Raw genomic sequence first — 57671 nt, 5'->3', positions numbered from 1 at the left:
AGCTCGGCTCGACGGCGAGCGCGCGGGCAATACCGAGGCGCTGGCGCTGGCCGCCGCTGAAATGGCGCGGATGGCGCTCCATAACGTTGGCCGGCAGTCCAACTAGGCTCAGAAGTTCCAACACTCGCGCCTCGATCCCGGCGGGCGAGCAAACGCGATGGACGCTGAGCACCTCCGACAGCATGCGTCGGACCGTAAGGCGCGGATTCAGCGACGAATATGGATCCTGGAAGATCATCTGGAGGTTGCGCCGCGCCGCCATCAGCCTGGGGCCGGAGTATTTCAGGATGTCGTCGCCACGAAAGAGGACAGCGCCCTGCGATGGCTCTACAAGCCGCAACAGCGAGCGTCCCAGCGTCGTCTTGCCAGAGCCCGACTCCCCGACAATGCCGAGAATCTCGCGCGTCTTGATGTCGAATGAGACGTCATCGACGGCGGAGAGCTGCTGCGGCAGCCTGCCGGTCAGGCGCGACAGCAGGCTCTTGGGACCGGCATAGACCTTGGTGAGGTTGCGGACCTCGAGCAACGGCGTGTCCGCCCCAGGCGGGGCGGCAACCGTCACGCTCGCCGGCTGCGATTGGCAAGCGTCATCCTCGCCCGAGTCGGTCGGCCAGATATTGCCCGCTGCGGCGAGTTGCTCGTGCCTGATGCAGCTGGTGAGATGCCCGCCTGCGATTTGCCTGAGTGGAAAGCTGCCCGACATGCATTCGGGGCCGGCGAGCGGACAGCGTGGATGAAAGCGGCAGCCATCTGGCGGATTGAGCAAATCGGGTGGGGTGCCGGGAATCGGCCGCAGCCGCGAGATCTCGCCGTCCGCGTCGATCCGGGGTGTGCAGTTTATCAGTCCAAGTGTGTAGGGATGGCGCGGCGAACGGAACAATGTCCTCGTGTCGGCCAGCTCGACGATCTGCCCGGCATACATCACGGCGACGCGCTGGGAGGTGTGGGCAACCACGCTCATATCATGGGTGACGAGCACCAGGCTCAGCCCCAAATCCTGCTGCAACTGAACAAGCAGCTTCAAAATCTGGTCCTGGATGGTGACGTCGAGCGCCGTCGTCGGCTCGTCCGCCAAAATGATCTTTGGCGAACAGGCGAGCGCGCTGGCGATGACCACGCGCTGGCACATGCCGCCGCTGAATTGATGCGGATAGTCGTCGAGGCGCGTCTCCGGGGCGGGAATGCCGACCTTGCGCATCAGGTCGATCGCGCGCTCCCGCGCCACGGCGCGCGTCGGCACCATGCCATGCTTGAGCATCGCCTCAGTGATCTGGTCACCGATGCGTCGGACGGGATTCAGCGCCGCGATCGAATCCTGGACGATCATTGCGATCTCGGTGCCCCGCAGCTTGTTCAGCTCCCTTCCTGATAACTTGCGCAGGTCCGCGCCGCCGTAAAGGACCTCGCCGCCGGTCGTCTTGCCCGGATATGGCACGAGCCCGAGGATCGAGCGGCAGGTCATGCTCTTGCCCGAGCCGCTCTCGCCGACGATACCCAAGCATTCGCCGGGCTCGATGGCAAAGCTGACCCCATCGGTGACGGTCAGGACACCGCGCTGGGTCGGCATCTCAGTGACAAGGTCACGGACATCGAGGAGCACTGACACTGGCTAGTCCTTTCTCCGCAGCGTATCGGCCAGGCCGTCCGAGAATAGGCTGAGCGCAGCGCTGACGATGACAATGGCAAGCCCCGGCAGGGTGACCATCCACCATGCCGACATGATGAAGGTCCGGCCCTCGGCGATCATGGTTCCCCACTCCGGCGTCGGCGGCTGCACGCCGAGCCCGAGGAAGCTGAGCGAGGTGGTCGAGAGTATGACCAGCACAATGTCGGTGGCGGCGAAGATGAGCGCAGGCACGATGACATTGGGCAGCACGTGGCCGAAGATGATGCGCGTGTTGCTGAAGCCGAGCGCCCGTGCGGCTAGGATGTATTCGCTCTTCTTGGCGACCAGCACCTCGGCCCGCACAATGCGCGCATAGACCGTCCAGCCGGCGAGCGTCAGCGCGATGTAGAGGCTGACGAGGCCGGGGCCGAGGATGGCGATGATGCCGATGACCATGATCAGGAAGGGGAAGGCGGTGAATGTATCGACGACCCGCATGATCACCGTATCCGCGAAGCCGCCGAAATAGCCGGCAATGCCGCCCAGGACCACCCCGAGCACGCTCGGGAAGAGCACGCAAAGGATGCCGATGGTGAGGTTGAGCTTGGCCGCGTAGAGGACACGGGCAAAGATGTCCCGGCCGAAATTGTCGGTACCGAAGATATGGACAGCGTCCGGTGGCCTGAGGGCGTTGCGCAAATCCTGCTCGATCGGATCGTAAGAGGTCAGGTAGGGCGCCAGTAGGCTGGCGAGACCAATCGCCACGAGAAGGGCGATCCCGACTGCCAGGGCGGCACGACCGCGCGGGCGCAGCCGGCGCAGGCCGCTCGGCCGCACAGCCGGACCGACCGGCACCGCGATGGTCGCTCCCTGCGAGGACAGTGCGCCCTTACTCATAGCTCACCCGCGGATCGAGCAGAGCGTAGACGATATCAGTCAGCAGATTGATCACGATCACCATCGCGCCAAACACCAGCGCGATGCCCTGGATCATCGGGTAATCGCGCGCGAAGATCGAGCTGACGATGAGGGAACCGGTGCCGGGGATTGTGAACACGGTCTCGACGATCACCGAGCCGCCCATCAGCCAGCCGATGTTGACGCCGAGGATGGTCACGGTCGAGAGCAAACCGTTGCGCAGCACGTGCCGGCGCAATAGGTTCCACTCCGACAGCCCCTTGGTACGCGCGAACTCGACATGCGGAGAGTTGAGGACCTCGATCACGGCATCGCGTAGCGAGCGGATCAGCATCGGCGCCAATGAGAACGCGATGGTCAGCGCCGGCAGGAAGAGATGCCAGACGCGATCGCCGAAGTTGCGTCCATAGCCGGAGACCGGGAACAGCGGATAGGTTACCGCGAGCATGATCAGGAGATTGAGGCCGAGCCAGAAACCCGGCATCGACAGGGTCAGCGTCGACACGCCGCGCACGAGATAGTCCATGGTCTTGCCTTGGCGGACCGCCGCGATCGTCGCCAGCGGAACGCAAAGCAGGATCGACAGCATCACTGCATAGGCAATCAGCGAACTGGTCACCGGCAAACGCTCGAAAATCACCTGCGACACGCCGCGACGATAGACGAGCGACGTGCCGAGCTCTCCCTGCGCCACATTGGCGACGAATTTCCCGAACTGCCATAAGAGTGGCTGGTCGAGACCCATCTGCTCTCTGAGCGCCGCAACCTTCTCGTCGGAAGCATGGACGCCGAGCATGATGCGCGCCGGGTCGCCAGGGATGAGCCGCACGGAGAGAAAGACGGCGAGCACGATGCCGAAGAGGACCGGCAGCACCTGCAGCAGCCGGCGGCGGAGGAAAACGACGATATCCACGTGATCTCCCTGAGGTGGGCGCCTTCCGCCCGATGACGGGAGGCGTCGTTGCGCAGCGTGATCCTATTCCGACTTCCAGACTTCCCAGAAGCGATGCAGCTTGGTCGGGAAGATGGCGAAGCCGTGGATGTTGTCACGAGTTGCCCAGATGTTGGCCGGATGGAAGAGGTACATCTGCGGGACCTCTTCCATCGCGATGCGCTGGAGGTCCTTATAGAGCGCGGCGCGCTTGGCAGAGTCGAGTTCGGCCTGGGCCTGCCGGCTCAGTTCGACGATCTTGGAGTTGTGGTAGCCGGAGAAGGCCGCGTCCGAGCCGCCTTCTTCCGTCGACCAGAAGTCGAACGAGATGTTCTCGGCCGGATCGATCACGTCATTGGTGCCGAGCTTGTAGAGCATCTGGTATTTCGACGTCGACCACAACTGCCACCAGGTGCCGGATTCGACCGGAGTGATGCTGATGTCGATGCCGATCTTGGACAGCTGGTCCTTGACGATGACCGCAGTCTGCGACGCCAGCGTGTCGCCGCTCGGGATCGTCAGCTCGATGCTGAAACCCTTGGCGAAGGCCGACTCACCGATCAGCTGCTTGGCCTTCTCGAGGTCGTACTTCACCTCGAACTCGCCGGTCCAGTAGAGGATGCCGGGTCCATAGAACGGCGATTTGGCAACCTCGCCGCGACCGAATAGGATAGAGTTGACCATCGCCTGGCGGTCGAGCGCCCGCGCCATGGCCTGCCGGACCTTCAAGTCCGTGAAGGCCGGGACAGTGTGCTGGTTGAGTACCAGCGCCGCCGTTCCGTAGAGGATGTCCTGCGAAACCTTGACGCCCTCCGCCTTGCCGAGCACGTCGGCCTGGCTGTCGGGGACGGTAAGCGCGATATCGGCGTCGCCGCTCTGGATCTGCAGCATGCGCGCATTGTCATCCTGGACGACCCGCATGTCGACCTCGTCGACATAGGGCTTGCTCGGATCCCAATAGCCCGGATTGGGCTTGAGCACGATCTGCTGGCCCTTGTCCCAGGTTTCGAGGCAGAACGGTCCGCTGCCGAGCGGCTTCTCGGACAACGCCTGCACGCCGACCTTCTCGGCGTAGGTCTTGGACAGGATAGCGGTGCCCCAGAGCGTCAGGAACGCCGGGAACGAGACATTGGGGGTGTCGAGCGTAATGTTGACCGTCAGGTCATCCGGCGTCTCGATCTTCGGATTGCCGGGGTACGCCCAGCTCACGTTGGAGTCTTTTTCGAGTGCTCGCTCGAAAGAGAACTTCACGTCCGCCGACGTTATCTTGCTGCCGTCGCAGAACTTCGCATTGTCATGAAGCTTGAAGGTAAAGACCTTGGCATCCGGGCTGATCTGGTAGGACTCGGCCAGCGACGGCTGCAATTCCTTGCCGTCGGGAGAGTTCTGCAGCAGCGTCGCGAAGATTTGCTGCTGGGCCCAGAGCGAATCGTTGTCGCTGGTGAATTTCGGGTCCCAGAGGACCACGTCGGCGGGGCGGGCGACAACGAGCACGCCGCCTTTCATGGGAGTGTCCTGCGCCAGCGCGCTATGGGCAAGGCCGGCGCCGAGGACCGCTACGCCGCACAGCGCGGCGAGGCGAAGGGCGAGTCGAGAACCATGTTTCCGATGTAGAGTAGGTTTTCCCATTCCAGCGCTCTTGGGTTTGATGCTTCCGTTCTTGGCTTCTCCGCAAATTTCTGGTGTCGCGAACCTCAGCCCAGCGCGACGAGCTCGCTGACCGTGCGAGCGCGAATAACGTTGCCGTCGGTCATGCGCTGGACGGCATCGTCATGTGCCGCATGCGTGGAGGACGCGCAGGCGTCGGTGACCAGCGAGACGTAGTAGCCGCGATCGGCAGCATCGCGGGCCGTCAGCTCGACACAGCCCTCGGTGACGACGCCCGTCATCCACAGCCGGTCCTTGCCCATGTTGCGCAGGATCTGGTCGATCGCCGTTGAATTGAACGTGCTGACGCTCGTCTTGTTGATGACGATCTCATCCTTCAACGGGGCTATCCCCTCAAGGATCTCGTAGTCGAAGGGGACCAGCGGGGTTTCGTCCTGCCGGTTCAGCAGGCCGCGCTTGCCGTCGCGCGTCGTGTTGGTGCGAAAGGCGATCCTAATGTGGAGCACCTCGATTCCGGTCCTGCGACAATGGGTGAGTAGCTGCCGCAGGTTCGGCATAATGTCGCCGATGAACTCGAACCGCTCCCGCAGTTGATCTGGCTTGCCCTGATCCTTGCCTAGGCGGCCCATCCAGCCGTCGGGGTGAGCGCACATGTTCTGCATATCGACGATAAGAAGCGCGGTGCGCTTGGCGTCGAAGGCGGGCTCCCGGGGCTCGTGCACCAGATCCCAATAGGGGTCGTGAACCATCATGCATCCTTCGGGGGGTGGCCGGACGGGCGCGCGCCGCTCCATGCATCCTGCTCGTCAACTTATTTTATTGTCGACCAGCTAGTTGTCGACAATTAGATTGTGATATGTGGACTAGCGGCTGTCAATAGCTGCGGGTGCACGTGCGGTCGGACACGTCGGCGCGCGAGCGATCGGCGGCATCCGCCACTCCGTCGAAAATGCGCATGGGCCATCGCAGGGCGAGGACTGCCCCGATACAGTTCCAGTATCCTACAACCAGATCGATGGCCGAACGCCTGGCCTATTCGTCGGCAGCGGCTGCGCGTACTTCACCTGCCCAAGGGCGAAGCTGATTTGATCCACGCGACGCCCTCCAGCCCAGTGAACGTGCGCTTCAGGAAGCCTCAGAGGCTTCCAGCTCCTTCACCATGATGCTGAAGGTTGGCCGATATGAGCGCTGATGGCACCTATGCCAAGCTGACGACCAATCTTGTCGGATTCGATCCCCTCCGTCACAGCCTATCCGCACGCTCCAATGACCGACAAGGCGGCCTCGCCTCTGAGGCTCTAAAGGACAAGGTAAGAAGACATGTAATCTACGTTGTCCGTGTAAACTGCGACATGGGAGTCGTCGCCTCAAACCTGCGGAGCGGCCAACGTCGGTGAGCGCTAGGGGGCAAGCGCACCCGGGCGACGGTGGAGTACCTGTTTCGACAGTGCGACGAGCAGCGGAGATACCGCATTTCGTGGGGGCCGAGAACCCTGGTTGCTAACGATAGTCGAGAATGGCAGCACGGCCCAGCAATCGGTGAAGTCCTTCCCCGGATAGCTGTTATTGGGTCGTCGGTTTCCCTCATTAATTGTCGTATTTAAATGAGAAAATACAATACTCGGCGTTGATCGACCGGGGCCGCTGGATCCGCCATTGCTGACCAGCCGAGAATATGAGCTGCGAGTATAGCTGAGAACCTCGCTGCCATTCCTCTCCAGCATGTTCGTTCGCCGATGATTGACATCGCTTCAGAGTCCCGAGCCCGGAGTATACTATCGCGATCCGACACATTACGCGGCCGAGCCAAATGGTCGGCTTAGAGAAACTCTTTCGGCAAAGTGCATCACACCCAGGCTTCCTCTGCCGTTTACGGTGGGCGCTTCCGAGACCGATCGCCGCAATTTTCAGCAAACGACGCCTTGACAAAGGCAGTCCGTTCTTCGCAATATCTTATTGTCGACAATCGGACATATTGGGCAATGAAGGCGGACCGATGTGACGTGCCTGACAATGCCGGGCGGCTTGAAGCTGGTAGGCTGACAGCCGGTGGTCCGAACATTTTGGACCCGACCAAGACCATGCGGTCGAAGTCGTCGCTTAGAGGGTCTGCGGAACTGTCGGCCCCCATATTGGGACTAGCCGACCTCGTTCAATTAGGGGCCTGCCAACGGCAAAACTTATGGCGATCTCGTTCGATGGCTGAGGCAATGGACCGACGGCCTTGAGGGACGATTCATCTGGCATCTATTCGACGCCGCAGTTGCGACGACTTCGCAGGTCGCCGGCTCGAGTTCCGTTTTGGCCGCCGGACCGACGGTCAAGTCGTCTTTCAAATCTCGGTTCTATAGCAAGGAGGAAGTGCCCATGAAGAGTATGAGTCGCCTTCTTACCGTTATCGCTGGGGCCTTTGCCGCAACGACGTTTGCCGCCCACACAGCACCGCCCGACGACACGTTGGTGATCGCTCTTTCCGCAGACGCCGCTACGCTGGATCCCGCGCAACTTGACTCGCGAGACAACATCAACATTGCCCAACATATTTTCCAGACGCTCTATGCTCAGAACGGAGAGGGAAAATTCGTACCCCAGGCGGCCGACTCGTATTCGGTGTCCGATGACGGGCTTGAGTATACGTTCAAACTCAAGCCCAACATGAAGTGCGAAGATGGTGAACCGCTCGACGGTGAGGCAGCTGCCTATAGCTTCATGCGACCCGCTGATCCGGCTGGCAAATTCACTGGAGACACGACCGGCTATGTGTTTCCCGCCATCGGCTTCAAAAAAGCCGAGGCCATTAATGCAACTGAGTTCAAGGTGACAATCGCGCACCGCACTCCGACTGCATTCGCGCTAATCAATGAAGTGTTTCTGCATTGCAAGGCCGGCTACGAAAAAATGTCGCCAGAGGAGGCAGTGGAGCACCCAATCGCCTCGGGTCCATACAAACTCATCAGTTGGGACCACGGCTCGCAAATTGTGCTACAGAAGTGGAAAGAGCCTGCCACGTTTAAAACCATCATCTGGCGTATCATTCCTGAGGCATCGACGCGTTCGGCTGAGCTCATTGCGGGGAACGTCGACATTATCACCAATGTGGCGCCCGATCAGATCGATGCGATCAACAATTCCGGCAGCTCGGAAGTCAAAGCTGTTCAAGGGACGCGGCGCATCTACGTTGGCTTCAACACCAGCAAGGACTTCGCGTCCACGCCTGGCGGGGCTGCCATCCAGAAGAAGGACGTGCGGCAAGCGTTACAATACGCAGTCGACGTTCCTACGATCTGTAAGCAGCTGCTAAGCTTTGCATGCACCCGCGCCACTGGTCCGGTTAACCCTCCAGAGGAAAATCACTCTTTACAGCCTTATCCATATGATCCGATAAAGGCCGAAAAGATGCTCGACGACGCTGGCTACCCCCGTGGCGCTGATGGCGTTCGTTTTAACATTGTCATGCAGGGTCCGAGGGGGCGCTATCTCAACGACGTGAATGTCGAGATGGCGATCGGTCAATATCTTAACGACATCGGAGTTAAGACCGACGTACAGCCGATGGAGTGGGCGTCAGTATACAGCCCACTTGTGGGCAAGAAGGCAGCTGGTCCGCTCTTCTTCATCGGTAGCGGTGGCAGCCTGGGAAATGCTCCGCTTGACCTCTCAATCTTCTCAACTCCGGACGCCTCGACCAACAACACAAACTGGACCAATCCGGACTTCTTCGCAGGTTGGGACAAGGTGAATAACGCCAAGGCAGACGCAGAACGTCGCTCGGCGATCGACGCCATGCTTCAGACTTTCTACGAGGATCCGCCGTGGCTTCTGCTCTATTTCCAACCTGACTTTTACGGCGTCTCTAAGCGCGTCGACTTCACGCCTCCAGGCAACGAACGCGTCTATCTCTTCGACACTAAGCTGACAAAGTAGCCTAAGTCGTGCGCGACGATCGCCGTCGCGCAAGACCGCGCGAAATTTGCATTAAGGCTGGTGATTGGATCTGAGGAGCATCCATGTCCGATGTCGAGGCCGATGTCGTGATAATCGGATCCGGCCCCACCGGCGGAGCGGCGGCCTGGCGCCTCGCCAGTGCCGGGCTTGACGTCGTATGCCTGGAGCGCGGCGGTTGGTTCCCCTACGAAAAGATCGACCGGGAAGGTCCTGATTGGGAACGCCGCCGGGAACAAGAATTTAATTCCAATCCGAACATCCGGCGCGGGGCAGCAGACTATCCAATCGACGATAATGAGACGCCGATCAAACCGATGATCGGCAATAACGTCGGCGGCGGCTCAATCTATTGGTCGGCTCATGTGCCGCGCTTTAAGCCTGAGGATTTTCGAGTGCAGACCCTCGACGGGGTGGGTGATGACTGGCCTATAAATTACGAAGACCTCGTGCCGCACTACACTTTGGCCGAGGCCCGTTGGGGCGTCGCGGCCATGAACGGTGACCCATCAGCTGCACCGCTTGCCGACGGTTGCATGACCCTTCCCACAATTGCGGCGCATGGCAGGCGACTCGCCGAAGCGCTCGACAGGCGCGGCTGGCATTGGTGGCCGGTCAATTTGGTTGTTGGCAAAGACGGCGACGATCATGGGACGCAGCATTGCACTCATGTCGGTCCATGTGACGTGGGGTGTCCTAGCCGTATTCGCTCGGGGGCGGACCGCGCTTTTGTGGGGGAGGCGATCGCTGCAGGCGCGCGGCTAATGGCCAATACAGCGGTATTGCGGCTCGAGCACGATTCAAGCGGGCAGGTGGTTGCCGCCGTTTGTAGTGGCGAATGCGGAGTTTTCCGCGTGCGCGGCAGCCGCTTCATTTTAGCGGCCAACGGGATAGGCACTCCGAGGCTGCTACTCCTCTCGGCGTCCGCGATGTTTCCCAACGGTCTTGCCAATAGTTCGGGGATGGTGGGACGCAATCTGATGTTGCATCCATATGCACGGGTTGATGGACTGTTTGCTGACTGCCTAGGAGCCTGGGTGAGTGGCGAAAAGGCCGGCATTGTCTCATTTGAATTCTACGCAACCCGGGCTGGGCATGACTTTATCCGGGGCTTCAAGCTTCAGCTCACGGGCGGTCCAGGACCGTTAGGAACCGCATTGGGGACAGCCACCGGCCAGCGTATCGGCTGGGGCGAGCGGCATCATGCGGAGTTTGAAGCGCATTTCGATCATATCTGCGGGTTTACGGTGTGCGCCGAGGATCTAGCTCATCCCGACAACAGGATTGTGTTGTCGCAGATGGAGATCGACGCAGATGGTCTGCCGATCGCAAGGATGATCTACCGCTTGTCTGATAACTCCCGGCGGATTCTCGATTTTGGAATGGACCGAGCCGACGAGCTGCTGCGCGATGCAGGAGCGATTGCAACCTATCGAACGCCCCTCACCACGCAGGCCGGCTTTCATCTGATGGGCACCGCACGTATGGGTAACGACCCAGAGACGTCGGTTGTCGATGCCTTTGGCCGTTGTCATGATGTGCCGAACCTGTTCGTGGCCGACGCGAGTGCGTTCGTTACTAGCGCGGCAGTCAATCCGACTTTGACTGCCCAGGCGTTAGCGCTGCGCTCGGCTGAACACATCATATCCACACTCGCATAATGGTTGGCTCTCACCGCCGAAGGAAAGACTAGCATGAACGGCAAACTTGACGGGAAGATCACGATTGTCACAGGCGCGGCGCGCGGTCTTGGGCGAGCGGTAGCGAGGATGTTTGCGCTCGAGGGTGCCGTCGTTTATGCGCTGGATGTTCTAACCGAGGAGCTTGAGACGCTGACAGCCGAGCCTGGTGATATCCGCCCCAGAACACTAGATCTCACGTCGGCCGCAGATATCTCCCAAGTCTTCTCCCTGGTTGAGGGTGAAACAGGGAAAATCGACGTTCTGGTAAACAATGCTGGAATAATTTTTTACAAGCCGGTCGAGGCCGTTGAGGTTTCCGATTGGGATGAGTTGCTTGCAATCAACTTGCGTGGCCCGTTCTTGTGCATAAGGGCAGCAGCCCCGGGCATGAAGCGCCGTCATTCGGGTTCGATCATCAATGTATCTAGCAATGCCGGGATTATCGGCGGCCTTGATGAATCCACGTACTGTGCTTCGAAATTTGGTATCGAGGGATTGTCTCGTGCACTGAGCAAGGAGTTCACTCCTTACAACGTAGCGGTGAACACGATCACCCCAGGCCATCCCATGCGAACGCCTCAAAGCGAAGCAACCTACACGCCCGAGCTGCGCAAAATTTGGAAAGATCCGCTTGAGCTTGCTCCAGCCTTCGTCCATTTGGCATTGCAGGATGCTGCAGGTATCAATGATCAGCGAATTAGGGCGTGGGATTTGGTACAGGAGCTTAGCAAGACTCAGCCGTGAGGGCTCTGGCTTCGATACATTCCAGTAGTGTGCACCGTCGCAAAGAGATGCATACGAATGCCCTGCTGCTTTAGGAAAAGACCAACGGGTTGCAGCCGCTGAGCGAAAAGCCGTGCGCTCTGATAGCAGCTTCGCTCGCGAACTTGCACGGCTATTAAAGGCCAGCGCACCTTCCTATATCGGCGACGTGACAGAGGTGTTAGGCTTCGTTACGAACTGTTTTGATAGAAACAGCGGTGAGATGCACATGCGCTCAAGCGCACGGACGGGCATTGTGAAGCTTAGCCTATCGGTGCGCTTCTGGGTTGGTCGTTTGTGGCCAATTTGTATGATGGCAGCTGGATAGCGGGGGCATGATGGGGCGTGTGGATCTTGTTGGGCTTCCACGTCCAAATCGTGTTTCATTGTCGGAAAGCGTGGCCGATAGCATTGCGGGGGCCATCGCAATGCGCGTTCTGGCGCCCGGCGAGCGGATCGTAGAAGCGCGGCTGGTCGATAGACTGGGGGTCAGCCGCAGCCCTATTCGAGAATCGCTGAAAACGTTGGAAGCGCAGGGCATCCTGACCGGCGGTAGACGTCGCGGCTATCGAGTCGCTGCGTTTGACGTAGGCGTAACCCGACAGATAATGGAGGCGCGCCTATCGCTTGAGTCCCTTCTCCTGCGAGACGCAATCGACAACTGGCGGCGTGGAGCGGGCAGTGTCAATGAATTGCAGGGGCCTATCGACAGCATGAGATCGTCTGCAGGCATGAAGGATGTACAATCGTCGCTAATTGCAGATCTCGATTTCCATCGAGCGATCAGATTTGGCGCACGTAATGCGATCGTCGGGACCCTGTGGGATGCCATTGCTCGGCACGTGCTGATCGTCTTCAACTTCGACCGCTATCGCGATGAGAATTTGGAAGAGATCCCGCGCCAGCACGAGCAATTCCGCGACTGGATTGTTGATCAGATAGCAAAGCCGCGCACCCGCTTTGAAGAGATAGAGCGAGCGCTCGAAGACCATATGCTGCTGATCGAGCGCAAGAAGCGCACTAAAATCGCACTGGGCGCCTGAAATCCCCTGGTCGTCACGAGCTAGGTCAAAGGCGTCGCCTTCCGGCGTCGGTTTCCGCGACCTTTCTTATGAGGCTTCGCTCGAAATGCGGTGAAACTTCACGCGGGCCAGATTCGGCCACATATCTTACCTTTTGTGCTACCTGCGGGCTGCCGTAGTAGACTGCCAGCAGACTGGCGTAGATATGATCAAAGTCGGTCGGGTCGCTGCTCTCGAACGAGCGGACCCGGTCTTTGCGGGCCTCCTCGGGCATCATTGCTAACTCATCAACCAGCGCTGCGACCGCAGGCCGCGACACCGCGTCTTGCAGCGCGCTCTCCAAAGGCCACCCGATGGCCTCGGATGCAGACGGCCAACCGTCTGCGGTTCCGGGGATAAGTATATCGAAAAGTATAGGCTGGGAGTTGTTAGGCATGTGTGAATCCAGAACGTGTTGCTGCTTCCAAGTTGTGCCGGTTGATGCCGCATCGCAGACCCTGTCCGGCCGGCGAACTAACCCTTATTCAAGGTGATTGGCGATCTCGAATGCATTTTGCGGTCGCACGGAGTCATGCGGTCGCATAGGTCTATGAGCGAGAAGCGCTATCAAGCCCGGCATCAGAAATGTCGTCGAACGAAGCATAGCTCATGTTGTAGAGACGGGCGTAGAGTCCCTTTTTCTCCATTAGCTGAGTGTGGGTGCCGCTTTCAACTATCTCACCATTTTGCAGGACAATAATGCGATCGGCGCCACGAATAGTTGCCAGCCGGTGAGCGATAACGAGCCCAGTTCGGCCTTCTAGAAGTGTCACCAGCGCCTTTTGAATCAACATCTCAGTATAGGAATCGATGCTGGCAGTCGCCTCGTCGAGGACGAGGATCTTGGCGTCTGCCACCAGCGCGCGTGCAAAGCTGATCAACTGGCGTTGACCGAGGGATAGATTACCGCCGCGTTGTTCCAATTCTGTGTCATAGCCGTCGGTCAGATTTTCTATGAAGTCATGTGCGCCGACGGCCCGCGCGGCGCGCACCACTTCGTCGCGCGTGGCGTGCGTTTTATGATAGCGGATATTTTCCAGCACTGTCCCGGAGAACAGGAAGGGCTCCTGCAGAACCATCGCGACCTGTTCACCGAGGGAATGCTGGGTCAGATCGCGGACATCGTGACCGCCGACCAGAACTTGACCGGACCAGACGTCATAGAAGCGGTGCACTAATGCCATTGAACTTGATTTGCCCGATCCGGTCGGTCCCACCAGTGCTACTGTCTCGCCGGGAGCGACGCGGAACGAAACGTTCTTGAGCACTGGAAGCTTCTCCCGGTAGCCAAAGGTAACGTTCCTGAATTCGACCGAGCCGTCCGTATCACTTGAAAGCGCTGTCGCGCTGTCCTTGTCGCTAACTTCTATCGGCACGTCGAGCACTTCAAATATGCGCTGGCCGGAGGCCATGGCACGCTGCATGACGCTGTACTGCATGGTGAGCGAGCGGATCGGGTCGAAGAAGCGTTGGATATAGAATAGGAAAGCCACGACGACACCCACATCGAGGCTATGCGACAGCACCATCGAGCCGCCGACAACGATCACTGTGGCCATTGCGACGCCGGTTAGCGTATCGACGATTGGCACCATTACCTGCGCGTATTTTGCCGAGCGCAAGTGTGCCTTAAGGTTCGCCAGCACCTTCTCGTCATAGAGTTCAAAGTTGACACGTTGGCGCTCAAGGCTCTGCACGGTGCGCACACCGTGGATGCCTTCGGCCAAAGCGCCATTGGCGATGGAATTCGTTTCGTGCGCCGCCATGAAGGCAAATTTGGCACGAGGCAGCCAAAACAGGCGGACGACAAACAGCATTGGCATGGTCGAAAGTGTCAGGAAACCGAGCCAAAGATCGAGCCACAGGAGCAAGCTGACGATCCCGAATAGCAAGACGATGTCGCCCACCGACATCACCGACGTCTCTAGAAACTCCTGCATGGAGTTGACGTCGCCTTGCAAGCGCGACATCAGCCTGCCGACTTCAGTTTTGTCCATGAAGCTTAGGGAAACGTATTGCAGGTGGGCGAACATGGCGCGCCGCAGATCAGACAGCACTTTCTCAGCCATCTTGCCGACGACACTTTCCTGCACATAGCTGGCTGCGTAGTTGACAGTGATGATTAATGCGTAGATGGCAATTGCCCAGGCCAGCACCCGGTGGTCGAGCCTGCCCGGTGTCATGCCGTGGTCGATGGCGTATCGGATGACCAGCGGGATTGCCAACTGCGTGAGCGTGAAGACAAGGACCGCGGTCACCGAGACAAATATCTGCGCCTCGTACGGGCGTACGAAACGCCAGATACGCCGCACGATCCGTGGGTCGTAGGCTTTGCCGAATACCTCTTCCTCATCGCGGTGAGAGCCAACGACTGCCTTGACTGGGCGTCCGCTTTTGTCGTCTGTTTCGTCGTCTTCCGTCGACATCAGACGGTTCCCTCAAGGCTGTCATCGTCCGGCCGCAATTGCAGGTCGTGGAGGGCGCGGTAGCGTCCGCTGAGCTCCAGCAGTTCCTCATGTGTGCCGCGCTCGACGATCCGTCCATCTTCCATGAACAGGATCTGGTCCGCATGCATCAGTGAACTAAGCCGGTGCGAGATAATGAGAGTGACGCGATCATTGGCAAACCGCTTCATCGCCGCGCGGATGCGCTGTTCGGTGCCAGCATCGACGGCTGCAGTGGAATCGTCGAAAACCAGGACCGATGGGCGCAGCATCAGGCTGCGCGCTATTGTCAGGCGCTGTCGCTGGCCGCCGGACAGTGAAGCGCCGCGTTCGCCGACGACGGTGGCGTATCCCGCCGGCAGGCCAATAATGTAATTGTGCAGTTGTGCATATTCTGCCGCCCTCTCGATGCGTGTCTCGCGGGCCCAGGGGTTGCCATAGGCGATGTTATTTTCGATCGAGGTGGTGAACAGGAAAGCGTCCTGCTGAACGACGCCGACCGCCTTGCGCAGGGACTGCAATGTGACGCTGCGGATATCTTGGCCATCAATGGTAATGGCGCCACTAACGACGTCGTAGAAGCGCGGAATAAGGTGTGCGATGGTTGACTTGCCGCTACCCGGCGGACCGACGATACCGACGGTCTCGCCAAGTTTGGCCTCAAAAGTTATTCCGGACAATGCCGGGCGCCCGCTTGAGCCCTCATAGTAAAAGCCGACATCCTCGAAGCGTAGCACACCGTCGGTCACAACTAGATCCGTGGCGCCCGGCGCGTCCGTGATGTCGAGTTCGGTGTCGAGCAACTCGAACAAACGCGTGCCGCAGGTCAAAGCGCGCGCGAAACCGTTGATCATCATGCCGAGTTGGCGCACCGGCATCTGCAGCATTGTCATGAACGTCAGAAATTGCGCTAGGGTGCCGATGCTGGTCTGACCTGAGGTGACTTTCAGGCCGCCGAACCACAGCACCAGGCCCATTGCCGCCAGAAACGAGAAGTTCATGGCACTGGTGTTGCTGACGCGGATGTCGACCCGCTCGGCTGCAAGGTCCAGGGCATCTTGCTTGGCGAGGTCGAACTTTGCCATTTCATGGTCCTGCGCGCCGAATGCTCGCACGACGCGTGTGCCGCCCAGATTTTCGTCCATGACTCGGCTTAATACCGTCAGGCGCTCTTGCAGCGTCAACCATGTCCTGCGAAGTGCGAGCTGCGTTACGGAGGATCGCCAGGCAACGAAAGGCACAAAGCTAAGACTTAGGAGTCCCAGCATCAGATCGGTGCTAATCAGTAGGTAGGCGCCGGCACCGATCAACGTGCCGAGCAGGGCAACGCGCAAGAGGGCGGTTGTAAAGAACATGCGCACGCCGTCAACGTCGAGCAGGCCAAGCGTGATCAGATCGCCGGTATGGATCCTGTCGTGAAAGGCGAAGCTCAAGCGCTGGATCTTCTCGTAGAAGGCGAGCCGCAGCTCGTAGCCAGTCTGATGGCCGACGGCCTCGCCAAAGTAGTTTTGCGCCATGGTGAAGATCCCCCAAAGGACGCTGACGGCAAGCAGCGTCAGCGCGGTATTCCAGAGCGTTTGTTCGGCGGCGGCCCCAGTTCCGGCGATCACAACACCCTGCGCCTGGTCGATGGCACGTCCCAACAGCCGGGGGATGAACAGCTGCAAGGTCGCGACAATAAAAGTCGACAGGATGCTGACCGCAACCTGCCACGGATGGCGCAGCGTCAGCCGCAGGATGCGCAGCAGGGTGCCAAGACCCTTTCCCCAGGAGGCTGCCGCCACATGGGCAAACGATTTGCTTCGTTCAGGCGTGCTACCGCCTACGTCAGTGCTTGAGGAGGTAGCCATCACGTGTCCTGGATACAATCCGAATGATGCGGCCTTCTGGGACGAAGTCAGCGCCATGAGGGACACGCTGCGTTAGACCGGACCGTCTTCAGACATGGCCATATTTGGCTAGAGCCTCGGCTAATGTCAGGCCGCTTGCCAGATCTGTCCTGATTTGCGCTTCCTTGCGCGTTAGGCCCTCGGACCGCTCCAGCACATTGACTATGTGTTCTGCGGGGATGGCGATGACGCCATCTTCATCGCCGAGGATGAAGTCACCGGGATTGATGCGAACCAGCGGAGAAGTGGCACCCCTTATGAAGACCGGAACCTGGAATGCATTCACTTTCCATCGCGCGATTGACTGGATCGGCGAGCGGTAGCGGGCAAAGACTGGAAATCCATGGTGCTCCAGCCAGCGCACATCGCGGATACCGCCATCGACCAGCGCGCCAACGCTGCCTCGCTCCTTCATACCAAGAGCAATGAGCTCGCCGAAGTAACATGTCCCGTCGCCATCGCCTGACCAGACACTTATTTCATCCTCGCCAATGCCATGGCACGCCTTCATCTTGTCAGGATCTCCGGCAAGCGAGTAGGGGGTGTTCTGGCCGCGGATGGTGTAGGCGAAACCTGCAATCCGCTGCCCCGAGAAAGGGCGTAGCGAGGGATGCAGGCCCTGATCCATCAGGCCCAATCCGTCCAGGACATCGGCAACATTAGATGCATCAACTTTTGCGAGGCGCTGACGAATCTCGCTGCGGTTCAGGTCAGTCATAGCGTGCTCCATGTGGTATTGAGTTCGCTGCTAGCAATGGCTGCGAGTGTTCTTGGTGAGGTCAATCCGGCAGGCGTGCCCCGGATAACACGTTCGGCTGAACCGAAATTACGTGGTACGGATGCAGGCGCTGTAGTGTCCCTCACCCAACATTTTGAGTGGGGGGACCACCTTGGCGCAGTCCGCGACGGCAATCGGACAGCGGGTGCGAAAGACGCAACCGCTTGGAGGATTGATCGGGCTTGGAATGTCGCCTTTGAGGATGATGCGATCTTTTCTGGCCGTCACATCGGGATTGGGGACAGCCGACATCAACGCCTTGGTATAGGGGTGATTGGGCATGCTATAGAGGGTGCGCGTCGGTGCGACCTCCATGATGCGGCCCAGGTACATCACGATCACGCGATCGCTGATATGTTCCACCACAGCCAGGTCGTGAGCGATGAACAATAAGGTCAGATTGAACCGTTCTTTAAGATCGTCGAGTAGATTAATGACCTGTGCCTGGATCGACACGTCGAGCGCGGAAACGGGTTCGTCAGCCACGATGAATTCAGGTTCAACTGCAAGCGCTCGTGCGATACCAATACGCTGACGCTGGCCGCCGGAAAACTCGTGCGGGAAACGGTCGAGATAGTCGCCAGACAGACCGACTTGTCCCAGTAAGGCCAGCACCCGGTCTTCTCGATCATTGCGATCGCCGATGCCATGCAGAGCCAGCGCGTGTCCAAGCACTGTGCGGATCTTTTCGCGAGGATTAAGGCTGGCGAACGGATCCTGGAAAATAATCTGCATGCGCTTGCGGTAGCGTCTGAGCTCACTTTTGCCGAGGCCAACAATGTCGTAGCCGTCGAAGTTGATCGCGCCGCTCGTTGCTTCCTCAAGTCGCAATATCGTGCGGCCGATCGTGGTCTTGCCCGACCCGGACTCACCGACCAGGCCGACCACCTCGCCACGGCCGACAGTGAATGACACGTCGCTGACGGCATGAACCGTGTTGACGACGCGATTGAGTACGCCGCCGCGGACTGGAAAATACTTCTTCAAGTTGCGGACGTCGAGGATAGGGCCGGCCAAGCCTGAACTGGTCATCATTTTCAGGTTTCCTTGAACGTCTGTGGATCGATTTCGCGCCAACGCAAGCAGCGCAGACTGTGATCGGCCTCAGCGACTTCGATTTCCGGTTCGATTGCGACGCACTGATCGGCGGCAAATCTACACCGCGTGCGAAACCGGCAGCCCGAGGGCTGCTGTGTAAGCAATGGCACGTAACCGGGAATTGTCTTCAGTCGCTGCTTGTCGAGCGAGCTGCCTATGCGCGGAATGGACTGCATCAGCCCTGCTGTGTAAGGCATCAAAGGGTTTGAGAAGAGCGTTCGAACCGGCGCTGTCTCGACAACCTGACCCGCGTACATAACAAGGACGCGGTCGGCCATTTCCGCCACCACCCCCAGATCGTGGGTGATGAAGATGATGGCCATCCCGATTTCTTTTTGGAGATTGCGCATCAATTCCAGGATTTGTGCCTGGATGGTCACATCCAATGCCGTCGTCGGTTCGTCGGCAATCAACAAGCTGGGGCTGCATGCCAGTGCCATCGCGATCATGGCCCGCTGACGCATGCCTCCTGACATCTGATGCGGATAGTTTTCGGCTCGTCGTTTCGGCTCGGGAATTCCGACAAGCTCGAGCATCTCGATTGCCCGCTGATTGGCCTTGGCCTTTGAAACGTGGTCGTGTTGCATCACGACTTCGGCGATCTGTTTCCCGATCGTGTGAACGGGATTGAGGCTGGTCATCGGTTCCTGAAAGATCATGCCGATCTCGTTGCCGCGAATTGCCCGCATCTCTCTCTCAGGAATTGTAACGAGGTCTTTTCCGCGCAGTCGGATCGAGCCGTTGGTAATCTGACCAATGCGCTTGGGCAGAAGACGCATAATCGAGAGGCTGGTGATCGACTTGCCCGAGCCAGACTCGCCGACAATCGCCAGTGTCTCGCCTGCCTTCACTGAGAAGCTCAACCCGTCCACCGCCTTTAGGCGTAGCTTGCCGTCGCCAACGACAAGGCTGGTCTGGAGGTCGGTAACCTCCAGCAAGGGAGGGGCCGCAGCGCCTGTTGAGACATTTGTTGGATCACTCATCTGGTCACTCCAGCCTTGGTCCGGGGCGATCTGAGCGGTGAGCTAGTCGCATGCTGAGGCCTCACGGCCTGACCAAAACCACGCTTGCCGACGATTTTGCCTCGATCGAATACTATTTCGCCTGCCACGAGCGTACGCTCGATACTTGCCGAGAATCGCATGCCCTCATAGAGCTGGCAAAGATCGCGTGCCTTGGTCATCAGGCGGTTTTTATCGATCACCGTGTTGCCGGAGAGGTTGACAAGCACGAGGTCGGCGTCGGCCCCTTCGACAATCGCACCCTTGCTTGGCAGACCAAAACGTCGGGCGCCGTTGCCAGCAACCAAAGCGACCGCCTTGGACAGTGACAGCCGCCTCTGGTTGACCGCGTTCAATAGCGCCAGCAGCATGAACTCAACGCCTGGGGTGCCCGGAGGGGCTGTCAGAAAATTGTGAGCCGAAGCCAGTTTCTCGGCCAACGCGAACACGGCGTGGTCGGTCGTGACATGAGCGATCGTGCCGTCCGCCACTGCAGACCAGATCGCGTCCTGGTCCGCCTGGGTGCGTATCGGTGGATTTACCTTGCCGAATACGCCTGCCCGTTCAACGTCCTCTTCCGTGCGAAATAGATACTGCGGGCAGGTCTCCGCGGAAAAATCCGACGATCCTTTGAAGCGGCGAAGGACATCGACGGTGGCTGCGCTGGTGACATGAGCGATGTGAAGCTTGGCTCGCGCCTTCGTGTTCATCGTCAGAAGCTTAGCCACCGCGACAGCTTCGACATAGTCAGGCCGCGAGGCGCCATGGGTGACGGCCAACGAAGGATCGAGCGTCGCGACCTGCTCGCCACAGTAGGCAAGCAACTCAGCGCTTTCCGCGTGGACAACAATTGGCAGTCCAACACGGCCGGCCTGATGGAGCGCCTCCATCTGATCTGCTTCATCGGGAAAGGCCAGACCGCCGAACTCATCGGCTCGGCCTTCCGGCGCAGGGGTTGTGAAGATCTTGAAGGCAACCGCGCCTTCATCCGCCATCGCCTGCATTCCTTCCAGCGACAGATCGCCAGGCGCCCCATAAAGGCCGAAATTCACGAAGGCATGTTCGGAAAAATGCTGCCTGCGCATTGCTATTTGATCGGCCGAGGCACAGCAAGGTTTGCTAAGTGGCATCTCGAACAAGGTGGTCACGCCTCCCGCCGCCGCTGCTCGCGTCTCGGTTTCAACCGTCGAGCGCTCAGGAAAGGCGGGCGCACGGATATGGAAGTGAATGTCGATCGTGCCCGGCAGCAGGTGCAGTCCGGTCGCATCGATCGACTTGTTAGCTTTCGCAGCGCTGCCACTAGGCATTAGCGCTTCAATGCGCCCGCCTGTGAGACCCACGTCGAGCGCCTGCTCGCCGTCTGGAGTGACAACCATTGCCCCCTGAATGAGTGTATCGTAGGCGCCGGCGCTCATGGTTTGAGACCTAGTTCAGTTAACGCTTTCGCGACGCCGTCGAGATTGGTCAGATGCATGCTGGCGTAGTTAGGGGCCAGAACAATGCCGTGACCGCCGGAGCGGTATGTCGCCATAACGCTGCGATAAGCGATATCGGGAGTGCACTTGGCCTGGTCGGCCCTCGTCCGCGGCGCATCGATACCGATGCCCATAAAGACTTTCGCCCTTCCATCAACACCGCGCAACGCGTCGACGCACTGACCCGCAACATAAGTGTCGGGATCCATGCCGCGCTGAACCACGCTGGCGTAGGGCGCCTCATCGAGACCAAGCATACGGTAGAGTACAGCGGTGGACTCGTCAGGGCTAAAGTCGCTCAATATCGTCTTTTGGAAGAACGACAGTTCCTTCGCCCAAACCTCGCCCGATTGGTGCTGATAGGTGATCGGTTTGACCCAGTCGGCATAAGCCGTTTGCTCGTTCCAGGGCCACTGCGCCCGGCGGATGATGTTGAAGTGGTTTCGGTTCCACACATTGAGGCCAAAGGGCAGGTTTGGCTTGCACCATTTCACCAGGCCGTAGAGTTCTCGGTCTAGATCCTTGTTGCGCTCAAGCCAGAATTTCTCCCAAATCAGGGCGTGGGGGTTGTCCAGCAGAACGCGCAGGAACGTGATGAAGGCTCCATCGGCAAATGTCTTGCCTGCCTTGGCCTCCTGCATGAAGTCGTAGAGATTGAGGCAGGCGCGACGGCAGGCCTCAACGTCGATACCCCGCTCCATCGCCTCGCGCCGTGCATGTGTCGAGAAATCGCCCGGTGCCAGGCCCTGGATCAACTGGTCCAGCGGCGAATTGCGCTCGTTGCACCACATCACGCCGTCGATATCGTAGCTTCGAACCTGGTCCTCGATCATCGAAAGGATCCAGTTGCGGTAGCCAGGGTGGGACGTGCTTGGCTCGGCGCCCAGTCTTCCGAAAACGTCGATCTCCATTGCCTGGGCAAGGTTGGGGATGTCGACTGTGTTGGTGGAGCCATGCCCGGTATATTTGAAGAAGGGCTCCATCAGTTCGATATAGACCTTCATCCCGCGGCGATGCGCCTCCGGGATTACCATGGCCAAGATATCTTTGCCGTCGAACTGAGGATCGCCGGAGCGAAAGTCCTTGATAAAGGTACCCTGATAGTAGGCCGGGTTCGGCTGAAAATATGCCCCGCCCTTCATTTGAAAGGGCTCCGGAACGCCGTGGTCAGGCCAGCCGTCCAGCTCGTGCGAGATCGATCGTCCCGTTTTGAGGCCAAGCCATGAAACCGTGCCCAGCATCAGGACATTCACCCCGACCCTGTCGCGCAAGGTGTCAAGCACAGCGTCGACGCCTTCATCGACAAAGCTTATTGGGCTTACCTGGATGCCGACGAACTTCTCGTCCAGTTTTGGCTTGTTCATGCCGGCCTCCGATTGGCTGCAATGAAGTCGCCCATACGCTTCATAGCTACCTTGATCTGTTCCAACGGCTGCAGGAAGCTGATGCGCACGTAGTCGGAGCTTTCGTCCCCAAACATGGAGCCGGCAAACAGCATCACGCCTGTTTCGCGCAGGAGTTTCTCGCAGAACTCCGGCGCTGGCATGCCAGTTGAGGAAATGTTCGTGTACATATAAAACGCACCGCCCGGGTTCCCGTAGCTCAGGCCCATCTCGCTTAGCGCAGGCATCAGGTAACTGCGGCGTTCGCCGTATTCCGCGATCATCCGCTCGATTGGCTCTTGCGGCCCCGTCAGCGCGGCGAGGGCTGCGAATTGGCTGATGGTGCAGGTGTTGATCGAAAGCGTGTGTCGCGGCTCGGTCATGATGTGCACGAAGTCGGCCGGGGCCGCGAGGTACCCAACGCGCCAGCCCGTCATTGCATAAGTCTTGGAGAAGCCGTTGAGCGTGATTGTGCGCTCTTTCATGCCGGCCAAGGTGGCGATCGAGAGATGTTCATTGCCCTCGTAGATGATGCGCGCATAGATTTCGTCGGCGATCACGATGAGGTCGTTCTTGATGGCCAGATCGGCGATCTTGCGGATGACGTCTGGAGGGGTGACGGCGCCGGTTGGATTGTTGGGTGACACCAGAACGAACATTTTCGTGCGTGGCGTGATCCGCTTTTCAATCTCCGCGACATCGAGCGCGAAGTCATCCTTCTCATAAGTGGGCACGGGGATAGGCACTCCGCCAACCATGTGCACGGCAGTGTCGTAGGTGGTGAAGCGCGGTGAGGTTATCAGCACCTCGTCGCCGGCCGAGATGAGGCCGAGCATGCACAGCATAATGGATTCTTGAACACCAGCCGTGACGACAATCTCTTCCGCCGCATAGTTCAGTCCATACTGCCGTTTCAGGTCCACACAGATTGCTTCGCGCAATGCCTGGATGCCGGTCGGCTCGGTATAATGATGCTCGTTGCTGTCGATTGCTTTTTTGGCCGCCTCGACAATGTGGGCCGGCGTGTGGAAGTCGGGATCGCCACGGCCCATGGCGATGACATTATCCAGGCCGTCGGCGATTTTCATCATGCGGGTGCGGAACGAGGCGTCCTCTTCCACGATGCGCGCCGCAAGACGATTACCAATGAAGCTCATTATCAATGCATCCTTTTTCCGGCGATGAAGGTCATGCGCACATTCGAAAGCGCGAAGAGGTTCTCGTCGGGTTTGCCGTCGACGACGATGAGGTCGGCTTCCTTGCCGGCCTCGACACTTCCGATCTTGCTATCCAGCTTGGACAACCTTGCTGCGCGGATGGTGATCGAGCGCAGCGCGTCAAGGCGGCTCGGGCAGACACCGACCTCAACCATGAAGTCGAGTTCCGGAGCGATCTGGTCATGTTCAACGGCTGGGCTACCGGCGTCCGTACCGAACACGATCGGAACCCCGGCCTTCGAGGCCCGCAGCAGCCCATCAAATCGCGACTTGTCCGCGATGGCCTTCTGCCGTTCGGCGATTTTCCATTCAGGGATGCCGAATTTGCGCGCGATGTCGGGCTTGGCCTGCAGGATGAGTGCGGAAAAGGTCGTGACAATCGGAATTTTCTTGTCGAGCAGGATCTTGATTGTGTCATCGCTCATCGAGCCCCCATGCTCGACGCAATCGACCCCAAATTCGGCAACGCGACGGATGCAAGCATCATAGGTGGCATGCGCGGTTATCGGCAGCCGATTGCGATGGGACTCGTCGATCACGGCTTCCAGTTCCGCATCGGTGAATTCCAGCGTGTCGTGACAAGCCATGATCTTGATGAGGTCCGCTCCGCCCCTGACCTGATCGCGCACGGCCCGACGCATCTCATCGGCGCCACTCGCCTCGCGGCAAACCCAATAGGTGTGACCGCCCGTCTGGATGATACTCTCGCCTGAAACCAGGAGACGCGGTCCCGGAAATAAGCCTTGTTCGACTGCCTGCTTGCTGAACAGATTGGCATTGTGGACGCCGAGATCGCGCACCAGCGTAATCCCCGCCCGCAGGGACTTCAGCATGTTGCCGGCCGCCTTGTAGGCGCGGATTTCAGGGCTGTCGTAAATGGATTGAAACGAAAGCTCGTGGATGCCGTCCCACGAAAGGTGAGCGTGGGAGTTGATCATCCCTGGCATGATCGTCATGCCGCCGAGATCGATAAGTTCGGCGCCTTGAGGCGAGTCACCGAGGTCGCCCCGGCTTCCAACGCGTGCGATCTTCCCATTGAGAAGCTCGACAAAACCATCCTCTATAATCTGGTCGTCAACGCAGGTGATGACGCGGCCTAGTAGCACCCGATGAGGCGCCTGGATGTCGAACATCGGCTTGGTGATTTTCTGATAACGCCAGGCGGCGGGTTCAGGCATGTCTCAATCCTCATTGTTTTAGATGCACAGCACAGCGAGCACCCGATCGGTGGATCGGGCAGCTAATTGTCGAACGGCCTAGGCGCGGCGAAAACGCGTTCGACCAAATGCCCATCGGCACGATAGCCGGTGAGCAAGGCCGCCGAGCTCGGCGACGGGGAGCTCAGCGTGAATTTGCTAGGAGCTATTCCTCACTGCGCCGGTTTCGCACCTAAGCAGTAGGTCCAAAGCCACCATCCCACTCGGCAGGTCCTGGTCTCAGCTGGAACTCGTTTGTTTTTTTGCGCAGCTGCATCCTCCCTCGCTTGACAGCCACCGACATTGTGGACCACAATCAGATTGTCGACAACTAGATTTTCTAAGAAAATGCACACAAGAAATACCGCGTCAAGCGAACTTTCGAGCAGGCAGATCGAAGCCCAAGAACGGCGGTGGCCTAAAGCTGTCTGTCGTGGCCCGAAGCTTCGCCTTATGTCGCCGCTGGCGGACCAATCATGCGGCGATCTTAGAACCATCCTGGCTGGTTGCCGGGACAAGTCGGCGCGAGCAACGAGGCTCTGCGCCTGAATGAACTATGGAGGACACACGACCTTGGCTAGCACTTCAGCGCTGGAGAAGCGGCTCGCTTCCCGTGTGAAATTACGGGATGCGAGTTTCATCACCCGAATGGCCGACATCGCAGAGGGGCTAGACGACGTAATTCGCCTAGGCCGGGGCGACCCTGATTTCGCCACGCCCGCGCACATAGTGAAGGCTGGCCAGGAGGCGCTCGCCGCAGGTGCTACACACTATACCCATCCGCTCGGCATCCCGGCTTTGCGGCAGGCAATCGCGGATAATATCGAGACATATGGCGGGGCCCGCTACGAGCTGGACGAGATAGTCGTCACGCCTGGTGGCCAGCAAGCGATGTTCGTGATCGCATTGTCGCTGCTTGATCGTGGCGACGAAATCCTGGTGCCGTGCCCAGGTTACAACCCGTACCATCAGGCGGCAGAAATTGCTGACGCTACCTTGGTCAGGGTCCCGACCACGCTTGCGACCAATTTCACGCTGACGGCCGAGCTGGTGGCTCAGCATATCACGCCGAAGTCCAAGATCCTTGTGCTAATCAACCCGAACAATCCCACGGGCACGGTGACGCCGCCTGATGAGATCGCAAAGATCGCCAAGCTTGCGATCGAGCATGACCTCATCGTTGTCTCCGACGAGATCTACGCCCGGCTGGTTTATGGAAATGAGACTGTGCAGCCGGTCGCCGCGCTGCCTGGCATGCGCGACCGCACTATCACGTTGTCAGGCTTCTCAAAGGCCTATGCGATGACCGGGTGGCGCATCGGCTATTTCGCCGGGCCGCGCGCTTTAATTACGGCAATGGCCGAGATCCATCATGCATTTGCGATCTCAACAGCATCAGTCAGTCAGCATGCGGCGCTTGCAGCGCTCACCGGGCCACAGGACTGCGTGGAGGAAATGCGACTAACCTACGATCAGCGCCGGTTGGCGCTGTGCGCAGGGCTGGACCAGATCGGCTTCACCTACGCCAAGCCACAGGGCGCCTTCTATGTGTACGCCGACGTCTCGTCGACTGGGCTTACGGCCTCGGATTTTTGCGAGCGGTTGCTGCTTGAGGGGAGGGTGATGACCTATCCCGGCGGTATTTCCGGCGACGAGACTGACGAGTTCATACGCCTATCGCTCACCCAGCCGATTGCCCGCATAACCGAGGCGTTACGGCGCATGGAGAAGGTCGTTAGTGGCATCAAGGCGGAACGCAAGGCGTCCGCGGCTTAAGGAGAAGACATGTCTACCGTATCTGACAATCCTAACGTCAAAAGCATCAAGCATATGGCATTTGCCGTGCGCGACGCTCAAGCCGCCCTTAGCTCCTACGCCAAATATCTTCACGTGCCGGCGGACACCAAGATCATCGACTATCCTAAGTCGCGTAACCGGGTCGCGCTCTTCAATCTCGGAGGCATCGAATACCAGCTCTGCCAATCGATGGATGCAGACGGCCGCTTCGCCTCGTGGATTAAGCAACGCAACGCCGAAGGCTTGCATCACATCTGCTACGAAGTCGACAACATCGAGCAAGCCCTCGATCACGCCAAGTCCCAGGGTGCTGAACTGCGCATCTGCAAGGCTTGTGGCGTTTATGGCTCGCATCCCCATCCCGAAGGACACGTCGCCTTCCTCGATAACGATGCTGGCGGCATCGAGATCGAGTTCATGCAGGTCTACACGCCTGAAGAACTGAAAAAATACGAAGAATTTCAAGGAATTTGACTATGCCCGCACAGAAAACCATCACTGTCGGCACCGCGACAGCCGCCGCTGGTACGGTCGCGCGTGGTGTGATCCCCGTCACGGTCCTTGCAGGTGGAACCCGCCTCGACATCCCTGTTGTCGTGATCAACGGCGCACAGCCTGGACCGGTTTTTTGGGTTGATAGCGCCATCCACGGTGATGAGCCGGAAGGTCCGCTTGCGTGCCAGATCGCCTTGAGAGAAGTCGACCCAGCGAAGCTGTCTGGCACACTGGTGATGGTGCCGGTGATCAATGTGCCTGCCTTCGAAGCGGCACAACGCGGCAATCCGCTCGATACCTTCAGCTATGACATGAACCGCATATATCCGGGCCGGCCGGATGGCTATCTATCTGAACGTGTTGCCTATGCTCACTGGGAATGGCTGAGCAAACTGGCTGATATCGAGATCTCGATCCACTCCGGCGGAGCGCACTCCTATTTGGCTAAGTCGATCTTCGTCGACGAGCGCCCGGAATCAGTTGAGCTGGCGACAGCCATGGGTGAGGGCTGGGGATGCATCATGTCATCCTTCAATCCAAAGGGTAATCCAATGGCCATGCTGAAGGAGATTGGCAAGGCTGGCATCACAGTGGAACTGGGGGGACGCTCCGCCACTTCGCCAGAGAAATTCGCCCAGGTTGGGCGTGAGCTTGCGAACGCGATCCTAAACGTCCTGCGTCACTACAAGATGTATCCAGGCGAGGCGACCTATCCCAGCCCACGTTACAAGGGTCAGCAGGAGGCCCTCCTTGCCCCGGCCTCGGGTATCTTCATTCCGCATCCCGGAATCGACTTCCTGAAGATGATGAAGAAGGGCGATCCGCTGGCGAAGATCGTGTCGATCTTCGGCGATGTGCTGGGCGAGTTGAAGGCACCGGCGGACGGCATGTTCTTCGGGCTTCGCGCACTACCCAACGTGACCGTCGGGGACTGGTGTTGCTTCTTCTGCAAGGTCGAGGGCACGAGAGATTGAGAGGGGGCGGCCAGCGCCGCGTCTGATGGCAAGTACCGCCCGGAGATTATTGATGCGCGATTTCATTGGCTATGCAGATCGGTTGCCCAATGTCAGGTGGCCCGGAGACGCCGGGCTGGCTGTGAATTTCGTGCTTAATTACGAAGAAGGCGCTGAGCATTCGATAGAAGACGGCGACGGTCGTTCCGAGAATGCGCTGATCGAGGTCAACCAGCCGCGGGTGCCGGCTGGCGGGCGGGACCTTGCTGCTCAGAGTATGTATGAATATGGCAGCCGGGCGGGCTTCTGGCGCCTGCATCGGCTATTTTGCGAGCGCGGCTTACCCCTCACCGTGTTCGCGGCGGCCCTTGCGCTCGAGCGCAATCCGCAAGTCGCCGCCGCGATACGCGAAACTGATTGGGATATCGTCGGCCATGGATGGCGGTGGATTGAACATTATCGCCTCGACGAGGCGACTGAGCGCGATCACATAGCTAGGGCCTTCGAGTCGATTTCGCAAACGACAGGACGACAGCCGCAGGGTTGGTACTGCCGATACAGTCCAAGCGAGGCCACCCGCCGGTTAGTGGTTGAGCATGGTGGGTTCACATATGACAGCGACGCCTACAATGACGATGTCCCCTATTGGACCGTGGTTTCGGGCAAACCGCACCTGATCGTACCTTATTCGCTTGTCACCAATGATGCCAAGCTGACCGCTGGCGGTCTGGTGACCGGTCGAGACTATGGCGACTTTCTGATCGATAGTTTCGACGTACTTCACCGCGAGGGACAGACCATGCCTCGAATGATGTCGGTGGGCATGCATCCGCGTCTGCTTGGCCACCCTGGCCGCGTCTCCGGCTTGATGCGTTTCCTCGACCACATTTCCGGCAAGTCCGGCGTGTGGGTCTGCCGACGCGCCGACATTGCATCGCACTGGCGGCAGGAAGCTCCCTTTGTGCCGATGGCAATCCCTAACATGCGCTCGGAGCTTTCGCCGTGACCTTGCTCGTTCGGGCCGCTGAGGGATATTCGCAGGAGGCGTTCGCGCACTATGGCAGCTTTGTCGAGCGACCGGACGAGTACGGTACGCGTCGTCATTACGGCGAATGGTTGGGTGGCGCCGTAGACGGTCTCTCGCCACAGATGCATGTCAACGCCGTCCCGCGGTCGCAGTTTCCGCTGACCGTTAGCCAGGTCGAGCGCCATCCGCATGCAGCACAGATTTTTCTTCCTCTGCAGGCCTCGCGCTACATGGTCACGGTAATGCCCGCGAATGCAGCTGGAGCGCCGCAAGTCGACGCTGCCGTCAGCTTTATCGTGCCTGGCCACATCGGTGTGATCTACAAGGCTGGGATCTGGCACGTAGGTGCTAGCGCCATCGACCGCGACGCCAATTTCGCTGTCCTCATGTGGCGCGGCAGCGAGGATGACGACGAGTTCCTCCGCGTCAACCCGTTCAAGATCGTTGCCGAAAATACGACCAGTTTTCTTTTGGAGCCGGCAAAGCCATGAAGCGTAAGCCAGCGCTGTTCGTGCCAACAATAACGCCGTTCAAAGCCGACCTATCGGTCGACCTCGAACGCTATGTGGAGAATTGTCGCTTGGTCCTTTCGGAGGGGGCGCATGGGCTGGCGCCTTTTGGCACGACGGGCGAAGCGAACTCATTGAGCGTCGGCGAACGCATGGAGGCGCTGGATGCCTTGATCTCCGGCGGCGTTGCTCCGTCCAAGCTTATTCCGGGAACTGGCTGTGCAGCCCTGCCGGATAGCATCACTTTGACGCGGCATGCCGTCTCCAAGGGGTGCCTCGGGACACTGATGCTGCCGCCGTTCTATTACAAGGGCGTTAGCGAGGAGGGCCTGTTCGCGTCGTACGCTAGGATCGTCGAGGCGGTAGGTGACGTCAGGCTGAAAATCTATCTCTATCACATTCCGCAAATGACCGGCCTACCGGTAACGTTAAGTCTGATCGAGCGCCTTTTGCGTTCCTATCCAACCGTTTTTATCGGCATGAAGGACAGTTCGGGCGACTGGGAGAACACCCACACTGTCATCAAGACGTTCCCGGAGCTCCTGATCTATTCGTCCTCCGAAGCCCTTATCCCGAAGAACGTCGATGCTGGTGGCGCTGGTTGCATCAGCGCGTCGGCCAATGTCAATTCGCGCGGCATCGTAGCTTTGATGCGGGCTCTTGGTACCGGCGAGGAAGAAGCGATTGCGGCTAGGGTAGGCGAGATCCGCAAGATCTTTGAGGGTCTCCCACTCGTACCGGCGATAAAGGCGGTCGCGGCGAAGTTGCGCGGCGATGCGGCCTACGCGGTGGTTCGTCCTCCGTTCGTGCCCCTTGCACAAAACCATGTTGCTGAAATCGAGCGCGCTGCTGCCTTATGCACGGCCATTTGAACACAGGGAACGAGACATGAAGGACACTAAGAGCGACAGCGCCAAAATTTCTAAGATCGAGAATGTCACGTTGCGGACCGAAGTAGCGGACGTTCTGCGCAATGCCATCATAAATGGGCTCTTCAAGCCAGGCACACCAATAGTCGAGATGGCTCTCGCCGAGCAACTTGACGTCAGTCGCGCACCAGTGCGCGAGGCCATCCAGCTTTTGGAGAATGAAGGACTGATCGAGACTCTTGCCTACAAAGGCAAGCGGGTCAAACCATTGGCCAGGAAAGATGTCGATGAACTCTACAGCCTGCGCGAAGTCCTTGAGTTGTTCGCCGCGCGCCGTATCATTGAAGCGGGCACGGACGTATCGGAACTTCGCCTTCACTGCGATGCGATGGTCGAGGCAGCTAACGCCCAGGATTTGGTGGCGCTGAACGCCGCGGATGAAGCGTTTCACCGAGCAATCATCCGGTTGTCCAACCACGACTTGCTCTTATCCCAGTGGAACAACGTCTACCTGCGCGTGCGCCAGGTTATGGCGTTGCGCAACAGCGCTAACCGGGATCTGGGCGCCGTCGCACGCAACCATCCGCCCATTGTCGACGCGCTCGAAGGCAGAGATTTGGCAAGAGTGACTGAGTTGCTCAGCCAGCATGTCAGATCGGCCGCTGACCTTGATCTCAGCTCGACAGAATGGAGCCAATAGGCACACGCACGCAACCATAAGTAATTATATAAGAATAGGGAGCGAAAAATGAAGCACTTCAGAAATGCCGCATTCGCGGTTGCTTTAGGATTGTTTTACTCAGGGCACGCCAAAGCGGCACCTGATTCCGACACACTTATTGTCGGTTTGTCGGCCGATGCCTCAAGCTTCGATCCCGCCAACATGGACTCACGCGATAATTTGAATATCGCGCAGCACATCTTTGGAACGCTTTACTCCATCAAGGCCGACGGCTCGATCGAGCCCAACTTCGCGACCGCCTACAAGGTTTCGCAGGACGGCAAGGAATATACCTTCACCATCAAGCCTGGCCTCACTTGCGAGGACGGTGAGGCGTTGACTGCGGAGGATGTTGCCTATTCGTTCAACCGTGCTGCAGATCCGAAGAACGGCTTCACTGGTCACGCTCCGGGTTTTCTATTTCCTTCGATCGACTTCAAAAGCGCCGAACCTGTTGACGATCTGAATGTGAAGATCAAGCTCGGCAAGAAGAGCGGGGTTGTGCTTGGCATGATCTCCCAAGTCTTCATCCACTGCAAGGACTCCTACGAGAAGATGACACTGGACCAGGCGGCCTCGAAGCCGGTCGGCTCGGGGTCCTACAAGTTGGTCACATGGGATCACGGCTCCCAGATTGTTCTGGAGAAGGTGAAGGATCCCGGCGTTTTTAAGAAGATCATTTTCCGCATCATTCCGGAGGCTTCGACCCGCTCGGCTGAGCTGATCGCCGGCAACGTCGATATCATCACCAATGTCGCCCCAGACCAGATCGAAGCTATCGACAATTCGGGAACGGCTGCGGTGCAAAAGGTTCAGGGAACACGTCGAATCTTTGTCGGCTTCAATTTTACTGACAAGTTCAAGGGCACGAAGGGAATAGATGCCATAAAGAAGCCAGACGTGCGGAGGGCCATGCAGTACGCATTGGACGTGCCGTCGATCTGCGAGCAGCTTCTCAAATTCAAGTGCGAGCGCGCCGCCGGCCTGGTGAACCCACCTAATGACAATCCCGATCTCAAACCATATCCTTATAATCCGGCTCAGGCTGAAAAGCTGCTGGACGCAGCCGGATATCGCCGCGGGGCCGATGGCGTTCGGTTCGAGCTGAAACTTCAGGCCCCTCGTGGTCGCTATCTCAACGATGCCAATGTTGCACTGGCCATCGGCCAGTATCTTTCCGACGTCGGGGTCAAGACCGACGTCGAGTTGATGGAATGGGCCTCGGTCTACACGCCCCTTTATAGAGATCACGCGGCGGGTCCGATGTTTCTGTTGGGCGCAGGTGGTGCGACCTGGAGCCCGTTATATGACATGGCCCTCATTACCACACCGAAATCCGAAACCAATTTTGGTGAGTGGAACGACCCACACTGGTTCAAGGGCTGGGATGCCGTCGATGCGGCCAAAACCCCGGAAGAAGAGCGCACCGCAATCAATGGAATGCTCAAGGCCTTCTACGACGACAGTCCTTGGTTGCTGCTTTACTTCCAGCCGGATTTCTACGGCGTGAGCAAGCGGATCACCTGGCAGGCACGGCGCGACGAATTCATAGACCTGTTCGACGCCAAGCTCGCACAATGATTGCATCGGACCGCAAAGGGAGCACGCGTTCGTAGGTTCTGCTCCCAGCACGATTACGTCGCGAATTAGGGCGGCGAGACCGGGCGATAACAGTGAACCAGACAGTCGGAATGTTCGGTTCACCTACAATTAGGCGCGGCGACGGCGCTGATACAATATCGGAAATTAGGAAGTACAAAATGTGGGCCTATATTGTTCGCCGTCTAATGCAAAGCGCCATTGTCATCATTGGAGTGACGGTGATTACTTTCGCTGCGCTACAGATCGGCGGTGACCCGACTTATCTTTATGTGAGCGAGCATGCCTCCGCGGAGGAGATAACGCGAGCGCGGCATCTTCTCGGCTTTGATCGCCCTTACCATGAACAATATCTCAGTTTTGTCGGCAATTTGGTTCAGGGCGATTTCGGCACCTCTCTGAAGATGCGGCGCCCTGCACTTGACGTTGTGATGGAGGCGCTGCCGGCAACAATTGAGCTGTCTACCGTAGCGCTACTGCTGGCTGTCGCGGTGGCAGTGCCATTCGGTGTCTTCGCAGCACTCTATCGTGGGACCTCCATCGACGGCACAATCATGATGATGGGCATGCTTGGGCAGTCCGTGCCGAGCTTCTGGATGGCCATCATGATGATATTGATCCTTGGCCTGCAGTGGCACTGGTTTCCGATTTCCGGTTACGTTCCAATTATCTTGCCTGTGCTTAAGGGCAATTTCGCCGAAGCATTGTCCACCCTTCCGTCAGCGCTTTACCACTTGGCCATGCCGGCAATCGCGGTCGGTTTCTATTCGCTGTCGCGCAACGCAAGGCTTGTGCGCTCTTCGATGCTGGAGGTTCTGTCGCAGGACTATGTCCGCACCGCGCGGGCAAAAGGCATCAGTGAGTATGACGTTGTTGTCCATCATGCCCTTCGCAACGCGTGGCTGCCTGTGGTCACGATGATTGGATTGGAGTTCGGTTTCTTACTCGGCGGTGTGGTGGTCGTTGAAATGGTGTTTTCCTGGCCGGGTATCGGCCGTCTCGTTTTCAACGCCATCAATCAGCGCGACATACCCGTAGTGCAAGCGTCTGTGGTCGTGCTGGCGCTGACTTTCGTTGTCCTCAACCTCATCGTCGACCTGATCTACGCGCGCATCGATCCGCGTGTCCGGCTCTAGGAGGCAAAAACATGTCCGTTCAGGTTCACGAAAGCTCCTCGCCCGCGACTGCACGTTCCCGTAGCGGTTTCGGAAAGGCGCTCCGTCACGCCGGCCGTAGCATGATCGCCGCCAGATGGCCCGTTCTGGCACTTCTGGTGCTGGTCGTGGTGTCGATCTCAGCCATGTTTGGACCACGCATCGCGCCGCTCGACCCGAACCGTCAGAATATAATGTTGCGGCTGGCGCCTCCGATGACGGTCGCGAAGGACGGCAAGGCAGTCCATGTACTGGGTACAGATGGGCTTGGCCGGGACGTGCTTTCGCGTCTTTTGTATGGTGCGCGCGTCTCACTCCTAGTCGGCGTCGCCGCCATCGTGGTGGGCGGGACGATCGGGGTGCTCGGAGGACTGGTATCGGGCTATTTCGGCGGCTGGATCGACGATGTCATCATGCGGTTGGGGGACATCCAGTTAGCCTTTCCCTTTATTCTTCTTGCGATCCTGTTCCTGATTGTTCTCGGTCCTGGTGTCGTGAACCTGGTGCTCGTATTGGGCATCGGGCAATGGATTACCTACGCACGGATCGTGCGAGCGCAGACGCTGTCCTTGCGTGAGAAGGAGTTCGTCGAGGCGGCCCGGGCGCTCGGCGATCCGACGACCTCGGTGCTGTTTCGCACCATTTTGCCGAACATCATCGCCCCTTTGACTGTGGTTGCCTCATTCAACGTGGCGAGCGTCATCCTATCGGAGGCATCGCTGTCTTTCCTCGGTCTTGGCGTGCCGGCGACGGTGCCCACCTGGGGCTCGATGCTGGCAGAAAGCCGTGACCAGCTGATCGCCAACAAGTGGTGGCTCGCCCTCTACCCCGGTATCGCGATCGTCGCCACGGTCCTCGCGTTCAACATCATGGGTGACTGGCTACGTGATTTTCTTGATCCGCGCCTCAAGGAGCTTGGCTAGCTGCCGCTGGAATATGGAAAGGCAAGAAGCATGAAAGTTGGAATTATCGGGGCGAGCTTCGCAGCTGAGGCTTATCTTCCTGCTTTGCGTCACGTGGCTGACGTAGAGGTAACGGCAATTGCCTCTGCAAGACTGGAGAGCGCACGATCGACAGCAAGCGACTTTGGCGTAGCGCACGCGTACGACGATTGGCGGGCCATGCTCGAGCGGCACAAGCTGGACCTGGTTTGCATCGCGACCCCGACCGTCACCCATGCCAAAATGACGCTTGCCGCTCTCGACTCTGGCGCGCACGTCTTGTGTGAAAAGCCGACAGCAATGAATGCGAGCGAGGCCCGGCGAATGCTGACGCGCGCTGAGGAGCTCGGTCGCGTGCACATGATCGATCATGAATTGCGTTTCAACCCCACCCGCATGCGCATTGCCCAGATGATCGCCGAAGGCGATCTGGGTGAAATCCGTCATCTCAACATCGCCAATATCGGTTCCTCATGGGCCGATCCGTCGTCGCGGTCCAAAAGCGATTGGTGGTCGCTTGCAAGCCAAGGCGGCGGTCGGCTGGGAGCAAATGGGTCGCATCAAGTGGATTTGGTGCGCTGGTGGCTGGGAGAGGTGGCGTCAGTTTCTGGCGAAGCATTGACCATGGTCCCGGATAGGAAGGACAAGCACACAGGCGAACCCTGGAAGGGAACAGCGGACGACGTCGCGAATTTCACGCTGGCAATGAAAAGCGGGGCGCGGGCAAACGTATTCATCAGTGCCGTTGCTGCTCACGCGATGGGCAATCACACGCAGATTTTTGGCTCGAAGGGCACGATTACGCTGTCTGATGGCGATGAAAAGCTTTGGTTCGCCAAAGCCGGGGCGCCATTGCAGGCGGTGTCGATCGACGATCCGAACGCCGGCCTGTCAGGAATCAATGACGGTATTTGGAACGTCTCGGTCGTAGCTGCGTTGCGCGAACTCACCGCTGCAATTCGAGAGGCCCGACCCCTGGCGCGCGGTGCTACCTTCGTGGATGGGCTGCGCAACCAGCTGGTGCTGGATGCAGTCAAAACCTCAGGACAAGAACGGCGTTGGATCGACTTGAAGGAGGCCGACTATGCTGCCGCTTGATCAGCAAACTGTCTTCCTAACGGGTGCTGCGCAGGGCCTCGGTGCTGCGATCGCCAGGCATTTCTCGCAACGTGGCGCTAATTTGGTCTTGTTCGACGAGAATGCCGAAGGGCTCACGCGAACTGTTGCAGAATGTCGAGGCAGACCGCGGGCGATTGTGGTTGATCTTACTTCAGCCGACGACACAAACCGTGCCTTGACGAACGCGCTCTCGGGCGTTTCGTCGGTCGACACGTTGATCCACAACGCCGCTATCTTAAAGCCCCAGCCCTTTTCGGACGTTACGCTGGAAACCTTTCGCAGCACCGTCGACGTCGGACTTCAGGCAGGCTTCATGCTTGCGAAGGCGGTGTGGCCGGGCATGGCCCGCCGCAAAAATGGTGTGCTGATCTTTGTCTCGTCACGATCGGGCGTCGAGGGATTCGCGGGCGAAACCGCCTATTGCACCGCAAAGCATGGATTGGAGGGCTTTTCGAAGTCGCTATCCAGGGAAGGGCGCGACCATGGGATCATTTCGGCAACAATAACGCCTGGCATGTTCATGCGCACTCCGAGCTCGGAGCGGACTTACAGCGCGGAGGAGCGTCTGAAGTGGGTCGAGCCCGATTTGCTCGCTCCCGCCTTCTCGTTGATAGCCGAAACGCGCACCGAGGATTTCAGCGGGCGCCGCCTGGACGCCTGGCAACTTTCGCAAGGTCCCGCCCGATGATGATTAAGACAATGCCCGCCTAGCGCCAACGCCCGCTGGTCCCGGCCTTCAAGGACCATGAAGGAGCCGTAGCATGGGCTGGCGAATAAAATACTACGAAGAATATTACCACTGACCGAGGATCCAATGCCCAAGACACTGACAAGAGGCCGCTATGTTTTTACCCGTCCAGAGGGTCGTCACGATTGGACGATGCTGGAGGACGCAGCGGTATTGCATTCGAATGGAGTGATCGAGGCCGTCGGCGATTTTGCGGCACTGAGGGATCAAAACCCGACCGCAGAAATTGTTGGCGACGGCACTCAGGTCGTGCTCCCAGGTTTCGTCAACGCGCACCATCACGTCGGCCTTACTCCACTCCAGCTCGGCGTGCCCGATCTGCCGCTCGAGCTGTGGTCCAACGCTCGTGTCAAGTTCCGCAACGTCGACCCGTATCTGGACACGCTCTACTCGGCGTTTGAACTGATCGGCTCCGGTGTGACCACCGTCCAGCATTTGCGTGGTGCGCAGTTTGGCGGCGTGGCCGACGTGCTGAAAGCCTCGGATGCAGTTGTGCAGGCTTACGAGGATGTCGGGCTGCGAGTGTCGATGGGGATGGGGCTGCGCGACCAAAATCGCATGCATCACCAGATGGCTGACGATGATTTCGTAGCCAGTCTGCCGGAGGAGATCCGGCCGGGCGCTCGGCGACATCTCGACCGGTTCGGCGTCGGGCTGGATAATTTCTTCGATCTCTACACAGAGATGGAGCGACGCTATGCGGGCAAGCCGCTCGTGCGCATGCAGTTGGCCCCGCTCAATCTGCACTGGATGACCGATCGCTCCATAGAGATGCACGCGGACTTCCAAAAGCGTACCGGTGCTCTCATCCATCTTCACCTGGATGAGACCCAGCATCAGAAGGAATACGCCCGCCGCCGCGGTGGCGGCAGCGCGGTCGAATATCTCGACCGGTTCGGCTTCCTTTCAGACAAGCTGACGTTGGGTCACGGCGTGTGGCTGAACGAAAGCGATCTCGAGACGCTTTCGGCAAAGGGAGTTCACGTCTGCACCAACTGCAGTTCGAACTTCCGCCTGAGAAGTGGGATCGCTCCGCTCAACGCCTTCGAATGCAAGCAGATGAATGTCGCGATCGGCATCGACGAAGCCGGCATCAACGATGACCGCGACATGTTCCAGGAAATGCGCATGGTCCTTAATGCCCATCGCGTGCCCGGTGTCGAGGATGGAGTACCGACAGTGGGGCAGGTGCTCCGCATGGCCACGGTCGGAGGTGCCCTAACGACCCCGTTCGGACTTCAGATTGGCAAGCTTGTTCCTGGCGCATTCGCTGACATGACGCTGGTCAACTGGAAGGCCATCGCCAGACCGTATTTGGATCAGGATACGCCCGTTCTTTCGGCCGTGCTCCACCGCGCGAAACCCCAGGCAGTCGACGCCGTGATCATCAATGGGCGCGTTGTCTACGAGGATGGCCGGTTCACTCTGATCGACAGAGACGCGATTCTTGCTCGGTTGGAAGAGCAGATGTCGCGTCCGCTGACCGAGTTTGAGCAGGACTTACGCCAAACCTCCGCAGCCATCCTGCCGCATGTGAAAGCGTTCTACAAAGGCTACGTCACTACAGAGCACGTGCCTTACTACAAGTACAACTCGAAGAAATAACCATGCTGGCTGCTCTTTTATTCCATTGGAATACTTGGATGGATGTGAACAAGATGGACGAAATTATATATGCCGGGATTGGCGCCCCTGCAGGCGTGGCAGCGCGGGAGTTTGTGGCGTGACCCGGCTGCGGTTCATTGTTGTTGGGCTTGGCGCCAGGGCCCAATTCTGGCTACGCGTGCTCAACGAGTCTGACGAATGTGAAGTTGTCGGTCTGGTCGACCCACGCGTCGAAGTGCATACGCGGGCTCAAGCGCTTTGTCCTAGCGCCACGATTGGAACCGACTTTGCATCGATCGTTGGTGAGGTTGAAGCGGATGTCGCTCTGCTTTGCACACCGCCATTCGGCCGCGAGAAGCAGATGGAAGTGGCCTGTCAAGCGGGTCTCGCCATTCTCGCGGAAAAGCCGCTCGCCGAGAGCGTCGATAAGGCAAGGCGCTATGTCGAGATGACCGAACAGGCGGGCGTCATGCTGATGGTCGGCCTGAACTACCGGTTCCTTCCCGTGACGGCTGAGACCAGACGCCTCTTCGACGAACAAATTGGGCAGCCCGAGTTCGCGCGCTTCACCTATCAGAGATGGCGTGACGGCAAGCTGCCCCACCTCAACAGATACCCCCTGACCATGACGCAGCCGATGTTGTGGGAGCAATCTATCCATCATTTCGACTTGATGCGCTTTGTCTATCAGGCTGAGCCGGTGCGCGTCTTTGCCAAGAGCTTCAACCCATCATGGTCAATGTATGCCGATGACGCCAATGTGAGCGCGGTTCTGGAGTTCTCGAATGGCATCATCGTCAACTACCAGGGCACGTGGCAGAGCAACTGGGGCGTCCCCAACTTCGAGTGGCGCCACGAATGCTTGAACGGAATTGTCATTCAGCGCGACCAATATGGTGAATTGGCGTTCGCCGAGCGCGATCAGGCCGTCCTGACCCCAGTTGCCCTGCCGCCTTACGAATTGTGGATTAACGACGCTACTGCGCTGCTGCGCTCCTTCGTCGCCGCTTACCGTGGCGAGGCCCCGCTGCAGTGCACTGGCCGCGATCATCTTAGTTCTCTGCGAATGATTGAAGCCTGCGTCCGCTCATCGGAAACCGGCCAATCAGTAATCCCGGCTGAACTCGAGAAATAAATTTTTGGAATAGTTTCGCCGGACTTCTGTGCATTATCAACAATGGGAGCATTCCAATGTCTAACATGAAACGATTACTTCTAGCGGCTACTTTGGCCTTGATGGGAACGGGAACGGGTGCGTCAATCGCTGCGCCGGATGATGACACGATCGTTATTGGCCTGTCCGCCGATATATCGACACTGGATCCGGCACAGGTCGATAACCGTATCGATATGAACATCGCCGCGCATCTCTTCGGAACGCTCTACACCGTCGACTCGGACGGCAAGATTCAGCCGAACTTTGCGACCGGCTATAAGGTATCGGACGATGGTACGGAATATACCTTCACCATCAAGCCTGGCCTAACGTGCGAGGACGGCGAGAAGCTGACGGCAGAAGATGTCGCCTATTCATTTACCCGGGCCGCGGATCCCAAGAACGGCTTTTCAGGCAACACCCCGGGCTTTGTCTTTGATGCGCTGGGATACAAGAGCGCTGAGGCAGTCGATGATCTCAACGTTAAGATCAAGTTTGCCAAGAAAAGCTCAATCGTGCTTGGCATGCTTTCAGAGGTGTTCCTGCATTGCAAGGACTCCTACGAGAAGATGTCGGCGGAGCAGGCGTCTTCGAAGCCGATCGGGTCCGGCTCTTACCGGTTGGTCTCCTGGGATCATGGATCGGAGCTCGTACTGGAGAAGGTCAAGGATCCGGCCGTTTTCAAGAAGATCGTTGTTCGGGTCATTCCCGAGGCCTCGACGCGCACCGCCGAGCTGATTGCCGGAAACGTCGATGTTATCACCAACGTATCCCCGGACCAGATCGACACAATCAACAACTCTGGAACCGCGGATGTGCAGAAGATGCAAGGCACGCGCCGGATGTACGTCGGGTTCAATTTGACTGGCAAATTCTCTGGAACCAAGGGGACGGATGCCATCAAGAAGCCGGAGGTGCGGCGTGCGATGCAATACGCCTTGGACGTTCCGTCGATCTGCTCACAACTTCTCAGCTCCAACTGCACGCGTTTGAACGGTCCAGCCAACCCACCCAATGACAATCCGGACCTCAAGCCATACCCCTACGACCCGGCTCAGGCTGAAAAGCTACTCGATGCGGCTGGATATCCGCGTGGAGCCGACGGTGTGCGGTTCGAGCTGAAGATGCAGGCTCCTCGCGGTCGTTACCTCAATGATGCGAATGTAGCACTAGCCATCGGGCAGTACCTTTCCGATATCGGCGTCAAGACAGACGTCGAACTATTGGATTGGGCGTCGGTATATTCGCCTCTATTCAGAACTCACGACGCCGGGCCGTTGTTTTTCATTGGATCGGGTGGCTCGACGTGGAGCGCCATCTACGACATGTCTGATCTTTCCACCCCCGATGCGGAGACGAACGACACGGGATGGAGCGATCCGCATTGGTTTGACGGTTGGGCGAAGATCGACGCGGCCAAGACGCCTGAAGAAGAGCGTGCGGCGGTCAATCAGATGCTGAAGGTCTTCTATGACGATGGCCCTTGGCTGCTTCTCTACGATCAGCCTGACTTCTATGGCGTGAGCAAACGAATCTCCTGGAAGGCTCGCCGCGACGAACATATCGAGTTGTTCGACGCCAAGCTCGCTAAGTGATATTGGCCGGGTGCGCGGACGTCGGTTCGCGCACCCTCCGACTTTGAACGCGGCGTCTGAATTGCATCCCGGCCATGATTTGCCAGTAGAGCGACGCGCTTAGCGGGATTCGATCTCTGTAATCAGACTGGCGATGCCTTCAGCCAGGTCAACACGCGGTCTGAAGCCCGTGTCCGCTTCGAGGCGAGCGAAGCAAATAGCTGCCCGTCCATCGTCTGCTTGCAAGCTTATTTCGGGCGTCACCCCTCCTGGCATGGTGGTCGCTGAAAGCCTCTGACTATTGACCAACTCAGCCAACAGCCCGGCGCTGGTCGCGATGCCTGATCCGAGATTGTAGACCATATGCTGCAATTGGTCCGCCTTGAGCAAGATATCAACTGCAGCGCCGACGTCGTCGGCATGGATCCAGTCGCGTGATATGTCCGCGCCTGAAATCGCTACGGGCCTACGCGCGGCGACGAGCTGTGAAATGAGGTTGATAGCCTGGCTGGTTGGTCCCGCGCGCTCCATGGGCCCATATACGGACGCAAGCCGAAGGGCCACAGTCATCACCGCTCCTGAGCGGCCATAGAATTCGGCTGCAACCTCGGCTGACCTCTTCGAGGCTGCATAGGTGTTTGACAGGTCAAGTGCTGCGTCTTCCAACAATGGATTGGCGGATTGCTTGGCGGCATAAACGCCGCTGCTGGACAGCAAAATGACGCGCCCGATCGACGCTTCGACTGCCGCCTCGAGAATGTTGAGGGTTCCGCCAGCGTTGACGTCGAATGTGCGTAGCCTTTGCCAGTCGCTGCTCAAAGGCGGTGGCGTGAGGGCGGCTGCATGGACAATGTCGCCGCGCCGCCCTTCCAGCACGACGGTTCGGCATTGCCCGCGGTCTGTCACGTCCAGCAAACTGAAGCTGACGTTGTCGAGACACTTCAGAAAATTGCGAGCTTGGTTATCCGGTGGGTTGAGATCGGCTGCGATGACCCGTCGATCCGGGAAACTTGTTGCCAGGTATCGTACGAGGTTGATCCCGACAAACCCGAGACCTCCGGTAACAAGAACTGTCAAAGCTTGACCTCGCCACAATTGAAATCAGAAGGGCACAACCGGCACGCTCGCTGGTGGCATTTCAGGCAGGTGTCCGCGGTCAATGTCGAGTTTCTCCGGATCCGGGCATTGTTCCAATTAAGGTATCATAATCGCTTGACATTTTCCCAAGAAAATATGACGTAGAATATCAGTGAAGTAGACTCCTTCCCCACAGATTTCTCGTTTCGCATCCGGTGAGGACGAGCGGCTTGTCTCCATCAAAGAAGATCGTTCTCATTCGTGGCAGGCAGGTGTTCTCCCACCCCACGACTAGGCACGACTGGCACGTTGTCGAAAACGGCGGATTGCTAGTAGCGGGCGATACGATCCTCGATGTTGGTGAGTTTCAGGGGTTACGGGAGGCCAATCCAGGCGCCACCGTAATCGGAGATGGAAGCCATGTGATCTTACCTGGCTTCGTGAACTCTCATCATCATATCGGTCTGACCACCATCCAGCTCGGCGTGCCCGATTTGCCGCTCGAACTCTGGTTGAACGCCCGACTTAAGCAGCGTCCCGTCGACCCATACCTCGATACGCTGTACTCGGCCTTCGAAATGATCGGCTCCGGCGTGACGACTGTCCAGCATTTGCGGGGGGGACAGTTCGGCAACGCGCAAGCCGTCAATGATACGGCGGACGCAATCATAAAGGCCTATGAGGATGTCGGCATGCGCGTATCCCTAGGCATGGGGGTACGCGATCAAAATCGGCTTCATCAGCAGATGGATGACGAAACATTCGTCGCAACCCTGCCGGCTGAGATGCGTGAGCGCGTTGGACGGCAGTTGCAGAGATTTCCGCTCAGCCTGGATGACTTTTTCGACGTCTATGCGGACATGTCGCGCCGCTACAGTGGAAGGCCCCTGGTGCGTACGCAACTTGCTCCTCCCAATCTGCATTGGATGAGCGACGCTTCACTCGCACGTTTTGCGGAGGCTTCGGCAAAGTCGGGCGATCTCATGCACCTTCATCTCGATGAAACGCAGTATCAGAAGGAGTATGCCCGTCGGCGGGGAGGGGGAAGCGCGATCGATTATATCGCCGGCTTCGATCTTTTGTCGCCACGCCTGACGCTCGGGCATGGCGTCTGGTTGAACGAGAACGATGTCGATCGGATAGCCAACCACAACGTCCATATCTGCCACAACTGCAGTTCAAATTTCCGATTACGCAGCGGCATCGCGCCCCTCAACTATTTCGAAAAAAAGGGCGTCGAGGTCGCTATTGGAATCGACGAGGCAGGCATCAACGATGATCGGGACATGCTGCAGGAGATGCGCATGGTCCTTAATGCCCATCGCGTCCCCGGGGTCGAGGACGGAGTACCCACGGCAGGACAAGTGCTCCGCATGGCTACCCGGTGCGGTGCCTTAACCACACCTTTCGGCGACAGGATTGGCCACCTTGTACCTGGGGCGTTAGCTGACTTGTCGATGATTGAATGGAGCAGCGTCGCCAAACCCTATCTCGACCCAGACACGCCAGTGCTGGCGGCAGTCTTGCACCGCGCCAAGCCGTCTTCGGTCGCGCGCGTCATCATCGGCGGCGAGATCGTCTATGAGGAAGGCCATTTCTCAAGGATCGACCGTGAAGCAATCATGGAGCGGATCGAGGAAGTCATGTCTCGACCCAGAACCCCTCTGGAGGACGAAGCCAGGCAGACTGCCAAAGAAATTGTCCGGCACATAAGGGCTTCTTACGGCGGATATGTTGGGAAAGAGCATCGGCCATACTATACTTACAATTCGAAGAAATAGATTGCCTAATCGCGACGGGTTTCTCTCAGACAAAAGTTAGACGAACAAATATGGCAAAGATCTTGATCCTGAATCCGAACAGCTCTCCATCGACCACTGAGTCGGTCAGTCGCGGCCTGGACCTATTGCGCGACGGTCGCCATGTGTTGGATTGCAGGACCTTACAGGAAGGCCCCACCGGCATAGCGACGCAGGCCGACATCGACCGAGTGGTTCAACCAACCGCGCAATATTTTGCCGACAACATCGCGGATGCTTACGTTATCGCGTGTTTCTCTGATCCAGGGCTAGCTCTGGCACGGGAAACGGTACAAGCGCCTGTCCTGGGCATAGCTGAATCAAGCTTTCAGCTAGCGATTGGCCTTGGCGATCGCTTCGGAGTCGTCGCAATGGCGGATCACTCAGTACCGCGCCACAAGCGCTACATCCGTTCGCTTGGCCTCGGCGCCCGTCTGGCCGGTGATTTGGCCATCAACGTTGGTGTCGAGCACATGGATGGGGCGGGGGTTCTCGACAAGATTGTCGAAGTCGGCCGTAGGCTTCGCGACCAGGAGGGCGCGGACGTGATCATCCTTGGTTGCGCTGGCATGGGTCAGTATCGCCAGGAGATCGAGCGCATTTTGGATGTGCCGGTCGTCGACCCCTCGCAGGCAGCGGTTACACGCGCTTTGGCTTTGTTGTCGCTTGGCTATCAAACGGCGGCATGAAGGTTCTTTGGCTCCGGGAAGGCGCCAAAGGCCATTTCGACGATGGCACTGCACTGATGGCTTTGTAAGCGGTCTTTTGCGGGCTGCGGGCTAAAAAGAACACAGGAGCAAATTATGGCTAAATCCGATCTCGACGATATCCTCGCTGCGGTGCCACAGGGGGCAGAATCAGCCTTTCCCAAGGCCGAGTATGTCGAACGCATCGCGCGGCTGCGCAAGGAGATGGCAGCGAAAGGGTTTGATCTGGTTCTTTTGTCAGGCCCCGAAAACATCTTCTACCTGAGCGGGCAACAAACGCCGGGCTACTACACTTTCCAGTGCCTTTGTGTCCCTGCCGAGGGTGAACCCTTCCATGTAATTCGTGGTCTGGAGGCGATGAATGCTCGCCTCAACACGTTCCTCGACGACATCACGGGATACGCGGACGATGAACATCCTTCCGCAGCCATTGCCGCGGTCCTGAAGGCGCGCGGCTTCCAGAATAAGCGTGTGGCCATTGATCAGAATGGCTGGTTTTTGACGGTCAACCTTTACAATCGCCTTGTCGCGGAATTTGGTCCCCTGCTGGATGCCACAGGTCTCGCTGAGCCTTTGCGGCGAGTTAAATCCAAGCTCGAAATCGAGCAGCTCGAAAAGGCAGGGAAGGCCAATGACGCCGGGATGTTGGCAGGTCTGGCCGCCACCAGGATCGGCGCCAGCGAGAACGACATTGCTGCGGCCGTCATGGGCGCCGCCGTCAAGGCCGGATCAGAATATTTCGGCATGGAGCCTTTTATAACGTCCGGACCGCGGTCCGGCGTTCCTCACACAACGTGGCGTAGACGTGTCATCCAGGAAGGGGACCTGACCGTGCTGGAGACGCCTGGCTGCTACAACCGCTACCATGTTGCATTGTTCCGGACAGTCGCGGCTGGGCGCATTCCAGTCTTGGCAACGGATATGTATAAGGTTTGCGCCGAGGCTCTTCAGGTTGCGATAGAGAAGCTGCATCCGGGCAACACCTGCGCGGATGTACACAATGCTGTGCAAGCCGTCATCGACAAAAATGGCTTCACTGCCGGGTTTCGCAAGCGGACCGGATACAGCATGGGAATTGCGTTCGCGCCGGATTGGGGCGAGGGCAATATTTTGAGCCTGTTCCGCGATATCGACCTGCCATTGCAGCCCGGCATGGTGTTCCACGTGCCGATAACCTTGCGCGCCTACAACAAATTCACGGTTGCCGTCAGCGAAACCATAATGGTGACCGAAGGCGCGCCTCGAACTTTCAGCAGCATCAGTCGTGAGATGGTTCAGGTTTAAGTCGATGCCGGCTTAAGCGCCAGACGAGGGTCTTGGCACGAACACAACGAGTGCCTCAACGCGAGGGGTCCAAACTCTCCCGTTGGTTGCCGGGGAAGTCAGCCAAAAATCAAGAGACGACAATGACACAAGCAAGCTTATGGCCAGTCCCTGACATGGCCTCGGGCGCACTTTATTCGGCAAGTCGTGAATGGGCACGCGCAGTCGTCCTGACCTCGCGATCGCCGTGGCGAAGCGCGCGCCCCATGCTGGTAGTTGAGCCGCAGAAGGTCTTGTTTGTGGAAGGGCTAGACCGCAGCCATCTCGAGAGCCTTGCGCAAGCAGCCAAGGGAGGGGCGCCGGTTGTCGGCATCGGAGCCGGCACGGTGATGGAAACAGCGAAATACGTCGCCCGCGCCACAGGTGCACCATTGGTGCAAGTGCCGACGACTGTCTCCAACAACGCATGCTTCACACGTGCGGCTTGGACGATCGTCGAGGGAAAGAGGACCATCGCGCGCGATATGCCGATTCCGCGCCGCATTGTTCTCGATCCTGATCTTTTGGCAGCAGCTCCCACCAGGCTGAACCGCGCGGGGATTGCAGAGATCCTTTGCAGCCATACGGCGCTGCACGATTGGCGTCTAGGACATGAGGTCGGCCGCGACGTGGATTGGGATGACGGCCTGGAAAGGCTGGCTCGAGCCGAGTTACGAGCTCTTGACGCCACCGCGCCACTTGTTGGTGCCAACCGACAGGAGGGCTTTCGCGCGATCTTCGCAGCTAGCTGGCGGTTTGCACCCGGCTTTTCGAGTCATCCCAAAGCGCGCTTTAACGCTGGCAGCGAGCATCTTTTTGCATGGGGTCTTGAAGCGCTCGCAGGACGCAAAGTCTTGCACGGTGAGGCCGTCGGTCTTGGTGTGCTACTTATGTCTTTTGTTCAAAATAACCGGCCAGATTGGCCGGCGCGTATTTTGAAGACCGCCAATGTTGCATTTATGCCAGAAGACATCGGAGTGACTTGGAGAGATGTCAAAGAGGTGTTCGACCGTCTGCATATTTCCGCCAGCGCATATCTCTGGTACACAGTCATCGACGCCAAGGCCGGCCCAGAACGTGTGAATTGGCCTGAGCGAGGAAATTTTGCGGCAGCTAAGAATTTTGTCATGTCATTGAAATAATAAATATGGCGCCAATTAGGTTATCTTTTTGTTTTTTCTTGGCTACGCACGCGCGCAACCTGCATCAAGTGGTCTTCGAGACTTTTCTGTAATTTTACGCCTGTGGAGTCTGCCTTGATCATATCGTGGATCAGGTCGCGGAAAGCTTCATGCTGACGCACCACAGACGCCAGATCGTCGTCGCGATATTCATGACGGCTGAAGATGATCATGACGTGCCGTGCTATCGTCTCCCAGAGAACCCTGGCGATCTCGTTGTTCGCGGCGTTGGCGATGGCCCGATGGAAGGCCATATCGGCGGCAAGTGACGCGGGGCGATCGAGCGACATTGCAGCGCGGCGCATGGCCTGCAGGCAAGGCTCAAGTTCGTTGGCCATCTCGCCCCGTTCCCGCCAGCTCTTGATTGCGTCACGCAATAAGAAGCTTTCCAGGGCAAGCCGAATTTCGAGCACCTTTTCGACGGTCGCTGGATCGAACTGGACAACCCGATAGCCTCGGTTCGGCTTCCCATTGACGATACCCTGGGCAAGCAGGATCTTCAGTGCTTCGCGTACAGCCACGCGGCTGACACCCAACAAGTCCGCTAATGATGAGTCTGTGATTTTCTCGCCTGGGGACAAATGCCCGGCGGAGATTGCACTGGCGATCGAATCTGCAACCGTTTCAGCCAATGCCAAGCGCTGAGGCATGCGAAACTGTTCTGTCGGCAAATCAATCTGCGTCATGAGGCCATCCTTGAGCAGCACTTTACACTGGGTGGGCACCCAATGGGTTCGAAAAGCGCAGTTGGAAAAAGTTGATAACAATTTTTCTCGGTGGCAGTCGACGCCCCAAGTATTTGCATGATTATCCTGGGTGGACGCCGAGTTTTCCGCAGTGGTGCGAGCCTCAGTATTGGGTCGCCCCGAAGGGTTTAAGAGCCTAGATAACGGTGTCTCGATAAGGACAAGAATCTCTAGCTCGGACGTTATCTTAAGCTCCTCACGTAACGCAAGGAGATCCGTCAGAACCTCTTCGACCAGCGGGACGCCATTCTTGGACTTCCGCTCGACACGCCGCGCCTCTAGTTCGCCGGGTATCAGGATCTCCGCCACACCGGGTCTGGTCTTGCGCGATTTCACCATCTGGGCAAATTCGCCCATGCGCTCCCTGAATGTAGCGAGCGGCATAAACCATTCGATGTCGATTGCGGTAAGCGAGTGCGAAACGTCCTGGCGGGCAGGGTTTGAGTACGGCACGAGCCCGAAAGCCCCGCCAGCGATAACTCCGGTCAGAACATCGGTCATGAAGGCGAGGCCGTAGCCTTTGTAGTCGCCAATGCCAAGCAAGGCGCCTTGCATGGCTGCGTTTGGGTCATCTGTGATTTCACCTTCCGGCGTGAGTGCCCAATCGAGCGGCATTTTCTTGCCTTCGCTCAAAAGCCACTGCATGGCGCCTTTGTCCGATCTGGTCAGCGCAAAATCCATCACGGCTGGAAAGCCGAGATTGGTGGGCGCAACAATGCTCCAGGGGTTGGTTCCGACGGCCTCCTCACACGCGCCCCACGGCGCCATTTCCGGACCGGCATTGGTATAGGCGATGCCTATGCAGCCAGCCGCTTCAGCCTGACATGCGTGTACCGCGGACGAACCGTAGTGGGTGGAGTTGCGCACGATAACCTGCCCGATGCCGCATTCTTTTGCTTTTGCAATAGCCAGTTTCATAGCCTTCGCGGCGGCAACGACCCCGATGCCATTGTGAGCATCGACAAGGGCCAACGAGGGGCTCTCTTTTAGAACTTCCCATCGGGCTTGCGGGTCAACCAGCCGGTCTGCGATCCGCTTCTGGTAGACGCGCAGTTTGCGAACGCCCTGGTTGGCAGACGGATGGAAACGCAACTCGGAAAAGATCAGAGCATCAGCAAAAGTTGAGGCGTCTGGCTGCGATAGGCCAAAGCGCACAAAGGCCTCGCGCGTAAAGGCGTGCAGGCTGTCGCGGGACACATTGGTCATATTGATCGCCACGGTCTTCTCGTCCTTTTTGCTTCAGCCTACGAGGCTCTCTTTGCTGCTCTGGTGGGAATGTTCGCCCGTTAGAAATCTCTCGCGCCGGCAGTTAGCTGCAGGGCACCAAAGAAACGTCCAACCGGGCATCTCGCTTGACACCATTACCCGAATTGTACATCATTAGAAATTAGAATTGTCGACAATCAAGCATTTCCGCTGTCGACCGTCAAGCAGCAATCGCGAGCTCAGTCCAACGAGGCGGATAGGGATCAATAAAGAAAGGCTCTTCGGAACAATGGCTTACGCGCATCTAATGGATCGTGTCGGGCAGATGAACGACATGCTCAATGCCCAGTCTGTTCTATACTGGGATGCTCGCGTGACGATGCCGGAAGCTGGAAACGAGACCCGCGGCCGGCAGTTGTCGACACTTTCTCTGCTGGCCCATCAACTGCTCGTCTCAGTCGATACACAACGCCTGCTCGCCAAGGCTGAAAGTGAAGTTGCCTCCCTGGCCGACTCGAGCGTCGAAAAGTCGATGGTGCGTAAGGTGCGTGAGGCGGTGGACTACAATGTGGCCATTCCGGCCGAGCTTACACGTCGGCGAGCCGAACTCGGCTCCAAAGGGCATTTTATTTGGGCCAAAGCGCGCGCTGAAAGTGACTTCTCACAATTCGCTCCGCTGCTCGAAGAAATTGTCGCGCTCAATCAGGAGATGGCGGAGGCAATCGGCTATGAGGAGCACCCCTACGATGCCCTGCTTTATCGGTACGATCCTGGCGAGAGGGTTTCGTCACTGAAACCGCTTTTCGGTCGGCTGCGCGAAGGCATCTCACCGTTGGTGAATGCCATTGCACAAAAAGAGCCGCCGCGGGTCAATTTCCTAGAGCGCGATTTTCCTATCGACAAGCAGCGTGAGCTGTCGCTGATTCTGGCACGGTCGATTGGGTATGATTTCAAGCGCGGTCGCCTCGACACGACGCTCCATCCCTTTGAGATCTCATTCACTCGCAACGACGTACGTATCACCACGCGCTACAATCAGAACTATTTGCCGACAAGTGTGTTCGGTACTATCCACGAAGTAGGCCATGCGCTGTACGAGCAGGGCGTCGATCCGGCTTTTACCCGCACGCCCTTTGCCACTGACCTGGTTGGCCTTTATGCCGTCGGCGGCGTCAGCTACGGGGCGCACGAATCGCAGTCGCGCCTGTGGGAGAACTTTGTCGGTCGCTCTCGACAGTTCTGGGATGTCCATTTCGCCTGCGCTCAGGAAATCTTCCCGGCCCAACTCGCCGACGTCTCGGCTGAGGATTTCTGGCGCGCGGTCAACCGCGTTTACCCTGGGCCGGTCCGCACCAACGCCGATGAACTCACCTACGACTTCCACATAATGCTGCGCACGGAGCTTGAGGCAGATCTGATCGACGGCTCGCTCAGGGTCAGAGATCTCCCAGAAGCCTGGAATGCAAAGGTCAAGGAATATCTGGGTGTCGAGGTGCCCAATGACAGCGTTGGTTTGCTGCAGGACGCTCATTGGTCGGCAGGACACATGGGCAACTTCGCCAACTACTCGATTGGCAATGTGATGGCGGCTCAACTCTTTGAGGTCGCGGGCAAAGATGAAGCCCTCAGAACGGACTTGGCAAAAGGCCGGTACGATCGACTGCACGGTTTTCTGGCTGAGAACATTCATAGGCATGGCCGCCGCTATGATCGTGATGAGCTGCTTATGCGTGCGACTGGCCGTAAGCTCGACCCCGAACCCTATATCGCTTACCTCAACGCAAAATACGCTGAGCTCTACGGTCTCTGAGAATAGCAGTATCCGTGCCAGCGGATTGCAAGCTTACCGTTATCGGCAGGATGGCCTGCCAGTCCGGTGAGGGCACCCACGTACGCCACACGTACCGATAACAGGAGAGCAGCGGCGGCAGCAAATCACACTAGCAAAGGGAGGGCAGGTCTGCGGCTTGACCGATGACATACTACGTAGAATATTACGTAGCGTACCAAAAGTCAGATAACCCGATGTCCGGGGTCAAAGACCGCCGGCTTTGCAGAAGTTTGTCTCAAAATAGGGGAACACGCATGGCTTACATCAGAAGAATGCTTAGCGCGGGCGCTTTGGCCTTGCTGGCGTCAGGGACCGCCTCGGCAGCGCCGGCGGACGACACGATCGTTGTCGGCCTGTCCGCCGATGTGTCGACGTTGGATCCGGACCAGGTCGACACGCGCATCGACATGAATATCGCACAACATATCTTCGGGACGCTTTATTCGGTGGCCCAGGACGGCTCGATCAAGCCGAACCTTGCAACGGGCTACGAAGTCTCGGCCGACGGCTTAGAGTATACGTTTTCGATCAAGCCAGGCCTGACTTGTGAGGATGGCGAGAAGCTAACGGCGGAAGATGTCGCCTATTCGTTTACCCGTGGGGCTGATCCAAAAAACGGCTTCACAGGCAATACGCCGGGCTTCGTTCTGGAATCCCTGGAATACAAGAGCGCTGAGGCAGTAGATGGTCTGCATGTCAAGATCAAGCTCGGCAAGAAGAGCTCAATCGTGCTCGGCATGCTTTCGGAGGCATTCATCCACTGCAAGGATTCCTACGAGAAGATGTCGGCTGAGCAGGCCTCTTCGAAGCCGATCGGGTCCGGCTCTTACCGGTTGGTCTCCTGGGATCGCGGCTCCGAGGTTGTGCTGGAGAAGGTCAAAGACCCGGGCGTCTTCAAGAAGATCATCTTTCGTGTGATTCCCGAGCCCTCTACGAGAACGGCAGAGTTGATTGCAGGAAATGTCGACATCACTACTAACGTCGCGCCAGACCAGATTCAAACCATCAACAACTCTGGAACCGCGGACGTTCAACAGGTGGCCGGAACGCGCCGCATATATGTCGGTTTCAACCTGAGAGACAAATTTACCGGAACAAAGGGCGGGGACGCCATCAAGAAGCCCGAGGTGCGCCGCGCCTTGCAGTATGCAGTTGATGTGCCGACGATCTGTTCGCAATTGCTGAATTTCAAATGCGAAAGGGCAAGCAGTCTGGTCAATCCGCCGAACGACGATCCCAATCTCAAGCCTTTCCCCTATGACCCAGCTGAGGCCGAGAAGCTACTTGATGCGGCCGGCTATCCGCGTGGAGCCGACGGTGTGCGGTTCGAGCTGAAGCTGCAGGCACCGCGTGGCCGATACCTCAACGATGCCAATGTCGCTATGGCAATTGGTCAGTATCTTTCTGACATTGGCGTTAAGACGGAGGTCGAGGCCTTGGATTGGTCTTCGGTTTTCCGGCCGCTGATGCGCAAACATGAAGCTGGCCCGCTCTTCTTCATTGGCGATGGCGGTTCGATCTGGAGCGCCATTTATGACATGTCGATCCTTCCCACCGTGACAGCTGAGACCAATGACACGGGATGGAGCGATCCTAATTGGTTTGACAGTTGGGCGAAGATTGACGCCGCTAAGACGCCTGAAGAACAGCGTGCCGTGATCAACCAGATGCTGAAGGTCTTTCACGACGAAGGCCCCTGGCTATTGCTCTATTTCCAGCCGGATTTCTACGGGGTGAGCAAGCGCATCGCTTGGACCGCGCGCCGCGACGAACACATCGATCTCTTCAACGCTAGCCTGGCCAAATGACTTCAATGAGTGCGCAGGCGCCGGTCTGCGCACTCAGCACCGTCATGATCGCGATTTCCAGCGCTCATTGACGGAATAATTCCAAGGCGGCGCTTGACGTGATCAACCATCACCCTGTAGATCAGTAGATTATATAATTGTCGACAATACGATATTCGGCCGAGTAGCCATTTGCCCCATGAATGGAAGATCATGGCGGGGTCCAAGGTATGAAGAGGTTTGGGAGATGAGTTATCTCGATCTGATGGAGCGCGTAGGGCAGGTCAACGACATGCTCAATGCTCAATCCATACTGGACTGGGATATGCGGGTCATGATGCCGGAGGCTGGCGATGAGACCCGCGGCAAGCAGCTTTCCACCCTTTCGCTCACAACCCATCAGCTTCTCGTTGCTGCCGATACGCGTCAGATGCTTGCGGCAGCTGAGGCTGAAGTTAAGCCGCTGCCGGACTCGAACGCCAAAAAGATGATGGTTCGCCAGGTGCGCGACGCAGTTGACTACAACGTAGCCATTCCCCCAGAACTCACGCGCCGGCGTGCGCAACTCAGCTCGAAGGGCCATTTCATTTGGGCCAAGGCTCGCGCCGAGAGTGATTTCTCCCAATACGCTCCGCTGCTTGAAGAGGTTGTGGCGCTCAACAGAGAAACGGCCGAGGCGATCGGTTACAAGGAACATCCTTATGACGCGCTTCTCTTTCGCTATGATTCACAGGACACTGTTTCGTCGCTGAAGCCGCTGCTTGATCGGTTGAGGGAAGCCATCCTGCCACTGGTTAAGGCGGTTGCGGAAAAAGAACCGCCGCGCGTCGATTTTTTGGAGCGTGATTATCCGATCGACAAGCAGCACGAGCTCTCGCTCATGCTGGCGAAAACGATCGGATATGACTTCAAGCGTGGCCGCCTCGACACGACTCTGCATCCGTTTGAGGTCTCATTTACCCGCAACGATGTGCGCATCACCACCCGCTACAACCAGACCCATTTGCCGACAAGCGTGTTCGGGACCATCCATGAGGTCGGGCATGCGCTTTACGAGCAGGGCGTCGACCCAGCATTTACACGCACGCCCTTTGCCACTGACCTGGTTGGGCTGTATGCCGTCGGCGGCGTCAGCTACGGGGCGCACGAATCGCAGTCGCGCCTATGGGAGAATTTTGTCGGACGTTCGCGCCAGTTTTGGGAGGTGCAGTTCCCGGCGGTCCAAAAAATCTTTCCTGAGCAGCTCGCCGATGTATCGGCCGAAGAATTCTGGCGCGCGGTGAACCGCGTTCGTCCTGGTCTTGTTCGTACCCACGCGGATGAGCTCACCTACGATTTGCACATCATGCTGCGCACCGAACTTGAGGCAGGACTGATGGACGGCTCGGTCAAAGTCAGGGATCTTCCCAAGGCCTGGAATGCAAAGATCAAGGAATACCTCGGACTCGACGTGCCCAATGATGGCGTTGGCTTGCTGCAGGATTTCCACTGGTCAGCGGGGCACATCGGCAACTTCGCCAACTACACGGTGGGCAATATGATGGCCGCCCAGTTGTTCGAAACAGCTACCAGAGACGTCGCCATCTCCAAAGGCCTGAAGACGGGCAACTACAAGCCGCTCCACGCCTTCCTGACCGAAAACGTGTATCAGCATGGCCGCCGATACGATCGCGATGAGCTGCTTGCGCGCACCACTGGCCGCAAGCTCGATCCCGAACCCTATATCGCGTACCTCAACGCCAAATACACTGAGCTATACGATCTTTAGACCGTTTCTGGAGCGTCCTCCCGGCCTCCGGTACGGGGGCGGTCTACTAGCAGACCGCCCCCGATGTGAAGATAAGGACATTGCGGGACGAGCGGGCGACTTGCGGTGCGGGTGAACCCTTCGCGAATGTAAGACCCGTCATGAGAAATAGCCGGTTCATTGGCACGCCGGCACGAAGGCCTGCCGGGGTTTGGCCCGCCGAGAAACGCCCAAAATGGAAAGGCGAGAGACTGTGGTAAGCTTAGTTGCTCAGCGGGTTAGATCGTTTAGGCCCTCGTCGACTATTGCTATGTCCGAACGCGCCGACGCGCTTCAAGCAGCTGGCAAAAAGGTCATATCACTCGCCGCTGGCGAACTTGATTTCGATACCCCTAAGCACATCGGTGCTGCTGCCTGTCAGGCGATCGATAGGGGCGAAACGCGATATACCGCAGTGGGTGGAACGCTGACTCTTAAAAAGGCGGTGATTGCCAAATTCCGGGACGACAATGGTCTCAGTTACGAGCCACGCGAAGTTATCGTATCGACTGGCGCCAAACAGATCATTTTCAACGCGATGCTTGCCAGCCTTGATCCGGGCGATGAGGTGGTCATACCCGCTCCTTACTGGGTTTCGTATCCCGACATTGTCGAGATCGCTGGAGCCGTTCCGATTATCGTGCCGACAACGACGGGGTCGGGTTTCAAGCTCTCGGCTGACGCCCTTGAGGGCGCGATCACGCCACGTACTAAGTGGCTTCTGCTGAATTCGCCTGGCAATCCGACTGGCGCCGTCTATTCGAAGGCGGAGCTTGAGAAACTAGCCGCGGTACTCAAACGATATCCTCATGTCGGCATACTGAGTGACGACATTTATGAACATCTTCGTTTTGACGACGAACCCTTCCACACAATCGCAGCGGTCGACCCAGCGCTGAAGAATAGGACGCTGACCGTAAACGGCGTGTCCAAGACATATGCGATGACCGGCTGGCGCATTGGCTACGCTGGGGGGCCAGCGGACCTCATCGCTGCAATGACCGGCATCCAATCGCAAAGCACTTCCAACCCGTGTTCGATCAGCCAAGCCGCCACGCTTGCTGCACTCACGGGCAATCGAGATTTTCAGAGCGAAGTAAGCAGCGTTTTGCGTCGCCGGCGTGATCTGGTTGTCAATGCTCTCTCCGCGGTGCCAGGGCTTAAGTGCTCGCGTCCTGAGGGAGCATTCTACGCCTATCCGGACTGCTCGGCGTTACTTGGAATGGTGACGCAGGCGGGTGTCAGCCTCGATAGTGACGCGGACATCGTCGCCTATCTTCTAGACGAAGCGCTCGTTGCAACGGTGCCAGGCTCCGCTTTCGGTCTCGCAGGATATTTCCGTGTTTCCTTCGCCTCGAGCGATGCCGATCTCGTAGAAGCCTGCAGACGGATCGAGGCCGCTGTCAACAAGCTTCAACCGCGCCAATAACAGGCCAGCCGGCAGCTTCAGACGGTCCGTTGCTAGACGCAAAGACGAGCTCGGATCGACCAACGCCGGCGGGTCCGTCCCCTGGGCCGTGAGATGTCCTCACGCCAGTCAGATTGATCACAACCATTAAACCCAAAGCGAAGTGAGGTTTGAACTAATGAATATCGGCCACATCAACGGTAAGACGCGTGGGGTATACGCGATCTCCCCGACGCCTTTTGAGGACAACGGCGAGATCGACGGTGCCAGCACTGACTCGCTGCTGGACTATTATGTCGAGAGCGGTGTCGACGGCTTGACCATCCTTGGGGTCCTTGGTGAAGCCACGAAACTTTCTCCGGAAGAATCGCGCGGCTTCATGAACCGGGTTCTTAAGCGTATTGGGGACAAACGCCCGATCGTGGTCGGCGTCAGCAACCCGGGTACGGACAATTTGGTTCGCTTTTCGCGCGAGGCGATGGATGCGGGCGCTGCGGGTGTCATGATCGCGCCGATCCAGGGTCTCAAGACCGACGACCAGGTTTACAATTATTGGGCGACGGTCCTTGAGCGCCTCGGTCCTAAGATCCCCGTATGTTACCAGGACTATCCTCAGACAACGACGGTTGTCACATCGGTGTCCGTCTTCAATCGCTTGGTCGGTGCGTTCGAGAACCTGGTGATGCTCAAACATGAGGAATCACCGGGGCTGCCAAAGATCACCGCCGTTCGCGCGGCCGAGGACAAGGGTCAACGACGGGTCAGCATCTTGATTGGCAATGGCGGGCTGCATTTGCCGCAGGAACTGCGCCGTGGCGCCGATGGCGCCATGACCGGCTTTGCCTATCCGGAGATGTTGGTCGAGGTATGCCGCAAGTTCCACGCCGGCGATGCCGATGGAGCGGAGGATGTATTCGACATCTACCTGCCACTGCTACGTCACGAGCAGCAGCTCGGGTTCGGGCTGGCCATCCGCAAGGAGGTGCTGCGCCGCCGCGGTATCATCAAGCACGCCGCAATGCGGCATCCTTCGCCAAAAATGACCTCGGTTGATCACAAAGAACTCGATGAGCTGATGGCGCGGCTCGAGCGCAAGCTTGGAAAATAAATGGACTTTCTGGAGCGCCGCCTTTGCCTGGCGGCGCTCAATCCGCCGGTCCACTAGGGACTACAGCCGGCCAGTTGCAAGTAGGCGCGAGCCCGCCATTGATGAGTTCGACCACGGTTTGCAGCATGCGTGCAAAGATGTCGCAGCTGATCAGCATGTCGTCCGTAGGTGAGTGCTGGCGGCGCTCGCGGGTCAGACCTTTGCGATGCCTGACAAGACCTCGATGCACTGACCGGTGACGCGAGAGCGGAAGCCGTCGACGGCCTTTCGGGCTTCCGCTTTCAGCAAGCTCGGTCGCCCCATCTCGACTCCCTGACGGATATCGAGCGAAATCGCGTCCTGCCCGATCCGGGACAGCACTAGCGCGGCCCTGGCGGCGCTGGCGCTGCCTGTCGCCGGATCTTCCCAGGTGCCGCTGATTGGAGCGAACATTCGGGCCTGAACCGTTTTTCCTTCCCGACAGTAGAGAAAAACCG

46 protein-coding genes (2 of these 46 running past the window's edge) are annotated in these 57671 nt (G+C 58.2%); 28 read left to right on the top strand and 18 right to left on the bottom strand.

Annotation, left to right across the window (positions count from 1 at the left end):
• The 5 genes from P9230_RS20895 to P9230_RS20875 form a co-directional block, all read right to left on the bottom strand.
• Nucleotides 1-1606, bottom strand: partial view of an ABC transporter ATP-binding protein gene (locus P9230_RS20895; RefSeq protein WP_278120731.1) — the 5' portion only. It extends 497 nt beyond the left edge of the window; only the first 1606 of its 2103 coding nucleotides appear in the window; the start codon lies at nt 1604-1606; the stop codon falls past the left edge of the window.
• 3 nt (nt 1607-1609) lie between these two features.
• Nucleotides 1610-2503: an ABC transporter permease gene (locus P9230_RS20890; RefSeq protein WP_278120730.1), complete on the bottom strand. Its 894-nt coding sequence runs from the start codon at nt 2501-2503 to the stop codon at nt 1610-1612.
• On the bottom strand, nt 2496-3437 hold the full coding sequence (locus P9230_RS20885) for an ABC transporter permease (RefSeq protein ID WP_278120729.1): 942 nt from the start codon (nt 3435-3437) through the stop codon (nt 2496-2498). Before P9230_RS20885 ends, P9230_RS20890 begins: the two co-directional genes overlap by 8 nt.
• A 63-nt stretch (nt 3438-3500) precedes the next feature.
• Nucleotides 3501-4961, bottom strand: a complete 1461-nt coding sequence (locus P9230_RS20880; RefSeq protein ID WP_278120728.1) for an ABC transporter substrate-binding protein — start codon at nt 4959-4961, stop codon at nt 3501-3503.
• 188 nt (nt 4962-5149) lie between these two features.
• Nucleotides 5150-5857, bottom strand: coding sequence for an isochorismatase family cysteine hydrolase (locus tag P9230_RS20875; RefSeq protein WP_278120727.1), 708 nt, complete (start codon nt 5855-5857; stop codon nt 5150-5152).
• Between the two features lie 1573 nt (nt 5858-7430).
• Here P9230_RS20875 and P9230_RS20870 point away from each other — a divergent pair.
• The 4 genes from P9230_RS20870 to P9230_RS20855 all read left to right on the top strand — a co-directional run bounded on the left by P9230_RS20870 (nt 7431) and on the right by P9230_RS20855 (nt 12492).
• Nucleotides 7431-8987: an ABC transporter substrate-binding protein gene (locus tag P9230_RS20870; RefSeq protein WP_278120726.1), complete on the top strand. Its 1557-nt coding sequence runs from the start codon at nt 7431-7433 to the stop codon at nt 8985-8987.
• Between the two features lie 83 nt (nt 8988-9070).
• Nucleotides 9071-10666, top strand: a complete 1596-nt coding sequence (locus tag P9230_RS20865; protein ID WP_278120725.1) for a GMC family oxidoreductase — start codon at nt 9071-9073, stop codon at nt 10664-10666.
• A 33-nt stretch (nt 10667-10699) separates the two neighbouring features.
• The gene (locus P9230_RS20860) at nt 10700-11431 is read left to right on the top strand and encodes an SDR family oxidoreductase (protein ID WP_278120724.1); all 732 of its coding nucleotides are present in this window, start codon (nt 10700-10702) and stop codon (nt 11429-11431) included.
• 353 nt (nt 11432-11784) lie between these two features.
• Entirely contained in the window at nt 11785-12492 is a 708-nt protein-coding gene (locus tag P9230_RS20855) for a GntR family transcriptional regulator (RefSeq protein ID WP_278120723.1), read from the top strand.
• Between the two features lie 25 nt (nt 12493-12517).
• On the opposite strand, the gene P9230_RS20850 is transcribed toward P9230_RS20855, so the two are convergent.
• The 10 genes from P9230_RS20850 to P9230_RS20805 form a co-directional block, all read right to left on the bottom strand.
• Nucleotides 12518-12814 (bottom strand): hypothetical protein, encoded by a 297-nt coding sequence (locus P9230_RS20850; RefSeq protein WP_278120722.1) that lies wholly within the window; start codon nt 12812-12814, stop codon nt 12518-12520.
• A gap of 244 nt (nt 12815-13058) precedes the next feature.
• Nucleotides 13059-14936, bottom strand: coding sequence for an ABC transporter ATP-binding protein (locus P9230_RS20845; protein WP_278120721.1), 1878 nt, complete (start codon nt 14934-14936; stop codon nt 13059-13061).
• Entirely contained in the window at nt 14936-16804 is a 1869-nt protein-coding gene (locus tag P9230_RS20840) for an ABC transporter ATP-binding protein (protein ID WP_278120720.1), read from the bottom strand. Before P9230_RS20840 ends, P9230_RS20845 begins: the two co-directional genes overlap by 1 nt.
• Before the next feature lie 88 nt (nt 16805-16892).
• Nucleotides 16893-17561 (bottom strand): RraA family protein, encoded by a 669-nt coding sequence (locus tag P9230_RS20835; protein WP_278120719.1) that lies wholly within the window; start codon nt 17559-17561, stop codon nt 16893-16895.
• A gap of 108 nt (nt 17562-17669) precedes the next feature.
• Nucleotides 17670-18656, bottom strand: a complete 987-nt coding sequence (locus P9230_RS20830; protein WP_278120718.1) for an ABC transporter ATP-binding protein — start codon at nt 18654-18656, stop codon at nt 17670-17672.
• A gap of 2 nt (nt 18657-18658) precedes the next feature.
• Nucleotides 18659-19702: an ABC transporter ATP-binding protein gene (locus P9230_RS20825; protein WP_278120717.1), complete on the bottom strand. Its 1044-nt coding sequence runs from the start codon at nt 19700-19702 to the stop codon at nt 18659-18661.
• A complete protein-coding gene (locus P9230_RS20820; RefSeq protein ID WP_278120716.1) occupies nt 19699-21135 on the bottom strand; it encodes a dihydroorotase family protein in 1437 nt (478 codons plus the stop codon). The genes P9230_RS20825 and P9230_RS20820 overlap by 4 nt, the downstream gene beginning before the upstream one ends.
• Nucleotides 21132-22559: a family 10 glycosylhydrolase gene (locus P9230_RS20815; protein WP_278120715.1), complete on the bottom strand. Its 1428-nt coding sequence runs from the start codon at nt 22557-22559 to the stop codon at nt 21132-21134. The genes P9230_RS20820 and P9230_RS20815 overlap by 4 nt, the downstream gene beginning before the upstream one ends.
• A complete protein-coding gene (locus tag P9230_RS20810) occupies nt 22556-23734 on the bottom strand; it encodes a pyridoxal phosphate-dependent aminotransferase (RefSeq protein ID WP_278120714.1) in 1179 nt (392 codons plus the stop codon). The genes P9230_RS20815 and P9230_RS20810 overlap by 4 nt, the downstream gene beginning before the upstream one ends.
• Nucleotides 23735-23736: 2 nt before the next feature.
• Nucleotides 23737-24972 (bottom strand): amidohydrolase family protein, encoded by a 1236-nt coding sequence (locus P9230_RS20805; protein ID WP_278120713.1) that lies wholly within the window; start codon nt 24970-24972, stop codon nt 23737-23739.
• Between the two features lie 591 nt (nt 24973-25563).
• Between P9230_RS20805 and P9230_RS20800 the strand changes: the two genes are divergently transcribed.
• The 15 genes from P9230_RS20800 (at nt 25564) to P9230_RS20730 (ending at nt 41278) form a co-directional block, all read left to right on the top strand.
• Nucleotides 25564-26766, top strand: coding sequence for a pyridoxal phosphate-dependent aminotransferase (locus P9230_RS20800; RefSeq protein WP_278120712.1), 1203 nt, complete (start codon nt 25564-25566; stop codon nt 26764-26766).
• Nucleotides 26767-26775: 9 nt separating this feature from the next.
• Nucleotides 26776-27261 (top strand): VOC family protein, encoded by a 486-nt coding sequence (locus P9230_RS20795; protein WP_278120711.1) that lies wholly within the window; start codon nt 26776-26778, stop codon nt 27259-27261.
• A 2-nt stretch (nt 27262-27263) separates the two neighbouring features.
• Nucleotides 27264-28256 carry a M14 family metallopeptidase gene (locus P9230_RS20790; RefSeq protein WP_278120710.1) on the top strand — a complete coding sequence of 331 codons (993 nt, stop codon included), beginning with the start codon at nt 27264-27266 and terminating at the stop codon, nt 28254-28256.
• A 52-nt stretch (nt 28257-28308) separates the two neighbouring features.
• Entirely contained in the window at nt 28309-29241 is a 933-nt protein-coding gene (locus P9230_RS20785) for an allantoinase PuuE (RefSeq protein ID WP_278120709.1), read from the top strand.
• Complete coding sequence (locus tag P9230_RS20780) at nt 29238-29753, top strand: ureidoglycolate lyase (protein WP_278120708.1); 516 nt, start codon at nt 29238-29240, stop codon at nt 29751-29753. The genes P9230_RS20785 and P9230_RS20780 overlap by 4 nt, the downstream gene beginning before the upstream one ends.
• Nucleotides 29750-30643 carry a dihydrodipicolinate synthase family protein gene (locus tag P9230_RS20775; protein ID WP_278120707.1) on the top strand — a complete coding sequence of 298 codons (894 nt, stop codon included), beginning with the start codon at nt 29750-29752 and terminating at the stop codon, nt 30641-30643. The genes P9230_RS20780 and P9230_RS20775 overlap by 4 nt, the downstream gene beginning before the upstream one ends.
• 16 nt (nt 30644-30659) lie before the next feature.
• On the top strand, nt 30660-31340 hold the full coding sequence (locus P9230_RS20770; RefSeq protein WP_278120706.1) for a GntR family transcriptional regulator: 681 nt from the start codon (nt 30660-30662) through the stop codon (nt 31338-31340).
• Between the two features lie 48 nt (nt 31341-31388).
• Complete coding sequence (locus P9230_RS20765; RefSeq protein ID WP_278120705.1) at nt 31389-32942, top strand: ABC transporter substrate-binding protein; 1554 nt, start codon at nt 31389-31391, stop codon at nt 32940-32942.
• Nucleotides 32943-33121: 179 nt separating this feature from the next.
• Nucleotides 33122-34096: an ABC transporter permease gene (locus tag P9230_RS20760; RefSeq protein WP_278120704.1), complete on the top strand. Its 975-nt coding sequence runs from the start codon at nt 33122-33124 to the stop codon at nt 34094-34096.
• Nucleotides 34097-34107: 11 nt separating this feature from the next.
• Nucleotides 34108-35037, top strand: coding sequence for an ABC transporter permease (locus tag P9230_RS20755; protein ID WP_278120703.1), 930 nt, complete (start codon nt 34108-34110; stop codon nt 35035-35037).
• A 30-nt stretch (nt 35038-35067) separates the two neighbouring features.
• Nucleotides 35068-36153: a Gfo/Idh/MocA family oxidoreductase gene (locus P9230_RS20750; RefSeq protein WP_278120702.1), complete on the top strand. Its 1086-nt coding sequence runs from the start codon at nt 35068-35070 to the stop codon at nt 36151-36153.
• The gene (locus P9230_RS20745) at nt 36140-36862 is read left to right on the top strand and encodes an SDR family oxidoreductase (RefSeq protein WP_278120701.1); all 723 of its coding nucleotides are present in this window, start codon (nt 36140-36142) and stop codon (nt 36860-36862) included. The genes P9230_RS20750 and P9230_RS20745 overlap by 14 nt, the downstream gene beginning before the upstream one ends.
• 126 nt (nt 36863-36988) lie before the next feature.
• Nucleotides 36989-38527, top strand: a complete 1539-nt coding sequence (locus P9230_RS20740; protein ID WP_278120700.1) for an amidohydrolase family protein — start codon at nt 36989-36991, stop codon at nt 38525-38527.
• 118 nt (nt 38528-38645) lie between these two features.
• On the top strand, nt 38646-39662 hold the full coding sequence (locus tag P9230_RS20735) for a Gfo/Idh/MocA family oxidoreductase (RefSeq protein WP_278120699.1): 1017 nt from the start codon (nt 38646-38648) through the stop codon (nt 39660-39662).
• Nucleotides 39663-39718: 56 nt separating this feature from the next.
• Nucleotides 39719-41278, top strand: coding sequence for an ABC transporter substrate-binding protein (locus P9230_RS20730; RefSeq protein WP_278120698.1), 1560 nt, complete (start codon nt 39719-39721; stop codon nt 41276-41278).
• 99 nt (nt 41279-41377) lie between these two features.
• On the opposite strand, the gene P9230_RS20725 is transcribed toward P9230_RS20730, so the two are convergent.
• On the bottom strand, nt 41378-42334 hold the full coding sequence (locus tag P9230_RS20725) for an NAD(P)-dependent oxidoreductase (protein ID WP_278120697.1): 957 nt from the start codon (nt 42332-42334) through the stop codon (nt 41378-41380).
• Nucleotides 42335-42564: 230 nt separating this feature from the next.
• Here P9230_RS20725 and P9230_RS20720 point away from each other — a divergent pair, with 230 nt between their 5' ends.
• The 4 genes from P9230_RS20720 (at nt 42565) to P9230_RS20705 (ending at nt 47284) form a co-directional block, all read left to right on the top strand.
• Complete coding sequence (locus P9230_RS20720; protein WP_278120696.1) at nt 42565-44115, top strand: amidohydrolase family protein; 1551 nt, start codon at nt 42565-42567, stop codon at nt 44113-44115.
• Between the two features lie 50 nt (nt 44116-44165).
• Nucleotides 44166-44822 carry an aspartate/glutamate racemase family protein gene (locus P9230_RS20715; protein ID WP_278120695.1) on the top strand — a complete coding sequence of 219 codons (657 nt, stop codon included), beginning with the start codon at nt 44166-44168 and terminating at the stop codon, nt 44820-44822.
• A 114-nt stretch (nt 44823-44936) separates the two neighbouring features.
• A complete protein-coding gene (locus P9230_RS20710; RefSeq protein ID WP_278120694.1) occupies nt 44937-46124 on the top strand; it encodes a M24 family metallopeptidase in 1188 nt (395 codons plus the stop codon).
• A 245-nt stretch (nt 46125-46369) separates the two neighbouring features.
• On the top strand, nt 46370-47284 hold the full coding sequence (locus P9230_RS20705) for an iron-containing alcohol dehydrogenase (RefSeq protein ID WP_278120693.1): 915 nt from the start codon (nt 46370-46372) through the stop codon (nt 47282-47284).
• Between the two features lie 20 nt (nt 47285-47304).
• Here the strand turns inward: P9230_RS20705 and P9230_RS20700 are convergent, their stop codons facing one another.
• Nucleotides 47305-49287 carry an Ldh family oxidoreductase gene (locus P9230_RS20700; RefSeq protein ID WP_278120692.1) on the bottom strand — a complete coding sequence of 661 codons (1983 nt, stop codon included), beginning with the start codon at nt 49285-49287 and terminating at the stop codon, nt 47305-47307.
• Between the two features lie 277 nt (nt 49288-49564).
• Here P9230_RS20700 and P9230_RS20695 point away from each other — a divergent pair, with 277 nt between their 5' ends.
• The 5 genes from P9230_RS20695 to P9230_RS20675 all read left to right on the top strand — a co-directional run bounded on the left by P9230_RS20695 (nt 49565) and on the right by P9230_RS20675 (nt 57195).
• A complete protein-coding gene (locus tag P9230_RS20695; RefSeq protein ID WP_278120691.1) occupies nt 49565-51085 on the top strand; it encodes a carboxypeptidase M32 in 1521 nt (506 codons plus the stop codon).
• Between the two features lie 275 nt (nt 51086-51360).
• Nucleotides 51361-52914, top strand: coding sequence for an ABC transporter substrate-binding protein (locus tag P9230_RS20690; RefSeq protein ID WP_278120690.1), 1554 nt, complete (start codon nt 51361-51363; stop codon nt 52912-52914).
• 226 nt (nt 52915-53140) lie between these two features.
• Complete coding sequence (locus tag P9230_RS20685; RefSeq protein ID WP_278120689.1) at nt 53141-54661, top strand: carboxypeptidase M32; 1521 nt, start codon at nt 53141-53143, stop codon at nt 54659-54661.
• A gap of 289 nt (nt 54662-54950) precedes the next feature.
• A complete protein-coding gene (locus P9230_RS20680) occupies nt 54951-56108 on the top strand; it encodes a pyridoxal phosphate-dependent aminotransferase (protein ID WP_278120688.1) in 1158 nt (385 codons plus the stop codon).
• Nucleotides 56109-56265: 157 nt separating this feature from the next.
• Entirely contained in the window at nt 56266-57195 is a 930-nt protein-coding gene (locus P9230_RS20675) for a dihydrodipicolinate synthase family protein (protein ID WP_278120687.1), read from the top strand.
• A gap of 192 nt (nt 57196-57387) precedes the next feature.
• On the opposite strand, the gene P9230_RS20670 is transcribed toward P9230_RS20675, so the two are convergent.
• Nucleotides 57388-57671, bottom strand: the final stretch of a protein-coding gene (locus P9230_RS20670) for a PhzF family phenazine biosynthesis protein (protein WP_278120686.1). The gene runs 619 nt beyond the window's last position; the window shows 284 of its 903 coding nt (coding positions 620-903); the start codon falls outside the window, past its right edge — the gene reads right to left on this strand; the stop codon is at nt 57388-57390.

Origin of the sequence: Mesorhizobium sp. WSM4887, from assembly GCF_029625865.1 — a bacterium.
Classification (GTDB): domain Bacteria; phylum Pseudomonadota; class Alphaproteobacteria; order Rhizobiales; family Rhizobiaceae; genus Mesorhizobium.
This window is presented reverse-complemented; position numbering and strand designations above follow the sequence as displayed.

Bases quoted from the DNA above. Each gene is read 5' to 3' on its own strand.
- P9230_RS20890 (WP_278120730.1), bottom strand. From the start codon at position 2,503: ATGAGTAAGGGCGCACTGTCCTCGCAGGGAGCGACCATCGCGGTGCCG.
- P9230_RS20880 (WP_278120728.1), bottom strand. From the start codon at position 4,961: ATGAAAGGCGGCGTGCTCGTTGTCGCCCGCCCCGCCGACGTGGTCCTC.
- P9230_RS20875 (WP_278120727.1), bottom strand. From the start codon at position 5,857: ATGGAGCGGCGCGCGCCCGTCCGGCCACCCCCCGAAGGATGCATGATG.
- P9230_RS20870 (WP_278120726.1), top strand. From the start codon at position 7,431: ATGAAGAGTATGAGTCGCCTTCTTACCGTTATCGCTGGGGCCTTTGCC.
- P9230_RS20865 (WP_278120725.1), top strand. From the start codon at position 9,071: ATGTCCGATGTCGAGGCCGATGTCGTGATAATCGGATCCGGCCCCACC.
- P9230_RS20860 (WP_278120724.1), top strand. From the start codon at position 10,700: ATGAACGGCAAACTTGACGGGAAGATCACGATTGTCACAGGCGCGGCG.
- P9230_RS20855 (WP_278120723.1), top strand. From the start codon at position 11,785: ATGATGGGGCGTGTGGATCTTGTTGGGCTTCCACGTCCAAATCGTGTT.
- P9230_RS20845 (WP_278120721.1), bottom strand. From the start codon at position 14,936: ATGTCGACGGAAGACGACGAAACAGACGACAAAAGCGGACGCCCAGTC.
- P9230_RS20840 (WP_278120720.1), bottom strand. From the start codon at position 16,804: ATGGCTACCTCCTCAAGCACTGACGTAGGCGGTAGCACGCCTGAACGA.
- P9230_RS20835 (WP_278120719.1), bottom strand. From the start codon at position 17,561: ATGACTGACCTGAACCGCAGCGAGATTCGTCAGCGCCTCGCAAAAGTT.
- P9230_RS20830 (WP_278120718.1), bottom strand. From the start codon at position 18,656: ATGATGACCAGTTCAGGCTTGGCCGGCCCTATCCTCGACGTCCGCAAC.
- P9230_RS20825 (WP_278120717.1), bottom strand. From the start codon at position 19,702: ATGAGTGATCCAACAAATGTCTCAACAGGCGCTGCGGCCCCTCCCTTG.
- P9230_RS20820 (WP_278120716.1), bottom strand. From the start codon at position 21,135: ATGAGCGCCGGCGCCTACGATACACTCATTCAGGGGGCAATGGTTGTC.
- P9230_RS20815 (WP_278120715.1), bottom strand. From the start codon at position 22,559: ATGAACAAGCCAAAACTGGACGAGAAGTTCGTCGGCATCCAGGTAAGC.
- P9230_RS20810 (WP_278120714.1), bottom strand. From the start codon at position 23,734: ATGAGCTTCATTGGTAATCGTCTTGCGGCGCGCATCGTGGAAGAGGAC.
- P9230_RS20805 (WP_278120713.1), bottom strand. From the start codon at position 24,972: ATGCCTGAACCCGCCGCCTGGCGTTATCAGAAAATCACCAAGCCGATG.
- P9230_RS20795 (WP_278120711.1), top strand. From the start codon at position 26,776: ATGTCTACCGTATCTGACAATCCTAACGTCAAAAGCATCAAGCATATG.
- P9230_RS20790 (WP_278120710.1), top strand. From the start codon at position 27,264: ATGCCCGCACAGAAAACCATCACTGTCGGCACCGCGACAGCCGCCGCT.
- P9230_RS20785 (WP_278120709.1), top strand. From the start codon at position 28,309: ATGCGCGATTTCATTGGCTATGCAGATCGGTTGCCCAATGTCAGGTGG.
- P9230_RS20775 (WP_278120707.1), top strand. From the start codon at position 29,750: ATGAAGCGTAAGCCAGCGCTGTTCGTGCCAACAATAACGCCGTTCAAA.
- P9230_RS20770 (WP_278120706.1), top strand. From the start codon at position 30,660: ATGAAGGACACTAAGAGCGACAGCGCCAAAATTTCTAAGATCGAGAAT.
- P9230_RS20765 (WP_278120705.1), top strand. From the start codon at position 31,389: ATGAAGCACTTCAGAAATGCCGCATTCGCGGTTGCTTTAGGATTGTTT.
- P9230_RS20760 (WP_278120704.1), top strand. From the start codon at position 33,122: ATGTGGGCCTATATTGTTCGCCGTCTAATGCAAAGCGCCATTGTCATC.
- P9230_RS20755 (WP_278120703.1), top strand. From the start codon at position 34,108: ATGTCCGTTCAGGTTCACGAAAGCTCCTCGCCCGCGACTGCACGTTCC.
- P9230_RS20750 (WP_278120702.1), top strand. From the start codon at position 35,068: ATGAAAGTTGGAATTATCGGGGCGAGCTTCGCAGCTGAGGCTTATCTT.
- P9230_RS20745 (WP_278120701.1), top strand. From the start codon at position 36,140: ATGCTGCCGCTTGATCAGCAAACTGTCTTCCTAACGGGTGCTGCGCAG.
- P9230_RS20740 (WP_278120700.1), top strand. From the start codon at position 36,989: ATGCCCAAGACACTGACAAGAGGCCGCTATGTTTTTACCCGTCCAGAG.
- P9230_RS20730 (WP_278120698.1), top strand. From the start codon at position 39,719: ATGTCTAACATGAAACGATTACTTCTAGCGGCTACTTTGGCCTTGATG.
- P9230_RS20715 (WP_278120695.1), top strand. From the start codon at position 44,166: ATGGCAAAGATCTTGATCCTGAATCCGAACAGCTCTCCATCGACCACT.
- P9230_RS20710 (WP_278120694.1), top strand. From the start codon at position 44,937: ATGGCTAAATCCGATCTCGACGATATCCTCGCTGCGGTGCCACAGGGG.
- P9230_RS20705 (WP_278120693.1), top strand. From the start codon at position 46,370: ATGCTGGTAGTTGAGCCGCAGAAGGTCTTGTTTGTGGAAGGGCTAGAC.
- P9230_RS20695 (WP_278120691.1), top strand. From the start codon at position 49,565: ATGGCTTACGCGCATCTAATGGATCGTGTCGGGCAGATGAACGACATG.
- P9230_RS20690 (WP_278120690.1), top strand. From the start codon at position 51,361: ATGGCTTACATCAGAAGAATGCTTAGCGCGGGCGCTTTGGCCTTGCTG.
- P9230_RS20685 (WP_278120689.1), top strand. From the start codon at position 53,141: ATGAGTTATCTCGATCTGATGGAGCGCGTAGGGCAGGTCAACGACATG.
- P9230_RS20680 (WP_278120688.1), top strand. From the start codon at position 54,951: ATGTCCGAACGCGCCGACGCGCTTCAAGCAGCTGGCAAAAAGGTCATA.
- P9230_RS20675 (WP_278120687.1), top strand. From the start codon at position 56,266: ATGAATATCGGCCACATCAACGGTAAGACGCGTGGGGTATACGCGATC.